General features: G+C 64.1%; 60 protein-coding genes (2 of these 60 cut by a window edge). 5 read left to right on the top strand and 55 right to left on the bottom strand.

From position 1 onward, the window contains the following. From P5705_RS00825 to P5705_RS00645, 37 genes are all read right to left on the bottom strand, one after another. Positions 1-23 carry the start of a lysis system i-spanin subunit Rz gene (locus P5705_RS00825; RefSeq protein ID WP_277459035.1) on the bottom strand. The gene continues 478 nt to the left of window position 1, outside the view, so only the first 23 of its 501 coding nucleotides appear in the window; the start codon lies at positions 21-23; its stop codon lies off the left edge, out of view. Continuing rightward, entirely contained in the window at positions 17-568 is a 552-nt protein-coding gene (locus P5705_RS00820) for a glycoside hydrolase family 19 protein (RefSeq protein WP_277459034.1), read from the bottom strand. The genes P5705_RS00825 and P5705_RS00820 overlap by 7 nt, the downstream gene beginning before the upstream one ends. Further along, complete coding sequence (locus P5705_RS00815; RefSeq protein WP_277459032.1) at positions 555-764, bottom strand: Com family DNA-binding transcriptional regulator; 210 nt, start codon at positions 762-764, stop codon at positions 555-557. The genes P5705_RS00820 and P5705_RS00815 overlap by 14 nt, the downstream gene beginning before the upstream one ends. A 149-nt stretch (positions 765-913) precedes the next feature. Beyond that, complete coding sequence (locus tag P5705_RS00810; RefSeq protein ID WP_277459031.1) at positions 914-1,948, bottom strand: phage late control D family protein; 1,035 nt, start codon at positions 1,946-1,948, stop codon at positions 914-916. A 19-nt stretch (positions 1,949-1,967) separates the two neighbouring features. Next, entirely contained in the window at positions 1,968-2,174 is a 207-nt protein-coding gene (locus tag P5705_RS00805; protein WP_277459029.1) for a tail protein X, read from the bottom strand. Next, entirely contained in the window at positions 2,149-2,994 is an 846-nt protein-coding gene (locus P5705_RS00800; protein WP_277459028.1) for a phage tail protein, read from the bottom strand. Before P5705_RS00800 ends, P5705_RS00805 begins: the two co-directional genes overlap by 26 nt. Positions 2,995-3,003: 9 nt before the next feature. Next, positions 3,004-5,313 carry a hypothetical protein gene (locus P5705_RS00795; RefSeq protein ID WP_277459026.1) on the bottom strand — a complete coding sequence of 770 codons (2,310 nt, stop codon included), beginning with the start codon at positions 5,311-5,313 and terminating at the stop codon, positions 3,004-3,006. Positions 5,314-5,438: 125 nt separating this feature from the next. Then, positions 5,439-5,741, bottom strand: a complete 303-nt coding sequence (locus tag P5705_RS00790) for a phage tail assembly protein (protein WP_248917038.1) — start codon at positions 5,739-5,741, stop codon at positions 5,439-5,441. A 12-nt stretch (positions 5,742-5,753) separates the two neighbouring features. Continuing rightward, positions 5,754-6,263 carry a phage major tail tube protein gene (locus P5705_RS00785; protein ID WP_213657961.1) on the bottom strand — a complete coding sequence of 170 codons (510 nt, stop codon included), beginning with the start codon at positions 6,261-6,263 and terminating at the stop codon, positions 5,754-5,756. Positions 6,264-6,276: 13 nt separating this feature from the next. Further along, a complete protein-coding gene (locus P5705_RS00780) occupies positions 6,277-7,443 on the bottom strand; it encodes a phage tail sheath subtilisin-like domain-containing protein (RefSeq protein ID WP_240063798.1) in 1,167 nt (388 codons plus the stop codon). Between the two features lie 95 nt (positions 7,444-7,538). Then, positions 7,539-8,090 (bottom strand): hypothetical protein, encoded by a 552-nt coding sequence (locus P5705_RS00775; RefSeq protein WP_277459025.1) that lies wholly within the window; start codon positions 8,088-8,090, stop codon positions 7,539-7,541. A 10-nt stretch (positions 8,091-8,100) separates the two neighbouring features. Beyond that, positions 8,101-9,837 carry a phage tail protein gene (locus P5705_RS00770; RefSeq protein WP_277459024.1) on the bottom strand — a complete coding sequence of 579 codons (1,737 nt, stop codon included), beginning with the start codon at positions 9,835-9,837 and terminating at the stop codon, positions 8,101-8,103. Continuing rightward, positions 9,830-10,438, bottom strand: a complete 609-nt coding sequence (locus tag P5705_RS00765) for a phage tail protein I (RefSeq protein ID WP_277459023.1) — start codon at positions 10,436-10,438, stop codon at positions 9,830-9,832. Before P5705_RS00765 ends, P5705_RS00770 begins: the two co-directional genes overlap by 8 nt. A gap of 1 nt (position 10,439) precedes the next feature. Then, entirely contained in the window at positions 10,440-11,321 is an 882-nt protein-coding gene (locus P5705_RS00760) for a baseplate assembly protein (RefSeq protein ID WP_277459021.1), read from the bottom strand. Next, positions 11,318-11,644 (bottom strand): GPW/gp25 family protein, encoded by a 327-nt coding sequence (locus tag P5705_RS00755; RefSeq protein WP_011535222.1) that lies wholly within the window; start codon positions 11,642-11,644, stop codon positions 11,318-11,320. Before P5705_RS00755 ends, P5705_RS00760 begins: the two co-directional genes overlap by 4 nt. Positions 11,645-11,759: 115 nt before the next feature. Beyond that, a complete protein-coding gene (locus P5705_RS00750; RefSeq protein WP_277459019.1) occupies positions 11,760-12,974 on the bottom strand; it encodes a tail fiber assembly protein in 1,215 nt (404 codons plus the stop codon). Positions 12,975-13,021: 47 nt separating this feature from the next. Beyond that, complete coding sequence (locus P5705_RS00745; protein ID WP_277459017.1) at positions 13,022-13,579, bottom strand: phage baseplate assembly protein V; 558 nt, start codon at positions 13,577-13,579, stop codon at positions 13,022-13,024. Next, on the bottom strand, positions 13,576-14,073 hold the full coding sequence (locus P5705_RS00740; RefSeq protein ID WP_277459015.1) for a hypothetical protein: 498 nt from the start codon (positions 14,071-14,073) through the stop codon (positions 13,576-13,578). Before P5705_RS00740 ends, P5705_RS00745 begins: the two co-directional genes overlap by 4 nt. Positions 14,074-14,102: 29 nt before the next feature. After that, entirely contained in the window at positions 14,103-14,645 is a 543-nt protein-coding gene (locus P5705_RS00735; RefSeq protein WP_277459014.1) for a tail fiber assembly protein, read from the bottom strand. 2 nt (positions 14,646-14,647) lie between these two features. Continuing rightward, complete coding sequence (locus P5705_RS00730) at positions 14,648-15,262, bottom strand: hypothetical protein (RefSeq protein ID WP_277459012.1); 615 nt, start codon at positions 15,260-15,262, stop codon at positions 14,648-14,650. Between the two features lie 139 nt (positions 15,263-15,401). Beyond that, positions 15,402-16,079, bottom strand: coding sequence for a hypothetical protein (locus tag P5705_RS00725; protein ID WP_277459010.1), 678 nt, complete (start codon positions 16,077-16,079; stop codon positions 15,402-15,404). Continuing rightward, a complete protein-coding gene (locus tag P5705_RS00720; protein WP_277459008.1) occupies positions 16,079-16,414 on the bottom strand; it encodes a hypothetical protein in 336 nt (111 codons plus the stop codon). Before P5705_RS00720 ends, P5705_RS00725 begins: the two co-directional genes overlap by 1 nt. A gap of 3 nt (positions 16,415-16,417) precedes the next feature. Then, complete coding sequence (locus P5705_RS00715; protein WP_277459006.1) at positions 16,418-20,755, bottom strand: phage tail protein; 4,338 nt, start codon at positions 20,753-20,755, stop codon at positions 16,418-16,420. A gap of 101 nt (positions 20,756-20,856) precedes the next feature. Continuing rightward, positions 20,857-21,471: a tail assembly protein gene (locus P5705_RS00710; protein WP_277459005.1), complete on the bottom strand. Its 615-nt coding sequence runs from the start codon at positions 21,469-21,471 to the stop codon at positions 20,857-20,859. A 64-nt stretch (positions 21,472-21,535) separates the two neighbouring features. Then, complete coding sequence (locus P5705_RS00705; RefSeq protein ID WP_277459004.1) at positions 21,536-22,126, bottom strand: tail assembly protein; 591 nt, start codon at positions 22,124-22,126, stop codon at positions 21,536-21,538. Between the two features lie 39 nt (positions 22,127-22,165). Continuing rightward, the gene (locus P5705_RS00700; RefSeq protein ID WP_277459003.1) at positions 22,166-22,930 is read right to left on the bottom strand and encodes a C40 family peptidase; all 765 of its coding nucleotides are present in this window, start codon (positions 22,928-22,930) and stop codon (positions 22,166-22,168) included. Positions 22,931-22,933: 3 nt separating this feature from the next. After that, complete coding sequence (locus P5705_RS00695) at positions 22,934-23,686, bottom strand: phage minor tail protein L (RefSeq protein WP_277459002.1); 753 nt, start codon at positions 23,684-23,686, stop codon at positions 22,934-22,936. An 18-nt stretch (positions 23,687-23,704) separates the two neighbouring features. Beyond that, complete coding sequence (locus tag P5705_RS00690; protein WP_277459000.1) at positions 23,705-24,037, bottom strand: phage tail protein; 333 nt, start codon at positions 24,035-24,037, stop codon at positions 23,705-23,707. Positions 24,038-24,052: 15 nt separating this feature from the next. After that, on the bottom strand, positions 24,053-25,303 hold the full coding sequence (locus P5705_RS00685; protein ID WP_277458999.1) for a phage tail tape measure protein: 1,251 nt from the start codon (positions 25,301-25,303) through the stop codon (positions 24,053-24,055). A 66-nt stretch (positions 25,304-25,369) separates the two neighbouring features. Then, complete coding sequence (locus P5705_RS00680) at positions 25,370-25,624, bottom strand: hypothetical protein (protein ID WP_277458997.1); 255 nt, start codon at positions 25,622-25,624, stop codon at positions 25,370-25,372. Positions 25,625-25,653: 29 nt separating this feature from the next. After that, positions 25,654-26,004 (bottom strand): phage tail assembly chaperone family protein, TAC, encoded by a 351-nt coding sequence (locus P5705_RS00675; RefSeq protein ID WP_277458996.1) that lies wholly within the window; start codon positions 26,002-26,004, stop codon positions 25,654-25,656. 14 nt (positions 26,005-26,018) lie between these two features. After that, a complete protein-coding gene (locus P5705_RS00670; RefSeq protein ID WP_277458995.1) occupies positions 26,019-26,510 on the bottom strand; it encodes a phage tail tube protein in 492 nt (163 codons plus the stop codon). Positions 26,511-26,600: 90 nt separating this feature from the next. After that, positions 26,601-26,783: a hypothetical protein gene (locus P5705_RS00665; RefSeq protein ID WP_277458994.1), complete on the bottom strand. Its 183-nt coding sequence runs from the start codon at positions 26,781-26,783 to the stop codon at positions 26,601-26,603. A gap of 14 nt (positions 26,784-26,797) precedes the next feature. Beyond that, the gene (locus P5705_RS00660; protein ID WP_277458993.1) at positions 26,798-27,151 is read right to left on the bottom strand and encodes a phage holin family protein; all 354 of its coding nucleotides are present in this window, start codon (positions 27,149-27,151) and stop codon (positions 26,798-26,800) included. Positions 27,152-27,180: 29 nt separating this feature from the next. Then, complete coding sequence (locus P5705_RS00655) at positions 27,181-27,519, bottom strand: hypothetical protein (RefSeq protein WP_277458992.1); 339 nt, start codon at positions 27,517-27,519, stop codon at positions 27,181-27,183. Further along, a complete protein-coding gene (locus P5705_RS00650) occupies positions 27,520-28,173 on the bottom strand; it encodes a hypothetical protein (RefSeq protein WP_277458991.1) in 654 nt (217 codons plus the stop codon). It lies immediately after the preceding gene. 469 nt (positions 28,174-28,642) lie between these two features. Further along, positions 28,643-29,389 (bottom strand): LexA family transcriptional regulator, encoded by a 747-nt coding sequence (locus P5705_RS00645; protein WP_277458989.1) that lies wholly within the window; start codon positions 29,387-29,389, stop codon positions 28,643-28,645. Positions 29,390-29,548: 159 nt separating this feature from the next. Here P5705_RS00645 and P5705_RS00640 point away from each other — a divergent pair, with 159 nt between their 5' ends. From P5705_RS00640 to fdxA, 4 genes are all read left to right on the top strand, one after another. Beyond that, a complete protein-coding gene (locus P5705_RS00640; protein ID WP_277458988.1) occupies positions 29,549-30,235 on the top strand; it encodes a hypothetical protein in 687 nt (228 codons plus the stop codon). Next, on the top strand, positions 30,232-30,504 hold the full coding sequence (locus P5705_RS00635) for a hypothetical protein (protein ID WP_277458986.1): 273 nt from the start codon (positions 30,232-30,234) through the stop codon (positions 30,502-30,504). Before P5705_RS00640 ends, P5705_RS00635 begins: the two co-directional genes overlap by 4 nt. A gap of 97 nt (positions 30,505-30,601) precedes the next feature. Then, entirely contained in the window at positions 30,602-33,175 is a 2,574-nt protein-coding gene (gene mutS, locus P5705_RS00630; protein ID WP_277458985.1) for a DNA mismatch repair protein MutS, read from the top strand. 139 nt (positions 33,176-33,314) lie between these two features. Further along, positions 33,315-33,638 (top strand): ferredoxin FdxA, encoded by a 324-nt coding sequence (gene fdxA, locus P5705_RS00625; RefSeq protein ID WP_277458984.1) that lies wholly within the window; start codon positions 33,315-33,317, stop codon positions 33,636-33,638. 471 nt (positions 33,639-34,109) lie between these two features. Here the strand turns inward: fdxA and rpoS are convergent, their stop codons facing one another. The 8 genes from rpoS to P5705_RS00585 form a co-directional block, all read right to left on the bottom strand. Beyond that, positions 34,110-35,117, bottom strand: coding sequence for an RNA polymerase sigma factor RpoS (gene rpoS / locus P5705_RS00620; RefSeq protein ID WP_011535249.1), 1,008 nt, complete (start codon positions 35,115-35,117; stop codon positions 34,110-34,112). A gap of 105 nt (positions 35,118-35,222) precedes the next feature. After that, a complete protein-coding gene (locus P5705_RS00615; RefSeq protein ID WP_277458981.1) occupies positions 35,223-36,077 on the bottom strand; it encodes a peptidoglycan DD-metalloendopeptidase family protein in 855 nt (284 codons plus the stop codon). A 179-nt stretch (positions 36,078-36,256) separates the two neighbouring features. Beyond that, complete coding sequence (locus tag P5705_RS00610) at positions 36,257-36,895, bottom strand: protein-L-isoaspartate(D-aspartate) O-methyltransferase (protein ID WP_162042960.1); 639 nt, start codon at positions 36,893-36,895, stop codon at positions 36,257-36,259. 38 nt (positions 36,896-36,933) lie between these two features. After that, positions 36,934-37,683 carry a 5'/3'-nucleotidase SurE gene (gene surE / locus P5705_RS00605; RefSeq protein ID WP_011535252.1) on the bottom strand — a complete coding sequence of 250 codons (750 nt, stop codon included), beginning with the start codon at positions 37,681-37,683 and terminating at the stop codon, positions 36,934-36,936. Then, a complete protein-coding gene (truD, locus tag P5705_RS00600) occupies positions 37,671-38,729 on the bottom strand; it encodes a tRNA pseudouridine(13) synthase TruD (protein WP_277458979.1) in 1,059 nt (352 codons plus the stop codon). The genes surE and truD overlap by 13 nt, the downstream gene beginning before the upstream one ends. Continuing rightward, entirely contained in the window at positions 38,726-39,199 is a 474-nt protein-coding gene (gene ispF / locus P5705_RS00595; protein ID WP_240063827.1) for a 2-C-methyl-D-erythritol 2,4-cyclodiphosphate synthase, read from the bottom strand. The genes truD and ispF overlap by 4 nt, the downstream gene beginning before the upstream one ends. 206 nt (positions 39,200-39,405) lie before the next feature. Next, positions 39,406-40,254, bottom strand: coding sequence for an S-formylglutathione hydrolase (gene fghA, locus P5705_RS00590; protein WP_277458978.1), 849 nt, complete (start codon positions 40,252-40,254; stop codon positions 39,406-39,408). Positions 40,255-40,264: 10 nt separating this feature from the next. Further along, positions 40,265-41,377, bottom strand: coding sequence for an S-(hydroxymethyl)glutathione dehydrogenase/class III alcohol dehydrogenase (locus tag P5705_RS00585; protein ID WP_213657989.1), 1,113 nt, complete (start codon positions 41,375-41,377; stop codon positions 40,265-40,267). 108 nt (positions 41,378-41,485) lie between these two features. Here P5705_RS00585 and P5705_RS00580 point away from each other — a divergent pair, with 108 nt between their 5' ends. Then, entirely contained in the window at positions 41,486-42,388 is a 903-nt protein-coding gene (locus tag P5705_RS00580; protein ID WP_277458976.1) for a LysR substrate-binding domain-containing protein, read from the top strand. A 100-nt stretch (positions 42,389-42,488) separates the two neighbouring features. Here P5705_RS00580 and ispD read toward each other — a convergent pair whose 3' ends face one another. The 10 genes from ispD to lpxB form a co-directional block, all read right to left on the bottom strand. Beyond that, complete coding sequence (ispD, locus tag P5705_RS00575) at positions 42,489-43,196, bottom strand: 2-C-methyl-D-erythritol 4-phosphate cytidylyltransferase (protein WP_277458975.1); 708 nt, start codon at positions 43,194-43,196, stop codon at positions 42,489-42,491. Continuing rightward, positions 43,193-43,474 (bottom strand): cell division protein FtsB, encoded by a 282-nt coding sequence (gene ftsB / locus P5705_RS00570; protein ID WP_011535259.1) that lies wholly within the window; start codon positions 43,472-43,474, stop codon positions 43,193-43,195. The genes ispD and ftsB overlap by 4 nt, the downstream gene beginning before the upstream one ends. 158 nt (positions 43,475-43,632) lie before the next feature. Beyond that, the gene (gene eno, locus P5705_RS00565; RefSeq protein ID WP_011535260.1) at positions 43,633-44,922 is read right to left on the bottom strand and encodes a phosphopyruvate hydratase; all 1,290 of its coding nucleotides are present in this window, start codon (positions 44,920-44,922) and stop codon (positions 43,633-43,635) included. A gap of 155 nt (positions 44,923-45,077) precedes the next feature. Beyond that, positions 45,078-45,923 (bottom strand): 3-deoxy-8-phosphooctulonate synthase, encoded by an 846-nt coding sequence (kdsA, locus tag P5705_RS00560; protein ID WP_213657993.1) that lies wholly within the window; start codon positions 45,921-45,923, stop codon positions 45,078-45,080. A 3-nt stretch (positions 45,924-45,926) separates the two neighbouring features. Further along, positions 45,927-47,555, bottom strand: a complete 1,629-nt coding sequence (locus tag P5705_RS00555; RefSeq protein ID WP_046854404.1) for a CTP synthase — start codon at positions 47,553-47,555, stop codon at positions 45,927-45,929. A 269-nt stretch (positions 47,556-47,824) separates the two neighbouring features. Further along, a complete protein-coding gene (gene tilS, locus P5705_RS00550; RefSeq protein ID WP_277458974.1) occupies positions 47,825-49,108 on the bottom strand; it encodes a tRNA lysidine(34) synthetase TilS in 1,284 nt (427 codons plus the stop codon). Positions 49,109-49,247: 139 nt separating this feature from the next. Continuing rightward, positions 49,248-50,195, bottom strand: a complete 948-nt coding sequence (locus P5705_RS00545) for an acetyl-CoA carboxylase carboxyltransferase subunit alpha (protein WP_277458973.1) — start codon at positions 50,193-50,195, stop codon at positions 49,248-49,250. Between the two features lie 105 nt (positions 50,196-50,300). After that, complete coding sequence (gene dnaE, locus P5705_RS00540; RefSeq protein ID WP_277458972.1) at positions 50,301-53,825, bottom strand: DNA polymerase III subunit alpha; 3,525 nt, start codon at positions 53,823-53,825, stop codon at positions 50,301-50,303. Positions 53,826-53,948: 123 nt separating this feature from the next. Beyond that, entirely contained in the window at positions 53,949-54,572 is a 624-nt protein-coding gene (gene rnhB / locus P5705_RS00535) for a ribonuclease HII (RefSeq protein ID WP_277458970.1), read from the bottom strand. Between the two features lies 1 nt (position 54,573). After that, positions 54,574-55,318, bottom strand: partial view of a lipid-A-disaccharide synthase gene (gene lpxB / locus P5705_RS00530; RefSeq protein WP_277458968.1) — the 3' portion only. The gene runs 383 nt beyond the window's last position; only the last 745 of its 1,128 coding nucleotides appear in the window; the start codon falls outside the window, past its right edge; it ends in the stop codon at positions 54,574-54,576.

Raw genomic sequence — 55,318 nt, 5'->3', positions numbered from 1 at the left:
CCCAGTTGCAGGCGGCTCAACACAGCACCTCACGGGCTCGTTCCCAGATCTCCTGACGGTCGGCCAGGCCATTCAGGCCGCCATTGATATGCCGGGTGATACGGTTGAACTCGCCACGGTCGGCCAAGGCATTGAGCCCCCGCGAATGCCAGAACCAGGCCGCCGATGCGCAAGCCCAGCGCGGCTGCTCGAGCATCTGCGGTTGCGCCAGCAGGCGTTCGTCGCCGAACAGCGCCCGGCTGCAGGCCTGGTAGTTGTTGCGCCCGGTCACCTGGATCAGGCCGCGCCCGCAATAGCGTTGGCCATCGCCGTCGGCCTCCGGCGTGTTGCCCAGGCGCAGGGCCAGGCTACCGGTGTCGTAGCGGGCCAGGTAGCGGTCGCCGCCGAGCTCCTTCACATAGCGCAACTGGCCGGACTCGTGCCCGACCTGGGCGAGGAACGCGGCAACGCGCTTGGGGTGGTCGATCTCCCAATGCTCCATGGCCTGGTTGAGAGCCGGAAGGAAGGTCGCGGCGCGCTGGCCGGCCAGCGGATAGATCTGTTTGAGCTGCTGTTCAGTGAGCGGCATCGGTGTGTTCTCCATTGCAGTCTGATCGAACGGCGGCCAGTGCCGCCAACGGCTCGCTCAATGGCGATGGCTCGAAGCGCGTGGCTTTCACATGATTCAGGGTGCGGCACCGGCCGCACTTGATCTGGAGCTCGGAAACAGGAGTGATGCGGGCCAGCAGTTTTCGGCACTGGCCGCAGCGCAAGTCGATGAACATAGAGAAAATCCTGACAAGCTGGTGTCACGTTCAAAAGGTGGGAAAGGGCGACTTTCCGAAGTAGCGCCTCCATTGCGGCCGACTATAAGAAAGCGCCCATGCCAACCGGCACCGGGAAACCTTCTCCAGGCACCCAGTGGCACCCGCACTCAGGCCTTCAATGCTCCCGCGCGCCTCGGCGCAGAACCCTTTGCCTTGGCCTTGCCCTGGCGCCCGCCGTTGCATTGCACCGTGGTCCGCCAACCACTGCTGGTGAACACCTGCTCCACCGACTCGACCAGATACGCTCCGTCCAGCCCGGCGAGAAAGCCGGTGATCTCGACGCTCCGCTCGGCGAACAGGTCGGTGCGTCCCGGCATGTCCAGACGCACGCTGGCCGTATCCCGGTTGAAGCTGGCCAGGCGCGCCTTGGCGGCCTGTTCCGCAGCCGCACGGTTGGGGTACAGGTGGCGATCGGTGTGCACCGGTTGCAGGCCCTCCGGCGCGTCACCATTGCCCAGTTCGACCACGCTCAACTTGCCGGTGGCCGGGTCCTGGTGGCGAGTGCGCACCGCCTTGTGGGTGCTCTTGTCGGCCAGGCGGAACTGCCACTGGCTGACCTCGTTGCGGGCGATGGTCACTACCCCCAACGCCTTGCCGCTGGCGCTCTGCCCGCCTTGGCGCGGCAGCACCAGCAGTTGGCCATCGGCAAGCTTGGCGGTGCAGTCGTTCTGTCGGGCCAGGCGGGTGATGAAGTTGAAGTCCGACTCGCTGTACTGGTCGACCCGCGGCAACTTGACCGTCACCGGGCAGACCGCCTGCCAGCCATTGCGCGCACCGATCTCGGCGACGATGCGTTGCAGCGTCGCCCCTTCCCAGCTACCGCTGCGGATGGTCTTGCCGGTACCGCGCAGGTCACTGGCCTTGCCGCGAATGACCAGGGTGTCGGGTGGCCCCGACAATTCGACCTCATCGACGGTGTAGCGCCCCAGCCGCGTCAGCGGCTGGCCGGCGTACCCCAGATGAACCTGCAGCACGGCGCCGCGGGCGGGCAACGCCAGGGCGCCGTCGCGGGCATCGATGCGCAGCTCGAAGTCGTCCGACTCCATGCCGGGCTTGTCGGTGGTGCGCAGCAACAGCAGCCGGTCGTTGATCAGCGCGGTGATGTCCTTGCCGTCGGCCTCGATGCGGAAGATCGGTTGCATGGTTCAGGCTCCTTGCCGGTCAGTCCCACAGTTGCACGGTGTTCGCGGCCACCACGGCCAGCACCGGCAACACGATGCGCACCCCGGCGCGAAACGGCTGGGCCTCGTCCGCCAGGCCCTGGTTGGCTTCGAGCACCGCTTCGACCGAACCATCGAGGTGGCCGTAGTAGTGCTGGCAGAGCGTGTCGAGCACGTCGCCTTCAGACGTTGTACAAATCCTGGCCATAGCTCACGAACTCCAGTGAAAACCCTTGTTTGCGCGGGATGCCGCCGGCCAGCAGGGCGCCCTGCTCTTCCTCGATGCTGGTCAGGCACCAGGTGCCGAGCACTTCGCCGTAGCCGGTGGTCAGCGACAGCGGCAACAACTGGCGGCCGATGCTGCGCAGTGTCTGCAACTGGCCCAGGCCGCCCTTGAAGCCGGGGAAGATCGCCCCGCGAATGCTGATGGTCTCTTCACCCAGGCTCACGGCCTGCTGCGCGGTGTCGCGGCTCAGCCGCTCCTGGCCGGCCCAGCGGAAGCGGGTCTGCCGACGTAGGTGGTCGAATGCGGCGGTATCGAGGTTGAAGTAGTAGGGTGCGGCGCCCGCCTTGAGCGGTTGCAGCACCAGCAAGTGCGGGAACGGCTTGACCGCTTCGGCCGCGGGCGTCGCTTCGGGCGCGAAGCCCAGCGTCGACAGCACGCCGTTGACGGTCGAGCGCACCGCCCCAACCACGCGACCGATCGCTGCGCCTGCCTTGGCGGCGTGGGCGGCGAAGCCGTCGATGCGATCACGCACCTGGCGCACCACCGCCACCGCCTGGTCATACTTGGCCACCACCTTGGCGACCCGGGCCTGGGCATTGGTGATTGCGCGCATGGTGCGCTGCAGCTTGGCACCAATGATCGGCCCGACCACCGGCAACCCTTCCAGCTCGCCCACCGCGCCTTGTATATGGCCGATCGCGTCGTTCATGGGATCGAGCATGGCGTCGGCACGCCGACGCCCCGCCTCTCCCGCCTTGACCAGGGCGTGCAGCGTGGCTTGCAGCTGCTCCAGGTAGGTCATGGGTCCTCCTTAAAGTGCGATATGTGGGGTGTCGGCCAGTTGCACCGAGCGGGCCTGGCGCATCAACTCTTCCAACTGGCGACGGGCGATGGCCTCCAGTTGCTGGAGCACAGAGGGATCGTCCAGGCTGTTGCTGAAGGTGACCGGCATGTTGGCGGTGAAGGTGAATTGCTGGTTGATAGGGGCCGGTGGTGTTGCCGCCGATGCAGGCGACGTGGGCATGACCGCTGGCTGCACCGGCGCGCTATCCACAGCTCGCGCAGCTTCACCCAACCCTGGCTTGCCGGGAGGTTCATCCTTGCCTGAGCCCAGTGCCTTGCCCAACCAGCCACCGATGCTCTCCCCACCCATACTGCCCAGCACACCACCGATCAGGCCGCCGATCGCCGTGCCGATCACCGGCACCACCGAACCGATGGCCGCGCCCGCCGCAGCACCGGCCAGACCGCCACCCAGGCCGCCAACGGCGGTACCGTAACCTTCGAGTTTCTGGTCCGCCGTGGCGTCGCTGTTGTAGGTTTCGGCAAGCTGCAGGCCTGTGTCGAGCATGGCGGCGCCCGGAATGCGTTTGAATACCCGCCTTGCTACGGAGGCTTCGGCACCGCTGCTCCCGGCCTTGCCCAGCAGGCCCCCGAAAGCGGTGCCGGCGAGACCGACGGAAGTGCTGGAACTCTGCGATGGCGTGGCCACGGAACTGGCCGAGGCTTGTTCTTGCGCCTCGAACAATGCCGCTTCTTCCTCTGCCTCGCCGATCTCCTCTTCCTCTTCCTCTTCCTCTATTTCCTCCTCATCGTCCTGGCGTGCCAAGCGGGTGGCTGGCCGGCCAGAGGAAGACGCAGGGGCTTTGGCATCCTTGGCGGAAGCATCGTTGGCGGCTGGCGTATCAGAGAACAACCCATAGTACGCCTTGCCTAAGAAACCGCCGACGCCTTCACCGATCAGCTCGCCAATTTCACCACCGTACTTCTGGATCTGTTTGTTCTTGGTCCAGCCCCCCAGCAGTTCCGCGCCCATGTTGCCCAGCGCGCCCCCAAGGGCAGACCCCACGGCCTCGGCCTTGTCCTCGCCGCTTTCCTTGAGCGTGGCCAAGCCAAGATTGGCAACTGCCTTGGCGCCTGCTTTACCAGCGTTCTCCCTGACGCCGCCGGTGATTTCATTTCGCCGCTCGGGGGTGAGACGGTTGTACATCGCCTTCCCGCCCACAGTGAGGGCAGCCCCACCGACAAGCGCGGCACCCGCGTAGAGCGCCCCATTCACGAGTTCGCGGCCACCCTTTGCCGGCCCCTGAGGCTCTGCGCTTGGAGTATCGGGCGCTTTACCCGGTGTGTCCCCCGGCTGCGGACCTGCATCTTCGGACGCAACAACCTTGCCTTGCTCCGACGCATCACGCCGAGAAGGGTCAGTGCTCTTGCCTGATGCTTCGTTGGCGGCCGGCGTGTCAGAGAACCATCCGTACACCGTCTTGCCGAAGAACCCGCCGATGCCTTCGCCGATCATCTCGCCGATTTCACCGCCGTACGCCTGGATTTGCTTGTTCTTGGTCAGGCCGCCCAGCAGTTCCGCACCCAGGTTCCCCAGCACGCCGCCGAGGGCGGCGCCAACCGCCTCGGCCTTGTCCTCGCCGGTTTCCTTGAGCGCGGCCAAACCCAGGTTGGTGATCGCCTTGGCGCCTGCCTTGCCAGCATTTTTCCTGAGGCCGCTGGTGATCTCGCTGCGCCGCTCGGGTGTTTGGCTTTGATACCCCCGGTAAGCCGAGCGCCCGGCGGCGGCGACGGCCACAGTACCGACAGTGGCACCAGCACCGATCACACCCGCCTTCAGCACTGCCAGGCCAGCATTCGCCGACTCCAGGGGCACACGCCCCTGCTCCGCGCCTCGCGCTTCGGGCGAATCCCCCCGAGCGGGGTTCGGTGTCGGGCTCACGCCCTCCAGCAAAGCCGCCTTGCGTTGTTCCAGTGAGGGGCCGGACGTGGTGGCTGCAGCCGTACTGGCAACCACCGCCACCGCGCGTAGCTCCAACGGTTTGCGCCCTAGCGAAAGATAGAGCCTGCGCAAGCGCTCGACCTCATCCCCTTCAAGACGCAGCCGGTCAATCTGCTCTTCGTGCGCCAACGCCTGGTCGATCCCCAGCCGTCTTTCTGCCGCGCCAGTTTTGTCCAGTTCCAAGCCCAGGCGGATGACCTCACCGATCAACCGCCCGAGCCGGGTACCATCGGCCTGCCTGCGCAGCCGTTCCAGCTGTGCACGCAAGGTATCGGATGACCTGCCCAAAGCCTGGCTGCTGGTGACGCCGAGGGTGAACACCTGTGTGTTCGCCATAGGTTCCTCCTTGTCACTCCGCCAGCCACCAGACCATGTCGCTGAACGACATGGTCATGATTTCGCTCGCGGAAAAGTTCAGCTCCTTGGCCAGCCGCCTGGCGGCGGCCTTCTGCCGGGCGGGGTCAAAGCTCGTCGTCCTGCACCAGGCGAAAATAGCCGGTTTGCAGGCGGCTGTAGTCCTTAAGAGCCAGGCCCTCGAGGTCCTTGACGCCGACTTCGGCGAGCGAGGCGAACAGGTTCAGTTCACGCTGCTCGTCGTCGCCCGTGCCACCGGCCTGGGCATTGCGGATGTCACGCACGGTAGGGGCACGCAGCGACAGGCTGTCGACCTGCACGCCGTTGGCCTCACTGGGGCGCGACAGGCGCACAGTCACGCGCTCGGCGTTGACGGTCAGCCATTGCGGAAGCTTTTTCGCTTGAGCCATCGAGTGTTCTCCTTAAAGACCCAGGGCAGCGCGCTGGGCGGCCAGTTGGTCGACGCCGTCGATCACCCGTTTCATGCCCAGGGCATCGATTTCGTAGACCAGGCGGCCGTCGACTTCGAGCTTGTAGTAGGTGACGGCGACGCTGTGCTTGATCTCGGCCTTGTCGCCGGATTTCCAGTCGCCCATGTCGATCTCTTTCAGCGCGCCACGCAGGGTGACGATCACCGGGTTGATCTTGCCCTTCAGGCCCTTGAAGGCGCCGCGGAAGGTGCCGTTGAAAGCAGTGCCGTCGGCCAGGCCGAAGAACTTCAGCGACTCGCGGCGCACGCCGGTGGTGGTGAAGGCGGCTTCCTGCTTTTCCATGCCCTGGTCCATCTCGACCGGCATGTCCATGCCGCCGGGGCGGTGCTCTTCCATCTTCAGGGTGAGCTTGGGCAGGGTCAGGCTGGGTACATCGCCCTGGAAGCTGACGCCATCGACGAACAGGTTCAGGTTGGCCAGGGTTTCGGGAATCATTGCCATGTAAATGTGCTCCTTAAGCAGCGGTATCGAGGACTTCGGTCAGCCACTGGTTGGTGACTTCGACGCGGAAATTGGGGTTTTCGGCAGGCGGCACATCGGTGAAGCGGATGTTCCAGTACACCTTGCCTTGCTCCAGCTGGCTGGCGGTGTTCAGCTCCGGGTCGGCGAAGACTTCGAAGTTGATGATCGCGCCCTGGTTCTTCAGGTCGCGCATGAAGGCCTGCAGGCCTTCGGTGACGTCCTTGACGTAGGTGGCGGTGATGGAGCGGTCCACGGCCCACTTGTGGCCGTAGAGGATCGCATCCATGACGATGTCCATGGTGCGCACGCGGGTGACGAAGGCCCATTTCGGGTCGCTCGACAGAGTGCGGTTGCCCCACAGGCGGAAGCCGTCGTCACGGATGATGGTGGCGATGTTGGCGTTGTTCAGCAGGTTGGCGCGGCAGGTGTCGTCGCCATCGAGGAACTCCACCGCGCGGGTGGTGCCGGTGATGCCGACGAACTCCTTGTTCGACGGCGACGCCCAGAAGCCGTACTCGCGGTCGGTGTAGGCGAACAGGCCGGCGACCCAGGCCGAGCCCGGCGCGTCGACCGTGGCCTCGGCGGCGTTGTCCCAGTAGCGCACGCCCGGGTCGACCAGGAAGGCGCGCTTGGCACCGAAGTTTTTCGCGTAGGCGATGGCCGCTTCATCGGTGCTGTTCGGGCCGTCGATGATGGCGATGGCGCGCAGCTTGTCGGCCAAGGCCACCAGTGCAGTGCCCACGGCCTGGGTGGCGCTGTGCTTGGGCGCCACCAGCAAGCGTGGCTGGGCGTTGAAACGGCTCTTGCCGTCGAGCAGCGCCTGCAGGCCGGTGCGCTTGCCGTCGGCCAGTACGTTGCCGATGATCGCCGCGGTCTGCTCGGCGCCGTCTTCGAGCTTGGCCACGCCGCAGGCGACGATGACCGCCTTGGCGCGGCTGTAGATGGCGCGGCAGGCCTTGGTGATCGCCGCGTCCTGGCCGAACGCCGCGACCGCTTCGCGCTCGCTGGTGATCAGGATCAGGTCGTTGGCCTTGGCAGTGACGCCCGGGCCTTCGGTGAAGGTGTCGACCAGGCCGATGATCGAGGACGATGGCAGGGCGATGCTGCGCGCGCCGGTGTCGACGTTGGTCACGGTGACGCCGTGGAAGAATCCACTCATGTAGGTTTACTCCAGGTACAGGTATGAAAAGGCCCCGCGGGTGCGGGGCCTGGAAGGGTTGAATCGGGTTGGAAAACGCACCAGGGTGCTGTTCGTCAGTTGATGTCCGGAGCAACAAGCTTGCCGATCTCATCGGCCAATTCTTGATAGCGCTGGTAACGTGCCTCGCCCTCAAGCGTATCCAGCTCATGCTTGCGCATGCGCAGCGCCGCGAGGGTTTCCTGAGCGAGGCGTTGTTGCTCGGCCTGGCTAAGGATGAGATCAGCCGCCTCGGTGTAAGTCATGCCGAGCGGGTCCGCATAACTTGTGATCCAGATGCTGACTTCACCTTGGTAGCTGGCTTCCTTGTATTGCCGGGCTGCGTTCTCGCGTGAAAGATGCTCTTTCTCGAAACGACTCCAGTTGGCGTAGATAACGGCAGCCTGGTCATCGATCAACGCTTGCAGCTCCCGGGCGGTCGGCCAGGCTTGCTGCCGGTCCCTGACCGCTGGCGGGAATACGTCGAAGTCCAGCAGCTTGTATTCCGACTGGGCCTGCAGCAGCTGCTCGTAGAGGGATTGCGGCACTGCCTTGGCCGCCTTGGGAATGTTCTGGTGAACTTCGTCGTTGTAGAACGTGCGCTCACCCGGCACCACGAAAATGGTCATTGTGTTGTCCTCAGTACCCGATGGCTCGCCATTGCATGATTCGTGCGTCTGCCAGGTTGTTATCGCAGAAGACCTGCCCGTCGAAACCGACCACGCTCGGAATGCCGATGCTCACTGACTGTCGATCCTGCCGGTAATAGACGGACCTGTCGTAATCGTCGATGTACACGCCGATACTGGCCACGACCGACAGGCAGGCATTAGGGAATCTCAATGGGAAAACCGTATCGATGTTGCCCGACGAGATGTTCACGGGGAGTACGATCTTGCCCCACTGCTCAATAAGGCCATTGGGCTGTTTTGCCCAACCGACACCGGCTTTGAGAGAGGCATAGTCACTGGTATTCGATAACCCACCGGAAACCACCGCATAAGTATGATCGGTGTTGCACACCAACATGATGGGGGGCTCATTGGACCGAATGGTGACGGTATCGTAGGGGCGCGAACCAATGGCGATGTAACCGTCGGCAACCGCGGGTTTATGGATGGTGATGGTGCCGTCGCCAGACCCCACGGAAATGGTGAACACAGAACCTACGGGAATCCCCGAGGAGGGCAATACCACGCTCCCGCTCCAGGTAGACGCCCCATTGCCATTCATGTAGATCAAACGACCAACATGCTCCAGGCTCAAGGTCGAGCCTGACAAGATACCTAAGTAATAAGAAGGAAAGGCAAGTCCCATTTCCTTGACGTACTGGGTAGTCGCCAAGCGTGTCGAGATATCCCCCCTCACTGGCGTTGGAGCAGCAGGGTCACCCATAAAAACGGGGCTATCCAGTTGTGCTTTCAAAGCCAGCATCGAGTCCAGCTGACTCTTGGTGTAGACATCGGTCAGCCCGTACTCGGCGACGGTGGTCGGGTTCGTGGCTGCGATGACCCGCCCATACTTGTCGACCGTTACGCTGCGATACATGCCCGCCACGACACCACTGCGGCCAAACGCCATTTCGTAGTTCTGGGCACTGACCCCCAGGGTGATCGGCCCATCACTGACCAACTGCCAGGCACCGTCGCCGTTGACCGTACCCTTCTCGACCAGCACCAGCAGACCTGGCGTAACCTTGGCATCGGTGTCGGCATCGCTGCTGCGCGTCCATGCGCCTGCGGCCACTTGGTACAAGCCATTGTCCTTGGCCGCCAACTGGTTCTTTACCAGCACGCGGGCGCCTGCCATTAGCGCGACACCGTCGATGGTCTGCAACCCACTCAGGGTAACGGGCCCAGTGGTAGCCACCTGTACCGAGTGCTTGAAATCCTGCTTGGCCAGTTCCTCGGTAACCCACTCGCGAGTCGCGAGTACCACGGCTGGGTCGATCTTCAACTGCACGTTGCTGGCGCTGCTGACCACCAGGTTCATGCGCACCACTTGCGTGCGTCCCGACCCCTGACTGAGCAGCGGCTTGTAGGTGGGTGCGCAGTTGGCCACGGCGATCATGTCACCATCGGCGTCATACAACGCGATCTCGCGGATCCACTTGCCGCCCACGTCCGCCGGGATGACCTGCTCGGCCACGATGATCGCGCTGTTCTTGTCGTCCACTTTCAGCTGGTTCAACGGCGCCCGGCGCCATTCGTTGATCAGGCTGGTCTGGGTGGCATTGGGCGTCGGGTCGGCGCCATTTGCGTCACCCACACCCATCTGGGTGATTTTCCACGGGATGCCCAAGGCATCCGCGTTGGCCTGCTTCGCCGCGCCCACGTTGGTGAGGATGGCGTAGAACTGTGAATTATGGTCAACCATGTGCAATGTCCAAGGTATCGATTGTGTGTTCCCGGCCACCGCGGCCGATGGCGCCACTGACGATCAGGTCAGGAGGTGCCGGCGGGTAGACGTCGAGTTCGTCACCGTCCTGCAGCGCGCAGCCGAAATAGAGACCGCCACGGCTTTCGAGGCTGATCACCAGCCCCGTCATGTGGCGACTGACCGGCCGGGCGTCGTCGATCAACGACGACAGTTCGTTGTAGGTTTCCTCGCTGATGCCGGTGTCGGTCACCCCGACCTTCAGGGCAAACGTCCCCGGCACCCCGGCAGGCTTGGCCTGCCACCATTCCTGCACCTCGATCAGGTAGCCGAACGGTTCGACCACCCGCCTGAGGGCGCCGAGGGTGCCCTTGTGGGCGTGGACGAAGAACGCCGAGCGGATCACCGAGCGCTTGATCGCCTCGCTCCAGCTGTCGTCCCAGCGGTCCACCGACCAGGCCCAGGCCAGCTGGTAGAGCAGGTGCGCCGGGCAGGTGTCGGGGTTGTAGAGGGCACGCAGGCCGGCCTTGAGGTCTTCGTCGGCGGCCACTTCCAGGGCGCGCTCCAGTGGCGTGCGGTTGAGCGGCAGAAGGCTGTGCATGTCAGCCTCCGCGCTTGAGGTCGATGCCGGTGCACCAGGCCGCCTGGGCCTTGCTCGGGCGGATGTCGCTCCAGCCGATCAGCTCGACCCGGCTCACGCCATCGATGTGCAACTGGGCGTCGATGCCGGAGCGGGCGACTTCCAGGCCGAGCCTGCGCCGCGGGTTGATCCAGGCTTGCAGGCGGCGCCGGCATTCACTGAGGACCGTTTCGTACTCCGGGCCGTTGTCGGCCATGTGCAGCACCGCCTCGACGCGGTAGGGCAGCACCTCGGCGCTGCGCACGTTGACGCGGTCGGCGACTGGGCGAATGTCGTCGTCGTTGAGGTAGGTTTGCACCTGCGCCAGCAACTCGGGGCTGGCCACGCCATCGCCGTCCAGGCTCAGCACGGTGATGTCCACCACGGCGGGCGACGGGCTCTCGGCGGTCGCGTCAGCGACCCGGCCCGAGGCGTTGCGGGCGTGGAGGATGTAGCTGTTGCGCGGGCCGGCGGTGGTCAGGCCTTCGTAGACCAGTTGCACCCGCTCGCGCAGGGCGTCGTCGGCTTCGAGGATGGCTTCGGTCGGCGGGATCGTGCTCGGGTCGGCGGCCTGGATCACCAGGCGTTGCAGGTTGACGTTGGCGGCCAACTGGTCAAGGTCGCGACCTTCGGCATAAGCCAGCAGCAACGCCTTGGCGGCATCGTTGATGCGCGCCCGGTTGAGCAGCTTGCGGTAGGCACCGACTTCCAGCAGCTTGGTGACCGGGTCGCTTTCCAGGTTGGCGTTCCAGCCATCGCCCAGCTGGGCGCGGAAACTGGCCAGGTCTTCCTGGTACAGCGCCTCGAAATCGAGGTCTTCGAGCAACTGCGGGGCCGGCAGCTTCGACAGGTCGACCTGGCTCATACGGTCACCTCCACCAGGGCGTCGTCGCCCAGGTAGCGGCCACTCAAGGCCAGGCTGACCTGGCCGTCGAGCACGGCCACGACCTTGACCCGGTCGAGCTTCAGGCGCGGTTCCCAGCGCCCGAGGGCGCGGGCCACTTCGGCCTGCACCGCGCTCTTCCAGCCTTCGTTGACGGGCAGGTCGACGTAGCGGCGCAACTGGCTGCCGTACTCGGGGCGCATCCGCCGGCTGCCCAGCGGGGTGGTGAGGATGTCCTCGATGGATTGGCGCAGGTGGGCGATGCCCGTCAGGGGCTGGCCGGTGCGGCGGTCCAGGCCGATCATGGGGCACCTCCCGATGCTGGCATACCCCGCTTATGGCTATGCATAGCGTTCTCCTGAAATGAAAAAGCCCGCATGGGCGGGCTGTGCTGTGTGTATCGAGGGGCAGACGCCACGGTCAGGCGGGAGGCATCGGCCAGTCGAGTTCGTTGGGGAAGCCGGGCTGCTCGGGCAGCCGGGTCAACCCCAGGCGGTAGGTCTTCCAGGCACGCAGGGCATCGAGTTCGGCATCACTGGCGACGCCAAGATCGAGTGCGTCCTGCAGGGGCGTGATCGACTGGTCGGCCAGACTGCGCAGGTGCGCCAACACGTCCAGGGCATCCTGGCGGCTCGGGAACGCCTGCTTGTGCTCGGACACCGCGGGTGGCGGCAGAACCTCGAGCTCGACCTTGGCCGGCATGGCCAGGCGCACGTCGATCCAGCTGTCCGGCGGCACGTCGATGGCCTCGCCTTTGCCCAGGTGCATTTCACCCTGGTCATCCAACGTCCAGCGTTGCCTGAACAGACGGACCCGCAGTGTGCCGTCCTCGTCTTGCTCGCTCTCGGTCAGGCCCAAAGTCCTGCCGCCATCCGGCGAGCAAGGGTCCTGGATGCGCCAGCCTTCGAGGGCCAGGCCCAGGCTGCCGCGCACCCGATAGACACCCGTGTCGAGGCGCTCGACCGTGACGCCGCGGGCTTCATCATTGGCCGCGCCCCAGCGACCGGCAGGCTCGAAGGTATGCTCCTGCAGGTCGACACGGGTGCTGTGCTCGATGTCGGTGATACGCAAGATGGGGGATGCCGCCGAGAGCACGCCGCCCGACCCCCGGGTGGTGTTGCCGGTGTGATAGAACTCCGCCCAGGGGGTGATGCCCTCCCCTTCCGGCATGATCGAGCGGAAGAAGGCTCGGTTCACCGATATCCCGAGGGCGAACTGCGACTGCCATCGCAGGTCGGGGCCCCATTCGCTGGACAGCACCTGCGCGGCGGCGACCGGGGCGTTCTGGCCGTTGTAGCTGCCATACAGCGCGGTCTTGCGCTTGAGCTTCAGGTCGCGCGCATCGTTGATCGACGGACAGAGCCAGCCACCGGCGCCCACGACCATGAGCTGTCCCGGCTGGTCGCCGGCGTTGGCGGTGGCCGCCGTGCCCAACCCCAACGCTGTGCGGGCCGCCGCCGCCGTCTGCGCGCCGGTTCCGCCACGGGCGACCGGCAGTGCCGGCGGCAGGCTGTCGCCGCCCAGGGCGGCATAGAGTTCGTCGAAATTCGCCTGTGTCCGGGCGAAGGCGCCGCGCTGGGTGTCGCCGCCCGCTCCGGTCGGCGCACTGCCGAGATTGATTGTCTGCTTGGCCATGCTGGCCCTCCATCATTGATTCCAGGCACCGCTGTGCGCGCCGGGACTCAGTGCTTGTGATTCGCGGTGTTGCCGGCGGTATCGATGATCCGCCCACCGCCATTGATGTCTCCGCTGACCAGCAATGGCCCATTGACCGCAACCTTGCCGGTCAAGGTGATGGCGGCAGCGTCGAGGGTGATGGCGCCATCGTTGACCACCAATGTGCTGGCGCCGACCTTGATGGTCGCGTTGCCGCTGGGCAGTTGGATGTCATAGCGTTTGGCCTGCCAGTCGTAGCTCAGCGAGCCACCGTCATCGAAACGCCAGACCTCCACGTGGTCGCGGTTGTCCGGCGCGGCACCGCCATTGCCATAGAGGCCCGGCACAAAGGTGCCCTGCGCCGGCTCGCCGCTGGGGCTGACCAGCACGCCCTGCTCACCCAGGCTCGGCGCCCGCCAGTGGCGTGCCTTGCCAGCCGCCAGGCTGTGCCAGCGCACCCAGGCGCTGGTCCAGTCGCCGTCGGAGACTCGAACACGGGCGGCGGCGAGGTCCACCGCCACCACGGTACAGGGGATCACCAGGCTGGCCAGCATGCGGTCGTGCATCGCCGTGGCGTAGCTCATGCCAGGTCCTCCGGGGCCAGGTACTTGCCTTCGTTGCCGGGGCCGGTGTCGGGGCTGATCCCCAGCATCAGGCGACCTGGGGGTTGATCAGGCCAGGTCCACTGGGGCTCGCCGAACAGGATCGGCTGCTCCCACTGCACCCTCCAGCCGGCACCTTCGTAGTGCGCCTGCACGTTGCGGCTGGCCTCGACGAAGTCCAGCCCCCACAGTTGCTGGCGCAACAGGTCCATCAGTTGCGCGGCCAGTTCGCTGCCTTGTAGCCGGGCCTGCGGTTGCGAGGAGTCCGGCGTGATCTCGGCTTCGAAGGTGGCGATCAGTACCGAGCGCCCATCACGGGGGGCGCCGTCGGCGGTCATGCGCACGATGCCATGGCGCAGGGCTGGGAGCGGCAGGCTGGTACTGCTGTTGTCCTGGCTGTCGACCGATGCCAGCCCCGGCATCGCCTCACGCACCATGGCGGTGAGGGCCGCGCTCAGGGTGGACAGTTCGCTCATGGGCGAGTCCTCATGAAAATGGACGGTGGTCATTCGGGAATGGTCGGCCACTCCAGGGTGTCGGGGAAGCCGCCCTGGTCGGGCAGGCGGTTGAGTGCCACCCGGTAGCGCTTCCAGGCGCGCAGACGCTGCTGCTCCAGTTCGCTGGCTTCATCCAGGTCGACTGCGTCCTGCAGGGGTGCGATGGCTTGGTCGGCCTGCGCGCGGCGTTGGCCAATCTCACGCAGGGCGGTGGCACGCGGATCAGGCCTTGGCTCTGCAATCTGCTCGATCGGCAACGGCTCGACGGCCACGTGCAACGTCAGGCTGTGCTGCAGATCGGTGGCGAGACCATCACGACTGACGCTGATTTCCAGCACTGGCGCGCTGTGGCGGATACTCAGCTCGACGCCTGCGTCGAGCGGGTTGATCACATAGCCCCAGCCTTCGGGTGGCGGCACCATGCCAAGAGTCCCCAGGACCCGATACTCGCCCGGGCCTGCCTTGTGGCTGGTGATGGTGTTGCAGCCCAGGGAGGTCACGTCGATGACCTCGCCGGTCGGGCCGTTGAGGTTGATTGCGGCTCGGGTCATGGTCAGATCGCCTTGAGGGTGCCGTCGGCGGCACGGGTGGTGTTGCCGGAGTGATAGATGACGTAGAACCCGGCGGAGGCGAAACTGCCGGAGCGCAACACCAACCGGGCTTCCGGTGCCTGGCCGAAGAACAGCTGCCCGGCGCGGAACTCGCCGGAGCTGTAGGGCACCGTCAGGATCGAACCGTAGGAAATGCCGGTGGCGCCCACGCCGTACTGGGTGTTGGGCGTCATCAACGAAAAACCACCCTCCATCCGGTTGATCGAGTCGGTGTAGGGCGACGAGGTATTGCCGACACCAAATGCGCCGACTTCCATCAGGTTGCCCGCCGCAGCACCGACACTGCGTGTCGCGGCGCTGCCCAGCCCCAGGGCGTTGCGTGCGTCGGCCGCGGTCTTGGCGCCGGTGCCGCCCTGGGCCAGGGTCAGTGGCGTGGTCAAGCCACTCAAGGTATTGATGTCGCCGTTGTTGCCCACCCCGGCCTTGCTGGCCTGCAGGTTGGCGTTGGCTTGGTAGAGCTCGTCGAAATTGCCCGCGGCCTTGACCCAGGCTGAGCGCTGGGTGTCGCCACCGGCGCCGTCCGGGGCGTTGCCGAGGTTGATGGTCTGCTTGGCCATGAAAATCTCCAGGCGCGACTGAGCGGCGGCATGGCCGGGTCGCTGGGTTGAGTGAAGTGTCCCGGCTCATGCCGGGCAGGAAGCAGGGTTTGACCAGAGCAACGGGACCGTTGCGCAAGGCCCATCAGGCCGGCCTTCGTCAGTAACCGGAAACAGTCGCGATGATCAGTTGCGAAGCTGGATTGACATCGTTCAGGGCTGGCCCTTGATTGGCTTCAAAGAACATTTCTTCGGCATAACGACTGTCTTCGATGAAGGCCAGCCGCCGACCGATACTGACCTTGCCCTGGGCCACGCGAATCGTGTCGCGGTGCACGAATGTCGCAGCGTTGAAAGGGGGAATAAGGTAGTACCGGCGGTAGAAGGACAGCCCTGCGGCATAGGTGTTTCCCGGCAACGCCGAGAAACTCAGGCTGTCCTTCGGCGCGGGGCCGACATAGGCGATCCGCAAGGCCTTGTGACTGGAGTCATACAGCAGTTCGCCCTGAGCCGAGTAGCTCTGCAATCCCCAGGTGCTCGACGAGATGGGCGAATTGCCAAACACGAAGAACGTGATAACCACGGGGTTGGCACTGGCGAACCTGACGACGTCCCGGCCACCGAGCCCATATTCGACCGAGATGAACTCACCACCGGTATCCCCCAGCAGGATCAGGCCATGCCTGGGGAGCGTGATGTCGACACTGTACATGCCCGAGGAACCGAGCGGGGCGACCCACGTATCCAAGGCGATGGTCCGCTTGTACACCAGGCTGAGAAGCGGCTTGCTCCCACCCAGCTGAATGCGATTGCCTTCGGCAAAGACTTCCAGACCCATCAGAAGACTCCATAGAAGATTTCGACCGAGACGGCGTAGTTGTAGTGCGCATAAGCGCCGGTGTGGCGGAATGCGGGAAAGCTCCAGCTGAGCACCTGCCCTTCCAGCTTGACCAGCGGGTAGACCAGCTCGTATGGCTGGTCGAGATGCGCATTGCGCGTCGGCAACAGCTCGGGATGGTAGAAATAGAACGGCTCGCCCTGTGCCAGTTGCGGCACGATCAGGCTCCCTGCCCGGGTCCCGGTCACCACCGAACCGAGCAGGGTGCCCAGCCGGTTGGTGGTATCCAGGTTCGGGCTTCCCGCTTCATTCCAGGTTTGCAGCCCGATCTTCATCGTTCACCCCCAGATGCCCATGCGCACGCGCAGGGTGTTGTTGGCATCGAAGATCTGGATCAGCTGGTTGGTGATGACCAAGCGCCCCTGGCCCTGCACCGAACCATTGATCTCGAAGGCGCCGTTCTTGGCCAGGCGCCAGCCCGTTTGCCCGGCAACATAGTTGTCGGACTGGATCGCGTCGCCGATCTTGGCGCTGGTGATGGCACCGTCCTTGATCAACGCCGAGTTCATGAAGACCTGCCCACCGCTCACCGTGAACGGCGTGAACAACTGCCCGCCGGCCTGGGTACCGACCACCGAGAAGTTGTCGGCGCGGACCAGGAACTTGCTTTGCTTGTTCTCGATCCCCAGGGCCAGGCCAGCCGCCACGTACTGGCCATCGTTGGTCACCTCCATCTTCACCGACCACATCGTCGACAGCTTCTTGTCGAGCCCCGACTGCACCTGGCTCAACTGCTGTACCGAGGCATTGGTCTGGCCCTGCTGTACCTGCACTGTGTCGAGCTTGCGCGCCATGGCCAGGCCGTCCTCGATCCGCGCCGACTGCTCGGACCACACACCGACGAGTACCTGCCCGGAACCGGCCAGGTCGCCGTTGTCGCCCGCCAACGGTGGGTTGATCTGGGCATAGACGCCATCCAGGCGCGTACCCTGGGCGGTGACTCGGCCGTCCAGTTGGCTGGCCTGGGTCTGCAACGTGCTGATGGCCTTGGCCTGGCCGTCGGCCTTGTCCGCCACGACGCCGACCTTGCTGGTCAGGTCGGTAATGGACGAACCCTGGGCGACCAGGGTCTGGCCTTGCTTGGTGACGGTGGTACCGAGCTCGCTGATGGCACTGGCGTTGGCATTGTCGGCCTGGGTGACGCGACGGGCGACAATGTTGCACCACAATGAGCGTCCGGTGCCGTTGCCAGGCTCGGTGCGCGTGAGGATGCGCCCCTTGACCGCGCCGGCTGGCGCCTTGACCCGCCCGCTGAGCTTGCGGAACCCCTGGCCGCTGGCGGCCGGGAAGCTGAACGCGACCGGATAGCCCAGGTTCTTGTTGTCCTTGTCGTAGAACTGCATCTGCAGTTGCGCAACCTGCCCAGCGGCCATCTCGTCGGCACTGACCTCGGCGGCCAGGTCGAACTGCTCGTCCGAGGCGCAGAGGATGTTGTTGCCGGTGCCGCAGAAGCTATTGCCGTAGAAGGCGATAGCCTTGCCGTAGCGGGTGCCCGACAGGTTGCCGGGTACCACCACCACCGGCGCCGGATAGAGCTTGGCGTCGAAGGTCCAGGGCTGGGCGTCGCCATCTTCGAAGTCGCCCTTGAGCACCAGGTTGTCCGGTTGCTGGCCCAGCGCGGCCTTGAGCCCGGTGATCGCCGAGGCTTGGCTGTCGAGCTTGCCTTGGGCCTCGGTGACCTTGTTGCTCAGGGTGGTCAGCGCGGCGGCATCAGCCTTGCCCGTCAACGCACTCTGCAAGCCGGTGAGCTGGGTGTTCTGTACCGTGTTGACGCCTTCGACGGCGGTGATCTGGCTTTCGGCCTTGCTCACCCGCGCCGCCAGGCCGGTGCTGTCCTTGACGGCCTGGCCGATGTCCAGCCAGAAGGCCGCGCTTGGCGGCGGCGTCTTGGCCGGCACCGCCTTGAGCGCCTGGTACAGGCTCTGCGCCTGGCGCACGATGTCACCCGCGGCATAGGCCTTGGCCGCATCGTAGGTCAGCGCGTTGGCCGCGCTGGCGAGGTCGTTCAAGCGCGTCTGCACTTCACCGTTCAGGGATTGCAGGCGCTGGTTGACCGAACCGTTGCCACTGCCGTCGATCAAGCCGATGCGGTCGAACAGTTGCTTGCCCAGGGCCGATTCGCTGATCTTGCCGGAGAAGTAGCGGTCGTACTCGCTCTGGTCGGCGCTGGACTGGCCACGCACACCGGTACCGTTCGGATACCAGGTGCCGACGTTGCCGCTGCGATCCACCAAGCGCGCCCAGAAGAACAGTTGCGCGCCGGCGGCCAGGCCCTGCAACTCGTGTTCGGCCTGGGGGTAGGCGAAGTCGCCAAGTTTCTGCGCCTCGGCGCGCGAGGCGCTGTTGCCGTACCAGATCTCGGTGCGCTGGGTATCACCCGCGCCCTCCGGGAAGCTCCAGTTCAGGCCGATGGCGAACACCTTGCTGGTGGCCAGCAGCTGCGTGGGCGCAGGTGGCGTACCGACCTTGCCTTGCAACGGTGTCAGCGCGGACAGCTTCCAGATCGAGGTGATTTCGCCCACGCTGATCGAACGGACCCGCGCCAGGTAGTCACCGGCATAAATGCCAGTGACGTCGACACTGGTGGCACCGCTGCGCGGCAGGCTGATCCAGTTGCCGTCGTCCTTGCGCCACTCCACTTCGTAGGCCACCGCGCCCGGTACCGCTGGCCAGGCGATGGTCAGGGTGCTGACCGCCAGGCCCTGGCTGATCGCATGGTTGCTGCTGAGGGTGACGCTGGCGGGTGGCGGTACCAGGTTGATCGGCGTGACACTGATCGGCCGCTCCTCCAGGCGCGCGCCGGTATCGATATGGGCGAACTTGCTCGGGTCGTACTGCACCGCACTGATCTCGTACACCCCCGGTTCCGGGCGCGAGACGCTGGTCACACGGTACAGCGGCACGGCCAGGTCGGGTGCATCCAACGCCCACACCAGCTCAACCTCGGGGGCCACGCTGTAGGCTGTGGTCACCGACAGCTTGCGGCCATCGACCGCGTCCACCGTGCGCGCCTGGCAGGTGCCATCAGGTAGGTTGAGGATCAGCCGGTCGCCCGGTTTGGCCTGGGTATCGCGGTCGAGGGTGACCTGACGGCCGCTGACGGCGGCGATCCGGCCACCAATGGCGCGCCCGGCCAGCAACTCGTCGGCCACTGGAATGACGAAGCCCGGCAGCGGGATACGCCCATCCATGCCCACCCGGAAGCTGATACCTCGGTCACGGGAGTTGGTCGCCAACGCCCACTTGCCACGGCGCTGTGCCTCGGACTCGCGGGTACAACCAATGGCGCTGACTTCCAGCGGGTTGTCACCGTAGCGCCGTTGCAGCTTCTCGTCGGTGACCACCGTGACGTCGGTGTCGTAGCTGTTCAGCGGGTTGTCGTAGCTGATCAGCGCACGGCTGTAGCGGCTGCGTTCGGAGCCGCTGGAGTAATTGAACTTGCCGCCAATGACATTCGCCCGGGTATAGGCGAAGTCGAAGTCGGTGGCCCGTGGCATGTCGGCCAGGCTGTACAGCTGGCCCTGGGCCCAGTAGGTCATGCCTCGGTAGATACCGGCGATGTCGCGCAGCAACGACCAGGCATCGGCCTTGCTCTGCAAGTTGAGGTTGCAGAGGAAGCGCGGTTCCTGGCCACCCTTGCCGTCCGGTACCAGCTGGTCGCAGTACTGGGCGATACGGTACAGTTCCCACTTGTCGACCATCCACGGCTTGATCCGGCGGCCCAGGCCGAAGCGGTCGTTGGTGCAGATACCGTAGGTGACCCAGGCCGGGTTGTCGGTCCAGGCTTCCTTGAAAGTGCCGTCCCACACACCGATGTAGCTGCGGGTGTCCGGGTCATAGTTGCTCGGCACCGGCCACTTGCGACCGCGGCATTCCACGGTCACCACCGGGATGTTGCGGAACTGCTCGGCAGAGAACTCGATGTACAGCAGCGCGGTGTTGGGGTAGCGCAGCTTGGCGTCGATCACCTCGGTCAGGCCGGCGAGCTGCATGGTGTCGGCGACCTTGTTGTTGTTCTGGTTCGGCGTCAGGCGCCGCACACGCAAGGTCCAGCCGCTCTCGGCCCGGGGCAGGTCGATGCGCCGGGTGCGCTCGTAGGTGCTGGTGGTCTTGCCGTGGACCGCGTCCTTGAGCACTTCCTGATAGGCACCGCCGTCGGTAGCCAGCTCGACGACATACTCGATGCGATGACCATTGATATTGCCGGCACCGTCCATGGCTTGCAGCGCCGGCCAGGCGAAGCGCAGGCGCACCGCCGACAGGCGCGTGTCGTTGATGGCATGGACCCAGGGCTTGTCGCTGCGCAGCTCGATACCCTGGCTGATCTCGTTGTCCACCGAAGGGATGCCCGGGATATGCGGCTGCTCCACCGAGCCCGTGCGCCATTCCCACTTCACGCCAGGGAAGTTGTAGCTGCCCTGGTCATCCATCAGCGGCGTGCCGTCCAGATAGATGTCTCGGGCGGTCGGCGTGCCGGCGAACTCGCCCTCGCCAATGGCCAGGAGCATCTTGGCAACCGCGACGGAGCGCAGGCTGTCCGGCGCCTCGACCGGTGACTTGGGCTTCTTCTGACCACCTTTGCGACCGGTGATCACAGGTCTGTTGGTTTCGCCCATGTGTTCCTCCAGGCGTAAAAAAACCGCCTCCAAGGCGGTTTGCTGAATGTGGCCGGGATCAGGCCGGCGATGGCCCGCAACCTGGCTTGGTGGCACTGGGGTCAGAGCCGTTCCTCGGCATAGATCGCCGCACTGATGATGGCCCCCCCCCAACGACGCTTGCCCACGCACAGCGGCACCGGATTACCGGACGCTGTGGTGTTGCGCGCACCGCCAAAGGCATAGCCTGGGGTGTTTTCCGGCGCCTGGCTCATGCTCAGCCCCTTGGGTTGTGGGCTGAGCAACTGCATGACGCCGCCTAGCGCCATCGCCGCGCCCATGCTGGCAACGAAACCGGCGGCGCCCTCCGAGGCAAACGCGGCCGCGACCCCGCCGCTGTAGATCGACGCCGCGGCGATCATGACGATGCCGACGATGGTCTGCAGGGTACCGGCGCGCTTGCTGCCGACCACCACGGGGACGATGCGGATCTCTTCCTGAGCCTGAAAGCCAAGCTCTGCCTCGCCGACGTTGCGCCGGTCGTTGAACACGGCGAATTCCAGCCCGTGCGAACGGGCATTGACGAGGAAGCGTTCGAAACCGGGCACCAGCACGCACAAGGCCTTGATTGCCTCGCGCGGGGTACTCACCGCCAGTTCGAAGGTCTTGCCGAACTGGCGCAGTTGGCCGCCGAGCCTGACACGGGTCAGCGGCGAATGCGTTGTCGTTGCTGACATGGCAACTCCTTCTGCGAATGACGGCCGCCCGCAGGCAACCGTGTTGAGCGAGGCACGCCTGCCCCTACAGGCGGTCCTCGGCATAGATGGCCGCGCTGACGATGGCCCCGCCCCAACGGCGCTGGCCGATGCAAAGAGGCACCGGCAATCCGGCAGAGACAGTATTGCGGGCGTTGCCGAACGCATAGCCGGGGGTATTCGAAGGGCTGGCGCTGAACTTCAGGCCTTTGGGTTGCGGGCTGAGCATCTGCATCACGCCACCGGCCATCATGGCCGCCCCCATCTGCACCGCCCAAGGCTGATTGAAGTAGAGGCCACCGACGATCAACACCGCGCCGACGATGGTCTGCAGGATGCCGCCACGTTTGCTGCCGGCCAGGACCGGCACGATACGCAACTCGCGGGTGCCGCCCAGGGAAAATGCGTTACTGTCGACATTGCGACGGTTACGGAAGATGGCGAAGCGCATGCCCAGGCGGTCGAGCCGCCGGATCTCCTCCTCGAAGCCTTCCAGGGTGTTGCGCAAGGCACGGAACACCTCCCAGGCCTGGCCACTGTCCAGGCGTCGCTGGTGCTCGCGGCCAAACTTGCGTGCCAGCACACCGGACAACTTGATGGTGGTCAGGGCCGGCACGTTGAACACGGATACAGCCATTCTTGGCCTCCTGTGCGAATTTCCTTGATACGAAAGCCCCTACTCGCTGGCGGCCGCATCCCGGTGCCGCAGCACCAGACGGGTACGGTCGAGCCATGGCCCACCGAACACGATCACCTCCGAGGGGCGCCCATACAGGTGGTGCAGCAGGAATGGGCCGGCGCCTGCCGGCGCCCAGGCCTCGCCAGGCAGGCGCGGGTCGTTGCCCAGGTAGATGCCGGCGTGGTTGGGATGAGCGGTACGGCCAATGGCCATGACGATCATGTCACCACGTCGCGGCGCGTCCACCCTGACGAAACCGGCCGTCGCATAGGCCTGCTCGTAAAGGCTCGGCCCCTCGGCGTTCTCCCACCAACCTTCCTCGCGGGCATAGGCGGGAAAGGTCAGGCCCCATTCACGCAGGTACCAGTCGGCGCACACCTGCCAGCAATCCCACAGTCCATGCACGAACGGGCGCCCAAGCAACGGAGTGTCGCCCTTGGGCAGAACCGTGCGCAGGTCGCCTTCCGGCCAGGACAGGATATGCCAGGGCAAGCCTGTGGCCTCGCACATGGCCAAGTCACGGGGGGACGGTCGGCTGCTGGCGTCGGGGTGCGAGTGCACCACCGCCACCACCTCACCCAGGTCTTCCGCCGCCGCGTAGTCGTGCGGATCGATGCGGAACTCTTCGCCAGGTTCAGAGGCGGTGTTGGTACAGCGCTGGTAATCCAGCCGCCCTTCCCGCTCGATAACCAAGCCGCAGGCTTCGCGGGGGTAGTCTTCGGCGGCGTGACGGCGGATCGCCTCGAGCAGGGACGGCTCCATGGGTCAGCTCCTGGCGATCAGCGAGACGGCCGGGAAGCCGCCATGGGGCAGCTCGGCGGCCTCGCCGAAACGCAGCTTGCAGGACCTCAACCCACCCTTGCAGCGATCCTTGGCGGGGTCGTCGGTGGGGCGGTCCTCATCGTCGAAACGCAGGTTACCGGTGTAACCGCAGTTAGGGCCGCGGTAGCCATTGGTCATCGCCCAGTGGCAATAAGCGGTCATCTGCCGGCCTGGCAAGCCGTGGTTGTCGATCTCGCCGGGAGAAGACAGCTCCCACTGCACCTGCTCGTCGTCTTCCTGGGTCTTCTGGTCGAGGAACCAGATCTCCAGGGCTTCCTGGGTCGGGTCGGCCAGGGGGTTGCCGGCGGCGAAGTTACGCGCATCCAGGTACTGGCCAAGGGTCTGGCGCACGGTCAGCCTGAACTTGAGCAGGTCCTCGAATGCCAGGCACAGGGCGGTCACCCGGCCATCGACGTTGCCGGCGGTGAACTTCGGCCGGGTGGCCCGGCCGTTGCTGTTGGCGCCAATGCCGTCGATCTGTACAGGCCAGGCGGCATACTCGTTGCCCTGCCACCAGATCGAGCGGGCCGGCAGGTTTGCCGCGGCATCTCCCGCCGCCGCCACCGCATCGGGCTCATGGGTGATGGCATGACCGTGGAAACGCAGGGTGTCGGCACCGAATTCGCTGCCGTCGATCTCGAACAGAACGATTTCCGCGCCCGGCTCGAGTTTCTGGATGTCATTGATCAGCGCCATGACGGCTGCCCTCCTCGATCATGGGTGAAACGCCTGCTCGAATGTGGCGCTGATGCTGTAGAGCCCGCCACCCTTGGCGGTCGGTTGGTAGCCCTTGCAGCGGTACAGCGCCGGCTTGCCCAAGGGCGCGGTCCAGCGAAACGCCCGGCTACCGCCATGACGGTCGAGGAACTCGGCGATCGCGCGGATCTTTGTTTCATCGCCGATGAACACCAGCGGCCAGGACTGGCTGCGGTTGTTGATGCCATCGGCCACGGCCTGCTTGTAGCCATCGCCGAACTGCACCGTGCGCACACGGTACTCGACGGTGCCCGTCGGCTCGGTCTTCGGGCTCCAGGTAAAGGTTTCCATGAATGTTCTCCTTGATCAGCGGCCGTGGATGGCGGCCCAGATCTGCCCACCGGGCATCAGCTCGCGGGAAATCTGCTCGCTGGCGCCCTGGCGGGCGGCACCGGCGTAGGCGTTGGCCAGGCGCTGGGTATTGGCCTCGCCAGGCGCGGTATTACCGTCCGCGGCCGCCACGTTGATGGTCTGCTGGATCACCACTTCGCTGCTGTGGCTGTTGCCCGAGCCACCGCCCAGTGCGCGCACCCCCAAGGCACCGTCCGCACCCCGGGTCAGCGGCATGATGGCTTCGGGACCGGCTTCGCCAAACAAAGCCATCGGCGCCAGGGTCGGCCCTGTGGCGACGCTGTTGGTAAAGGCGCCACCCTTGGCGAACTTCAGGCTGCTGGCATCGATCTGGGGGGTGAAGGTGGTACTGGTGCCCCCGACGGACATGGTGGTCGGTGTCGGCGTCGAACCACTGCCGAGCCACGACCCGACCAGGTTCATGCCGAACCCGAGCAGGCTGCTCAAGGCCTTCGACGCAGCGGTCTTGGCAGCCAGCGCAGCCATATCGGCGATCACCGACTTGGCGAAGTCCGAGAACGAGAACTTGCCGGTGGTGGCGAAGGTCTGCACGGCGTTACCCATGCGGTCGAACACGCTGGTGAACACCGCCTGCGATTGCGCCGCGACATTACTGGACTTGTCCAGGTATTCGTCCCACGCCGCCGACGCACCGACCATCCAGTCACCACGTGCCTGGTTCATCATCTCGTAATCGTTGAGCACCTGGTTGGTCATGTCGGTGTGACCGACACGCATGGCCTCCAGTTGCTGCTGGTAGCTTTCACCCTCGAAGCCATCGGCCCCCGATGGATTGGCCTGCTCGAACTGGGTCCGGGCGGTGTAGTACGCCTCGTCGACCTTGCTGAGCTGGCCGGCCAGCTCGCCCTTGCGCTGGCCCATGCCCATTTGCGCGACCTTGAGTGCCGCAGCGTTGTGCTGCGAGCGCAGTTCGTCGCTGTAGGGCCTGACAGGATCGGGTTGCCGGGCTTGATCCCAGTTCGGCGGCGTGTACGCCGCCTGGAACCGGTCGAGCGCCTTCTTCGAGAGGTTCAGGCTCGAATCGGCAACGGCGCCCGCGCTCTTGAGGTACTGCTTGTTGAAAGCCTCGACGTTTTTCTGCATCTCGCGCAGGGTGCGGTCACTGAGGGCCGACGCCCTGGCCAGTGCCCGTTCGAGGCTGGAGAGATCGATCGACGGGCTGAAACTGGCAAGGTTGGTTGCCATGGGCCTACTCCCTGATCATTGGGAAACCCGCCATCGCGGGTTTCGTGAAGAAGGTGGTGCCGATCATCAGCACCACTGCTGCATGGCGCTCTCGAGCGACACCCCCTGGCGTCGCTCGTGAGGCATGAAATCGATCAACTCGGCGGTGCCACCGGCGTGATGATTGGCCTGCAACGCCAACATGGCGATGCCGGCCTCCAGTCGGCGACCGCCGTGCAAAGAGCCGTGGCGCTGGATGTACTGAGCCCAGGACCGGGCTTCTGCGTAGCTCAGCCGTTCCTTGGCCTCGCTGATCGTGCGGCCGCCGATGCCGTTGAGCACCAGCTCGTGCCAGAACTCATCGGCGGCCGTCAGTGCTTTGCCGGGGTGTTACCGGTGCCGTTGACTTCGTTGATGGCATTGAGCAACAGGAAGCCCAGCGACGGCTCGAGGTTGAACGCGTCCTCGACGCCCAGTGCCTCCTCGCCGTCCTCGCCAAGGCTGATCGACGCGGCGAGGTAGTGGGCATTGCGGCTGTGGGACGACTCCTGCTCGGCGAACAGGCGCTCGATCACACCGAACGAATGGCGGCGCACATGCACCACCAAGGTCTGCGCGACCATCTCGCCGTTGAGCGGATCAGGACGGTTCCAGACGACTTCCTTGCGGACCTTCTGGCTGTCGACGATGCCGCCCAGGGCCTTGAGTTGATGGATATTCATTCAGTTCCTCCGGTTCAGGCCTTTTTCACCCAGGTGGAGCCGCCAGTGCGCTGGATGCTCACCGACGTGGTGACCACCGCGTTGAGCGCGAAGTTGAACGGGAAGTCGGCCACGTAGCCTTCGAAGGCGAACCAGGTACGGGTGGCCGGCAGCTCGAAGTTGTCGCCCTTGCTGTTGACGGTCGGTGCCACGTCCTTGCCGTCAGACCAGCCCACCACCCACTTGACGGTGGTGCTGCCCTTGGCTTCGGAGAGCTGATGCAGGCGGATGTGACTGGCGTTGGTCGGGTCGGCGTTGAGGCCCAGGGTCGCGGTACCAGGGGTGCGCAGGCCTTTCTTGTAGGTGCGCTCGGCGGCGTCCAGGGTGGTGTCCTCGATCTGCTCGGCCGGGGCGCCGCCCGGTTCGAACGAGGTCACATGATCGACTTCCAGCACGCTGAACGGGCCGGTGCCGGAGACCGGTGGGACCAGTGCGTAGATCTGGGTGCCTTGGGTAAGAATCGACATAGAGGTGTTCTCCTTGAACATGGTTGAGCACCGTCACGGAAGGTTCCGGACGGTCTTGGGTACAGCGGGATGGTGTGACAGAGGGGACGATCAGGCGGGCCTGGAGCCGTCCAGGTAGGGAGGCGAGTCAGGGGCTGGCTCGCGGCTTTTCAGGTAAGCCACCAGTTGTTCGTTGCTCAGCGCCAGCCGCTCGATCGACTGCCCGAGGGCGGTCTGCACCGAGGCCTGGTTGCGCAGGGCCGCGAGCAACTCGTCCAGTTGTGCTTCATTCATCGGTTGCTCCTTGCTCAACGACCGCTGTCGTCGGCGTCCACGCCGGTCGTCGGTTGTTCGATACCCAGGCGGCGCGCCGCCCAGCGCTCATAAAGGCCAATGGCGACATCGGCGCCGGCCATGGCGGTGAGGCAGCCGAAGGCGCTGGCGCTCCAGATCGACATGCCGCTGGCGTACAGCAACATCACCGTCGACACGCCACAGACCATGCACGCCCCGGAGCGCAGCGCCAGCCGCCGCACCAGCGCCCAGCCCCGGGCGCCGGCCTTGTCGGCCCGCCACATCTCGCCGGACAGGCCGCCCAGCAGGGCCAGGACGATCACCAGCCAGAGCGGCATGTCGAGCAATGCCTGTTGTTCACTTGTCAAAGTCCTGTCTCCTTGAAAAAAAGCCATGCTCAACCCTCCATTGACTGGATGATCGGCACGACGGGAAGATCCTCGGCCAGGACATGCAGCATCAGCGTGCTGACCAGCCGGTAGGGCTGGCCGTCGCGGGTCACGGTCACCAGCAGGTCGCCGGAGGCCTCATCATGTTCAACGGCCACATCGGCCTTGCTGTCCATCTGGCTGAGCGAGTAGCCCCAGCCAACGCTTACGGGCGGGAAAGGCACCAGGCCCAGGCTGCCGCTCACCCGAAAGACACCTTCGCTGACCAGTGTCGAAGCCAGGCCGGCGTCGGAAGGCGTGATGTCGTGGGTGCTGCCATCGTTGAGCAGCGTGATGATTGCGCGCATTCAGGCCACCTTGATCGTGCCGTCGTTGCCGACCTTGCAGTTGGCTGTATTGAGGGTGGTGACCACGGTAAATGGCGCCTGCACCAAGTTGCTGGCCGGCGCGGGGCCATCGAAGACCACGGTCCAGCCTGTCTCCAGGCCGTTGTCCACGGACAAGGCACCAGTATTGATACAACTCACGGCAAAACGCGGCAGGTAGATGGCCATGGGCAGGTTGAAATACAGATTCGCCTTGCCGTTCTCGGCGAAAATAGAAATCTTCAACCCTGCCCCCGTCGCCAGGGACCCTATGTTCTGTGACGTCGTATTGACCAGGGCCACCGCCGTGTTGACCTTGCCCAGGTAGAAGTACCAGCTCAGATCGATGGTGATGGGCGAGGTGTAGCCGTTGACACAGCCATGGAGCCTTATCAGCGGGGCGACTCCATCCTCGGCGGGTATATTCGTTCGCAGTGTGAAGCCAGACGTGATGTTGTGTGTCGCCGCCACACCCACTTCACGGTAGAGCTGCCCTGAAAGTGGCGAGTAGTTCGCCTGCAACGCACGGTCCTTGATCAGTGCCAGGTTGCGGTTGACCTTGTCGAAGCCGGTGCGCACCGTGTCGCCACCGACGCCTGTGGGGGCTGCCCCCATGTTGATGATTTCGAAACCCATTTCACCTCCGTTGCGATGAATTCCGTATGAATGAAGCCGGCGATGACGCTTGCCCTCGCATTGCCTCGGCATTCCAAAAAGCCCGCTTCGCAGGCTTTTCAGTAATGCGTTGTCGAACCGCCGGCCACGTCTGGTGACACCGTGCGATTCCGCTTCAAATTGGTGACTCCGACCGCGGCCGCCTGCCCGCCGGATAACTGATCGTGGTGCTTTACGCTGCACACCCGGGCCAGTTGCCAACCCTCTGAACAGTCGAGGCCTGTTCATCGCTGCCTGTGTAACAACCGGTTGCTGACCGGCTTGGGACACAGATTATGCATCCATGCATATGCAGTCAATGCATTTTGCAAAATATTTATGCGCCTGAATTTGCTGAAATGCATGAAGGCTTTGTTCCTTCTGGGTTGTAGGGCTTTTCTCTGGGCGAAAAAAAACCCGCCAAGGCGGGTTTTCGTTGAGGGGGGGTGGTTCAGCGAGCGTACATGCCCCACCAGAAGACATGGCCCAACAGGCTGATCTGCTCTTCCTGCATCTGCTGGAAGCTGTAGTCCTCATCGGGGTGCTCATCGCGGTTGAAGCTGCGCAAGCGAATACCGGTGGGCAGGCGATACACCTGCTTCACCCGCAGCTGGCCATTGTGATTGATGGCATAAAGGTCGCCATCGATGATGTCGCTGATCGAGCATTTACCGGTGTTGACCCCAACCGTGGCGCCATCGCGCAATACCGGCAGCATGCTGTTGCCACGCACTGTCACGCATTTGGCATGGTCGAACTGCACCCCGTTGTGGCGCAGGCTGCGTTTGCCAAAGCGCAGACGCGCGTTTTCGCTTTCCTCGATGACGAATCTTCCTGATCCAGCTGCCAATTCGACCTCACGAAGAAAAGGAACGGACACCTCGTCGTCCTCGACGGGTGTTTCATCGTCCCACAGGCTGATATCGCTCAGGGCCGAATGCCCTTGGGTGAGTGGCGCCGCTTCACGCGATTCGCCAAGCTCGACACGGCCACGCAGCTGGTCGGTGCTCACACCGAAATACTCGGCGATCTTCGACACGTGCTTGTCCGACGGATCGACGATCTTCTCGCTGAGAATCCGCGAAAGCGTGGATTGAGGGACGCCCGTGCGACGGTGCAGCTCTGTCGGGGACAGGCCGTGGCGGTCGAGCAGTGCTCTGAGTACGGAGGCTACGTTGCGTTTTTGCATAGGCCGCATGGTGCATCGAAAACCACAGCTTTGCAAATACTTCCACCGTGGACGCGCCATGATCCGGGCATCTACGCCCATGCATCCGATTGGTCACGGAAACGATCTTGCATTTGTGCATATGCATATTTAAACTACTGCATAAACCGCCCCGATGAGCACACAACCATGACCGCAGGACTTTTGATCAACGGTGCCAATGGCGCCACGCAGATCGACGAGAACTACCGCAACTACTTCCTCGTGAAATCGATGCGAATCAACGCTGGAGCCGGCGGGCTCGCCGCCCTCGACGGTACGAAATTCAGCAAGCAGGCGCTGTGGGCGGTCATTCCCCTGGCAGCCCCGGGCATCTGCCCCACACCGGGTGGCTATTACCAGTCCACACGTTGGTTCCGTTACTGGTTCCACCTGAAGACATCCGTACCCACCCAGGTCTACATCTTCGACCTGGTCAATCCGAGCGGGACCACCTACGGGCTTGAAGTCTTCGATGCCCAGTCCAGGCTGGTCTACGACGGGCAGGGCTATCCGATGAAAGTGCACAAGCTTTTCAGTTCCGCAGGCTTGCAGCCGTTCGGCCGGCCGCAATACTACGACGCACCCGCCGGCATGACCCTGGCGGCCGCACCGTTGTACGGCGGCAACCGCTACCAGGACGACAGCATCGGCGGCGATGTCGAAATCTGGTCGACCTATGGCTACGTGACTGGCGCCCGCTGGAACTTCTACGACTATTACGAAACGTTTGCCAGTGGAGCCCCGACCACCTCGGATCAGGGGGTCGCGGAACTACTGGGATTGTTCATCGACGTTACCCACCTGCCCACCGAATACTCGAGGGCCGCAGCATGAGCACCGGGCTGCAGGTATTCGACCCACAAGGCAAGTTGAACCTGGACCTCAACGACCGGATAACCCGGTTGGTCATGGTGCGCGATGTCAAGGGCAGCGGCTCGATGGTGGTGCCGGAACTGGCGCAAGGCACGCCTTTCGCGTTCGCGGTATCCAATACGTCATCCGCCACGGAAAGCGGGTTTGCCATTGTCAATGTCAGCGGTACGACCGTGACCTGGAGCGCCATGGGCAACGAGACCCTGACCTTGATCTGCGCCGTGTACTGATGCCCTGCGGCCATCCGACCCGGCACCCGGCGGAAAATCCCTGTAGTATTGGCGGTTTCGCAAAATCGCCCACCGGATTTCCGCTGTAAGGCCCTGAATGTCTGATCTCTCCGCACACACCCCGATGATGCAGCAGTACTGGAAGCTGAAGCACCAGCACCCGGACCAGCTGATGTTCTACCGCATGGGCGACTTCTACGAGATCTTCTACGAAGATGCGAAGAAAGCCGCGAAACTGCTAGATATCACCCTGACCGCCCGCGGCCAGTCGGCGGGCCAGTCGATCCCCATGTGCGGGATTCCGTTCCACTCGCTGGAAGGCTACCTGGCCAAGCTGGTCAAGCTCGGCGAGTCGGTGGTGATCTGCGAGCAGATCGGCGACCCGGCCACCAGCAAGGGCCCGGTGGAGCGCCAGGTGGTGCGCATCATCACCCCAGGCACGATCAGCGACGAGGCCTTGCTCGACGAGCGCCGCGACAACCTGATCGCCGCCCTGCTGGGCGATGAGCGCCTGTTCGGCCTGGCGGTGCTGGACATCACCAGCGGCAACTTCACCGTGCAGGAGATCAAGGGCTGGGAAAACCTGCTCGCCGAGCTCGAACGCATCAACCCGGTGGAACTGCTGATCCCCGACGACTGGCCGCAGGGGTTGCCTGCGGAGAAGCGCCCTGGCGCCCGTCGCCGCGCGCCCTGGGACTTCGACCGCGACACGGCGCGCAAGAGCCTGTGCCAGCAATTCGCCACGCAGGATCTCAAAGGCTTCGGCTGCGACAAGCTCACGCTGGCCATCGGCGCCGCCGGCTGCCTGCTGGGCTACGCCAAAGAGACCCAGCGCACCGCCCTGCCCCACCTGCGCAGCCTGCGCCACGAGCGCATGGACGACACGGTCATCCTCGACGCCGCCAGCCGCCGCAACCTGGAGCTGGACATCAACCTGGCCGGTGGCCGCGACAACACCCTGCAGTCGGTCATCGACCGCTGCCAGACCGCCATGGCCAGCCGCCTGCTGACTCGCTGGCTGAACCGCCCGCTGCGCGACCTGAAGGTGCTCAAGGCACGCCAGGACTCGATCCGCTGCCTGCTCGACGACTACCGCTTCGAAAAGCTGCAACCGCAGCTCAAGGAAATCGGCGATATCGAGCGCATTCTGGCGCGTATCGGCCTGCGCAACGCGCGCCCACGCGACCTGGCGCGCCTGCGCGATGCCCTGGGTGCCCTGCCTGAACTGCAGAACGCCATGGCCGAGCTGGAAGCGCCGCACCTGGCGCGCCTGGCCGCCATCACCGGCACCTATCCTGAACTCGCCGGGCTGCTGGAGCGGGCGATCATCGATAACCCGCCGGCGGTGATCCGCGATGGCGGCGTGCTCAAGACCGGCTACGACAGCGAGCTCGACGATCTGCTGGCCATGAGCGAGAACGCCGGCCAGTTCCTCATCGATCTGGAGGCTCGCGAGAAAGCCCGCACGGGTCTGGCCAACCTCAAGGTCGGCTACAACCGTGTGCATGGCTACTACATCGAGCTGCCGACCAAGCAAGCTGAACAGGCGCCCGGCGACTACATCCGCCGCCAGACGCTCAAGGGCGCCGAGCGCTTCATCACCCAGGAGCTCAAAGCCTTCGAGGACAAGGCACTGTCGGCCAAGAGCCGCGCCTTGGCCCGCGAGAAGATGCTCTACGACGCGCTGCTCGAGACCCTGATCGGCCACCTGGCACCGCTGCAGGACAGTGCCGCCGCCCTGGCCGAGCTGGACGTGCTGAGCAACCTGGCCGAGCGCGCGCTCAACCTCGATTTGAACTGCCCAAGCTTCGTCGACGAGCCTTGCCTGCGTATCGAACAAGGCCGCCACCCAGTGGTCGAGCAGGTGCTGACCACACCGTTCGTGGCCAACGACCTGGGCCTGGACAACAGCACGCGCATGCTGATCATCACCGGCCCGAACATGGGTGGTAAATCCACTTACATGCGCCAGACCGCACTGATCGTGCTGATGGCCCATATCGGCAGCTTCGTGCCGGCCGCCCGCTGCGAGCTATCGCTGGTCGACCGCATCTTCACCCGTATCGGCTCCAGCGACGACCTGGCCGGCGGGCGCTCGACCTTCATGGTCGAGATGAGCGAGACCGCCAACATCCTGCACAACGCCACCGACCGCAGCCTGGTGCTGATGGACGAAGTCGGCCGCGGCACCAGTACCTTCGACGGCCTGTCGCTGGCCTGGGCCGCCGCCGAGCGCCTGGCCCAGCTGCGCGCCTACACGCTGTTCGCCACCCACTATTTCGAGCTGACCGTGCTGCCGGAGAGTGAACCGCTGGTGGCCAACGTGCACCTGAACGCCACCGAACACAACGAGCGCATTGTCTTCCTGCACCATGTGCTGCCCGGGCCTGCCAGCCAAAGCTACGGCCTGGCCGTGGCCCAGCTGGCTGGCGTACCGGCGGTGGTGATCCAGCGTGCCCGCGAGCACCTCGGCCGGCTGGAGACCACCAGCCTGCCCCATGAAACGCCGATTGCCAGCAAGAGCAAAGGCGAGCCTGACGTGCCGCACCAGAGCGACCTGTTCGCCAGCCTGCCACACCCGGCCATCGAGAAGCTGGGCAAACTGGACCTGGACGACATGACGCCGCGCCAAGCTATCGAAACGCTATATCAACTAAAAAACCTGTTATAACGGCCAACCGCGCAAGCTGGTAGAATCCGGCGCGGTTTGCGAGCGCTGCAGGTTATTAGCCTGGCCTGCAGCCACAACCGTGAACCGCGCTGCCCTGGAAGGAAGGGCAAGCTGCCGTCGCCTGAGGAGAGAACTAGAAATGACCTTCGTCGTCACCGACAACTGCATCAAATGCAAGTACACCGACTGCGTGGAAGTCTGTCCGGTGGACTGCTTCTACGAAGGCCCGAACTTCCTGGTCATTCACCCGGACGAGTGCATCGATTGCGCGCTGTGCGAGCCTGAATGCCCGGCCCAGGCGATTTTCTCGGAAGACGAAGTGCCTGCCGGCATGGAGAACTTCATCGAGCTGAACGCCGAGCTGGCGGAGATCTGGCCGAACATCACCGAGAAGAAAGACGCCCTGCCGGACGCCGAAGAATGGGATGGCAAGCCTGGCAAGATCAAAGACCTGGAGCGCTGATAGCGTCCAGATGCGAAAAAGGCCCGAAACGGGCCTTTTTTCATTTTCAGCGGGCAAAAAAAGGGGCGGTTTGACCCGCCCACATTTTTTCCGTAGTCCCTGTTTGTCCCAATCATCATCCTGATGAATCGCATCCCGCGATGTCCTTGGCCTCCATCCTTGAAAGCCTGTGTCAGTCCGTAGACACAGTTCGAATACTAGCGATTCCAGCGCGCCGGACAAGCAGCAAATCTCTCAAGACATTTCCATCGACACATGTCTAAAAGAAAATAAAATTCTTATATTTCAATAACTTAGAAAAAATAAGTCACTGAAAACGACTTTGATTTACTGATCCTTGCAGCGATCACTTACAACACACGTAAGCGAATGCTTACACGCAAAGTAACAGCGCTAGCCAGGGAAACATTTCAATCGCATCAACGAAAACGCCCCGAGGTCATCGGGGCGTTCTGCTTGCCGCGTCAACCGCTATTGGAACAGCGATTCGCTCGACAGGCCGTTCTTCTCGAGGATCTCGCGCAAGCGCTTGAGCCCCTCGACCTGGATCTGCCGCACCCGCTCACGGGTCAGGCCGATTTCCAGCCCCACATCTTCCAAAGTGCTGCTTTCATGACCACGCAACCCGAAGCGGCGCACCACCACTTCTCGCTGCTTGTCGGTCAACTCACCCAGCCACTGATCGATGCTTTGTGACAGATCGTCGTCTTGCAGCAGTTCGCAAGGGTCGGTGGGGCGGTCATCGGTGAGCGTGTCCAGCAGCGTCTTGTCGGAGTCTGGCCCAAGCGAGACATCTACCGAGGACACCCGCTCGTTGAGCCCTAGCATGCGCTTGACCTCGGCGACCGGCTTCTCCAGCAGGCTGGCGATTTCTTCAGGGGACGGCTCGTGATCGAGCTTCTGCGTCAGCTCGCGGGCAGCCCGTAGATAGACGTTGAGTTCCTTGACCACATGGATGGGCAGGCGGATCGTGCGGGTCTGGTTCATGATCGCCCGCTCGATGGTCTGGCGAATCCACCAGGTGGCGTAGGTCGAGAAGCGGAAACCACGCTCGGGGTCGAACTTCTCCACCGCACGGATCAGGCCCAGGTTGCCTTCCTCGATCAAGTCGAGCAGCGACAGGCCACGATTGACGTAACGGCGAGCGATCTTGACCACCAGGCGCAAGTTGCTCTCGATCATGCGCTTGCGACCCGCGGGGTCGCCTTTTTGCGACAGCCGCGCGAAATGTACTTCCTCCTCCGGCGACAGCAGAGGCGAGAAGCCGATTTCATTCAGATACAGTTGAGTCGCATCGAGCGCCCGGCTGTAATCGATGTACTTGTGCTGCTTGAGCGATGCGCCCTGTTTCGACTTGGTCCGAACCGACGGTACAGCAGGTTCGTCTGACACCACATCCGTTTCCAAAACGATGCCTGTTTCCATCAGAAGCAGGTCATCGTCGATGTCAAACTCCGGCACTTCTTTACTGAGAGCCATTGTTATAGTCCTTTGCTGAGTTCGAACTCAGACTCGAGCGTCACCTTTCCTTGGTAGCGCTGGAGCCTGTCCCCTCTACATCCAAGGAACAGGCCGGGACAATGATCAACGCCGTGGCAGGAACTGGAGAGGATCGACGGGTTTGCCCTGACGGCGAATCTCGAAATGCAGCTTCACCCGATCAGTGCCCGTGGACCCCATTTCTGCGATCGTCTGCCCTGCCTTGACCTGCTGCCCCTCCCGAACCAAAAGCCTGCGGTTGTGACCGTAGGCACTGACGTAGGTATCGCTGTGCTTGATGATGACCAGTTCGCCGTAGCCCCTCAAGCCACTGCCGGCGTAAACCACCGCACCATCAGACGCAGCAAAAACAGGCTGTCCCAAATCACCGGCGATATCAATGCCTTTATTCAAACTACCGTTTGAAGCGAATTTTCCAATCAGCACGCCGTTGGCCGGCCACGTCCAACCGCCCACGGCACGCTCTGCGGCGGGCACCTGGGCAACCGTTTGCGAGGTGGTTGATGGCGGCGTGGTCGTGGATTTTTCATTATTGGCGGGCGGCGCGGTGGTGCTGACCGGGCGGCGAATGACCGTGGTCTTGCTCGACGACGATGGGCTGCTCACCACGGTGGTGGAGCCCCCCGAGGCGCTGCTGAAGCGGATCGGCTGACCGGGGCGAATGGTGTAGGGGGCGGGGATATTGTTGCGCGCAGCAAGCTCCTTGTAGTCCCAGCCATAACGGAAGGCGATGGAGAACAGGGTGTCACCCGGCTTGACGATGTATTGCCCCGAGGTCACGGCCGCGCGCTTGGGTGGCGCGTTGTTGCGGTCGACCACGCGCGCGCCGCTCGATCCGGTGCTGGAGCAGCCAGCCAGCAGGGTGCCCATGGCCAACGCAATCACCAGAAGCTTCAAACCCGATCGATCCTTGCGCTGCCGAATGACTGTGTGACCCACCCGCGCTCCCCTCATGGTGCCTTTTAACGAAGAAATGAAATGCAATATTGTTGCAATTATACCCGAGCCTCCACGCAGGCGTGACCCGGTTTGAACACGACACCCAACTGGCGCCACGCCAGATAGACCGGAGCCAGGCGCAGGAATTCGCTGGCGGCGTAAATATTCCCGTGGCGCGCTCAGGCCAAGGGGCCGTTGAGCAACGGCACGAAACGCACCGCGCCCAGCACACGCCGAGAAAACCCCTGCTCTTCCCGGACGATCAGCATCAGTTGCTGGGTTTCCCCTGCCGGCCCGACCGGAATCACCATGCGCCCGCCCGGAGCCAGCTGGTCCAGCAGGGCCTGGGGGACTTCCGGCGCCACTGCGGTGACGATGATGCCGTTGTAGGGCGCCAGCGCCGGCCAGCCTTCACAACCATCGCCCCAACGGAACACCACGTTGCGCAGGTTGAGCTCCACCAGGCGCTCCTTGGCACGGTCCTGGAGGACCTTGATGCGCTCCACCGAGAACACCCGCTCCACCAGTTGCGCGAGGATCGCGGTCTGGTAGCCGGAACCGGTGCCGATCTCCAGCACCTTGTCCAGAGGGCCCGCCTCGAGCAACAGCTCGCTCATGTGGGCGACCATGAAGGGCTGCGAGATGGTCTGGTTATGGCCGATCGGTAGCGCAGTGTCTTCGTAGGCGCGATGCGCCAGGGCCTCGTCGACGAACAGGTGACGCGGCGTTTTGCGAATCACCTCGAGCACCTTGGCGTTCGATACGCCCTCTTCATACAAGCGCTGGATCAACCGCTCCCGCGTGCGCTGGGAGGTCATGCCAATGCCACGGCGCATCAGATCGTCCTGTTCGCGCATCAAAGCACGCCCTCCAGCCAGCCGTCGAAACGCTCGAATGCATCGTTGAAGGTGCGATCCAGCTGCAACGGTGTGATCGAGACATAGCCCTGCATCACCGCGTGGAAATCGGTACCCGGTCCGCCATCCTCGGCATCACCGGCCACGGCGATCCAGTAGCCTTCCTTGCCCCGTGGGTTGACCACCTTGGTCGGTGCCGCCGCACGTGCGCGATGGCCCAGGCGGGTGAGCTGGATGCCACGGATGTGCTCCAGCGGCAGGTTGGGGATGTTGATGTTCAACACTGTGCGCGGTGGCAGTTCCAGGCGCGATTGCGCCTCGACCAGCCGGCGGGCGATGTAGGCGGCGGTGGGCAGGTTGTCCGGCAGGCGCGAGAGCAACGAGAACGCCAGTGAAGTGCCTCCGAGGAAGCGGCCCTCCAGCGCGGCGGCAACCGTGCCGGAATACAGCACGTCATCGCCCAGGTTGGCGCCCAGGTTGATACCCGACACCACCATGTCGGGGGTGTGCTCGAGCAGGCCGTTGAGCCCCAGGTGCACGCAGTCGGTCGGCGTGCCGTTGAGGCTGATGAAGCCGTTGGCCAGCGTCTGCGGATGCAGCGGCCGGTCCAGCGTCAGCGAACTGCCGGCACCGCTCTTGTCTTGATCCGGGGCAATCACCACGCACTCGGCATGGTCCGCCAGCGCTGCGTGCAGCGCGGCGATGCCAGGTGCGGTAACACCGTCGTCATTCGAAATCAGAATACGCATGGGCTGTCCGTCTGCCCTGCCGGCACCAGATCGACGAGTTCGCGCACCACCACGGTGGCGAAGCATCCGGCCGGAAGGACGAATTCCAGTTGCAGGATATCAGGCTCGGGATAATGCCACGTCAGCCGCCCAATAGGGAGCCGCAGGATGCGCCGTTCGTGATCCATGCCCGCTCGCGCCAGCCATTGGCACAGTTGTGGGTGCCGGGCGCCGACTTCGGACTCGAGCGCCTGCGGCGCTCCGCCGCCGGGCGCCGCCCCTTCGCCCCACAGCGGGCCAGTGGGGTGCAGGTCGAGGATCGCCAGGCGCGGGTCGGCGCACTCGGCCTCCCCCGCCGCGAAGAAACTGCGGCTGTCGGTGAAGGCCAGCAGGTCGCCGACCTGGGCACGCTGCCAGGTGCCATCGGCGACACGCGCCGCCAGCACCTGGTTGAACAGGTAGCTGCGCGCAGCGGATAGCAACCGCGAGCGGACATTGCGTTGCTCCGGCAGCGCCTGGCGCGCCGCCCAATCCTGGGCGTCGTGGACATTGCCGCCACCGTGGCCGAAGCGCTGCGTACCGAAGTAGTTGGGCACACCGTACTGCTTGAGCTGTTCAAGACGGGCGTCGAGCGCCGGGTGGTCGGCTTGCAAGCCGGTCAGGCGCAGGGTGAAGCCGTTGGCCGAGTGCGCGCCGCGTTGCAGCTTGCGCTGATGGCGCACCTGCTTGAGCACACGCAAGGTTTCGTCCTCGGCGCGGGACAGGTCCGGGTCGGCCTTGCCAGGCAGATGCAGGCTGAACCACTGCCGGGTCAGGGCCTGGCGATCCTTCAGGCCGGCATAGCTGATCGAGCGCACCGGCACGCCGGCGGCTCGGGCCAGGCGGCGGGCGGCTTCCTCGGTGTTGAGGTCGCGCTTCTCGACCCACAACCAAAGGTGCTCGCCCTGGCCGGACAGCGGAATGTCGAGGACTTCATCGACCTGGAAATCTTCGGCGACCGCCTTGAGCACGGCGGTGCCCAACGCCTCGCCCGAGGCGCGCGGCCCCAGCAGCTCCAGTTCGGTCATGCTGGCAGCAACAGGGCGACCGCATGCACGGCGATGCCCTCCTCGCGACCGGTGAAGCCCAGCTTCTCTTCGGTGGTGGCCTTGACGTTGACCTGATCGAGCTCGACCTGCAGGTCGGCGGCGATCTGCTGGCGCATGGTTTCGATATGCGGGGCCATCTTTGGTGCCTGGGCGACGATGGTGGCGTCGACGTTGCCGACCTTCCAGCCCTTGTCGCGGACGATACCGACCACATGACGCAGCAGCGCACGGCTGTCGGCACCCTTGAACTGCGGGTCGGTGTCGGGGAAATGCTTGCCGATGTCGCCCAGCGCCGCGGCACCGAGCAGGGCGTCGCTCAGGGCGTGCAGCAGCACGTCACCGTCGGAATGGGCCAGCAGGCCGTATTTGTGGGGGATACGCACCCCGCCCAGGGTAATGAAATCACCGTCGCAGAAACGGTGGACATCGTAGCCGTGGCCAATACGCATAGAAAAACGCCCTGATTGAGTCAGGGCGTGATTCTACCTGCTTTGCAGGGGCTTGGGCGGATGTGTTTGGGGCTGTCGATGACGACTGGATCCCGTAGGAGCCGGCCTTGCCGGCGAACACCGGCAGCGCCGGTGCCGGCTACCGCGTCGCCGGCTTCGCCAGCAAGGCTGGCTCCTACGGGCCCCAGGCACGCCTTGGCCTTGGGCTACAGCCTGCCCAACGCCACCGCATGATGACGCAGGTGCTCATCGATGAAGCTGGCGATGAAGTAGTAGCTGTGGTCGTAGCCCGGCTGCAGGCGCAGGGTCAGCCGATGCCCCCCTTTGCGCGCTGCCTGCTCCAGCGCCTGTGGCTTGAGCTGTTTTTCCAGGAAGTCGTCACGATCCCCCTGATCCACCAGCAGCGGAGGACATTCACCCGCCTCTGCCAGCAGCACACTGGCGTCCCACTCGCGCCAACGCGAGCGGTCTTCGCCCAGGTAACGGGAAAACGCCTTCTCGCCCCACGGGCAATCCATCGGGTTACTGATCGGCGAGAACGCCGACACCGAACGATAACGCCCGGGGTTGCGCAAGGCGCAAACCAACGCGCCATGCCCGCCCATGGAATGACCACTGATGCTGCGCTGGTCGGACGCCGGAAAGTGCGCCTCGATCAGCGCCGGCAGCTCATGCACGACATAGTCGTGCATGCGGTAGTGCTGCGCCCAGGGCTGCTGGGTGGCGTTGAGGTAGAACCCAGCACCCAGGCCGAAATCCCAGGCGCCGTCCGGATCACCCGGCACCTGCTCGCCACGCGGGCTGGTGTCCGGCGCGACGATGATCAGCCCAAGCTCGGCAGCCAGGCGCTGGGCGCCAGCCTTCTGCATGAAGTTCTCGTCGGTGCAGGTCAGGCCGCTGAGCCAGTACAGCACCGGCAACTGCTCGCCCTGCTCGGCCTGGGGCGGCAGGTAGACAGCGAACACCATGTCGCAGCCCAGCACCTTGGAGGTGTGCCGGTAACGCTTGTGCCAGCCGCCGAAGCTTTTCTGGCAAGAGATGTTTTCCAGCGTCATGGCAAGGGCCTCAGAAGTGGATCACGCTGCGGATGCTCTTGCCCTCGTGCATCAGGTCGAAGGCTTTGTTGATGTCCTCCAGGCCCATGGTGTGGGTGATGAAGGTGTCCAGCGGGATCTCGCCCTTCTCGGACATCTCGACGTAGCTGGGCAGCTCGCTGCGGCCACGCACGCCACCAAAGGCCGAACCGCGCCAGACGCGCCCGGTCACCAGCTGGAACGGACGGGTGGCGATTTCCTGGCCGGCACCGGCCACGCCGATGATCACCGACTCGCCCCAGCCCTTGTGGCAGCACTCCAGCGCCGCGCGCATCAGTTGCACGTTGCCGATGCACTCGAAGGAGAAGTCCACACCGCCGTCAGTGAGGTCGACAATGACTTCCTGGATCGGGCGATCGTAATCCTTCGGGTTGACGCAGTCGGTGGCACCCAGTTGGCGGGCGATCTCGAACTTGGCCGGGTTGATGTCGATGGCGATGATGCGCGAGGCCTTGGCCTTGACCGCGCCGATCACCGCCGACAGGCCGATGCCGCCCAGGCCGAAGATGGCCACGGTGTCTCCCGGCTTGACCTTGGCGGTGTTGAGCACCGCGCCGATACCGGTGGTCACGCCGCAACCGAGCAGGCAGACCTTCTCCAGCGGCGCTTCCTTCTGGATCTTGGCCACGGAGATTTCCGGCAGCACGGTGTACTCGGAGAAGGTCGAGGTGCCCATGTAGTGGAACAGCTGCTGGCCCTTGTAGCTGAAGCGGGTGGTGCCGTCGGGCATCAGGCCCTTGCCCTGAGTTGCACGGATGGCCTGGCACAGGTTGGTCTTGCCGGAGCGGCAGAATTTGCACTGGCCACATTCCGGGGTGTACAGCGGGATCACGTGATCGCCGACCGCCACCGAGGTCACGCCCTCGCCGATCGCCTCGACGATCGCCCCGCCCTCATGGCCGAGGATCGACGGGAAGATACCTTCCGGATCGGCACCGGACAGCGTGTAGGCGTCGGTATGGCACACGCCGGAGGCCACGACGCGCAGCAGCACCTCGCCAGCCTTGGGCATAGCCACGTCCACTTCGACGATTTCCAGGGGTTTCTTGGCCTCGAAGGCTACAGCGGCGCGGGACTTGATCATCAAAGGTCTCCAGACAGAGTGTCGTTTAGTGTCTAGCAGTGTAATTCACCTTGATTTGATGAATAATCCGGCCATTCACAAAACATTATTGCCAGACAGGGATAATCAATGAGCAGCCGCTGGGAAGGCATCGACGAATTCGTGGCCGTGGCCGAGTCGGGCCAGTTCACCGCCGCCGCCGAGCGCCTGGGCGTCTCCTCGTCGCATATCAGCCGGCAGATTGCCCGCCTGGAAGAGCGCCTGCAGACCCGCCTGCTGTACCGCAGCACTCGGCGGGTGACCCTGAGCGAGGCCGGGCAGACCTTCCTGCAACATTGCCAGCGCCTGCAGGACGGCCGTGAGGAAGCGCTGCGCGCCATGGGCGACCTGGCCAGTGAACCCAAGGGGCTGCTGCGCATGACTTGTGCCGTGGCCTATGGCGAGCGCTTCATCGTGCCACTGGTGACGCGCTTCATGGCGTTGTACCCACAGTTGCGGGTCGAGGTGGAGCTGAGCAACCGCACCCTGGACCTGCTCCACGAAGGCATGGACCTGGCCATCCGCCTGGGTCGCCTGCAGGATTCGCGGTTGGTGGCGACACGCCTGGCGCCGAGGCGCATGTACCTGTGCGCTTCGCCGGCTTACCTGGAGCGTTATGGGCGCCCTCACAGCCTGTCGGAGCTGGCGCGGCACAACTGCCTGATCGGCAGCTCCGACCTGTGGGCGCTGCAGCAGGATGGTCGCGAGATCAGCCAGCGGGTGCAGGGCAACTGGCGCTGCAACAGTGGCCAGGCGGTACTGGATGCGGCATTGCAAGGGATGGGGTTGTGCCAGTTGCCGGACTATTACGTGCTCGAGCATCTGAGCACGGGCGCATTGGTGTCATTGCTGGAGGGGCACCAGCCGCCGAACACGGCGGTGTGGGCGCTCTACCCGCAGCAGCGGCACCTGTCGCCGAAGGTGCGCAGGCTGGTGGATCACCTGAAGGAGGGCTTGGCGCAGTTGCCGGAATATCGTTCCACGCCCCTGTAGGAGCGGCTTTAGCCGCGATGCAGGCAACGCGGTTCTGGCACCCGCTTCGCGGGTGATCGCGGCTGAAGCCGCTCCTACAGGGACGGCGTCAGACCGGCGCTTAGCGGCGGCCTGACCAACGCTGGCGCAACCACTCCAGGTCTTCCGGCCGGGTCACCTTGATGTTGTCACTGCGCCCTTCGACCAGGCGCGGCGCATGGCCGGCCCATTCGATTGCGGAGGACTCGTCAGTAACGGCCACGTCTGACACCAGGCACTCGGCCAGGGCGCGGTGCAACATACCGAGGCGGAACATCTGTGGCGTATAGGCCTGCCAGATGGTGCTGCGATCGACAGTGGCTGCCACACGGCCATCGGCGCCGGCACGCTTGAGCGTGTCCCGCGCGGGCACCGCCAGCAATCCGCCTACCGGATCATCAGCAAGCTCGGACAACAACTTGTCCAGATCGCTACGTGCCAGGTTGGGGCGCGCCGCATCGTGCACCAGCACCCAGTCATCATCCGACGCGCCCTGGGCGTGCAGCAGCAACAGGGCATTGAGCACCGAGTCGGCCCGCTCGCGACCACCCGGCGCACGCTGGATTCGCGAATCGCCGAAGCAGCGCAAGCCAGGCCAGTACGGATCGTCTTCGGCAATGCTGACCACCACGCCCTTGAGCGCGGGATGGTCGAGGAAACAGTCGAGGCTATGCTCGAGAATGGTCTGCCCGCCCAGTTGCAGATACTGCTTGGGGCGGTCGGCAGCCATGCGGGCACCAACGCCCGCGGCGGGAATCACGGCCCAGAAGGCCGGCAGTACAGATGTCATTTCTGCGGCAACTGGTAGAGGGTTTCACCCTCCTTGACCATCCCCAGTTCATGACGAGCCCGTTCTTCCACGGTCTCCATACCTTTCTTCAACTCCAGGACTTCAGCGTCGAGCACGCGATTACGCTCCAGCAGCCGTTCGTTCTCCGCATGCTGGTCGGCGATCTGCTGCTTGAGTTCGGTCACTTGCGCCAGGCTGCCATTACCCACCCAGAGGCGATATTGCAGGCCGCCGAGCAGCAGGAGCAGGACGAGGAACAACCAATAGGGACTGCGCATGAAGATATCCAGGGTAGAAAAGGCCGCCGCAGCGAGCTTCCGATAGCACGAAGCCTGGCCGAGGCCAGGCTTCGTCGACAGAAACCGGTTGGAGACGACCGAACGATCAGAACGAACGTTCAGCCGGCCCCGGCTGCTGCCTTTTTACCATCTCTTGCTCAGCCGCGAAACTCGGCACGACCGCGATATACGGCCTTGGCGCCCAGTTGCTCTTCGATGCGCAGCAGTTGGTTGTACTTGCTGACACGGTCGGAACGGCACAGCGAACCGGTCTTGATCTGGCCGGCAGCGGTACCTACGGCCAGGTCAGCGATGGTCGAGTCCTCGGTTTCACCGGAACGGTGCGAGATCACCGCGGTGTAGCCGGCGGCCTTGGCCATCTGGATGGCTTCCAGGGTCTCGGTCAGCGAGCCGATCTGGTTGAACTTGATCAGGATCGAGTTGCCGATGCCTTTCTCGATGCCTTCTTTCAGGATCTTGGTATTGGTGACGAACAGGTCGTCGCCCACCAGTTGCACCTTCTCACCGATCTTGTCGGTCAGGATCTTCCAGCCGGCCCAGTCGGACTCGTCCAGGCCGTCTTCGATCGAAATGATCGGGAAGCGCTCGGTCAGGCCCTTCAGGTAGTCGGCAAAACCTTCGGCGTCGAACGACTTGCCTTCGCCGGACAGGTTGTACTTACCGTCTTCGTAGAACTCGGACGCTGCGCAGTCCAGGGCCAGGGTGACGTCGGTGCCCAGCTTGTAGCCGGCTTTCTCGACGGCTTCGGCGATGGCGCCCAGGGCGTCTTCGTTGGAGGCCAGGTTCGGGGCGAAGCCACCTTCGTCACCGACGGCGGTGTTCAGGCCACGGGCCTTGAGCACGGCTTTGAGGTGGTGGAAGATCTCGGTGCCCATGCGCAGGCCGTCGGAGAAGGTCTTGGCGCCAACCGGCTGCACCATGAACTCCTGGATGTCGACGTTGTTGTCGGCGTGTTCGCCGCCGTTGATGATGTTCATCATCGGAACCGGCATCGAGTACTGGCCCGGGGTGCCGTTCAGGTTGGCGATGTGGGCGTACAGTGGCAGGTCCAGGTCCTGGGCGGCGGCCTTGGCGGCGGCCAGCGACACGGCCAGGATGGCGTTGGCGCCCAGCTTGGCCTTGTTCTCGGTACCGTCCAGCTCGATCATGGCGCGGTCCAGGGCTTTCTGGTCAGCCGGGTCCTTGCCCAGCAGCAGGTCGCGGATCGGGCCGTTGATGTTGGCGACGGCCTTCAGCACGCCCTTGCCCAGGTAACGGCTCTTGTCGCCATCACGCAGCTCCAGCGCTTCGCGCGAGCCAGTGGAAGCACCCGACGGCGCGCAGGCGCTGCCGATGATGCCGTTGTCGAGCAGTACATCGGCTTCCACGGTGGGGTTGCCACGCGAATCGAGAACTTCACGACCTTTGATGTCGACGATCTTTGCCATTGTTGTAAGCACTCCAGAATTGACGAAAACAACGCAGCTTTTGGGAATTCTTGCCGTTCACCAGGCGACATGGCACGGGCAGGCCTGGGGAAGGGAGCCCCCTGACCGATAGGTCAGGGGGTGGAACGGGCGGTACTTTACCCGAGAAATGAGCTTTACGCGGTTTCTACCGTCGGAAAACTTTTCACCAGGTCGTCCAATTGCTTCAGCTGCGCCAGGAACGGCTCCAGCTTGTCCAGGCGCAGCGCGCATGGACCGTCGCACTTGGCGTTGTCCGGGTCCGGGTGGGCTTCGAGGAACAGACCCGCCAGACCCTGGCTCATGCCAGCCTTGGCGAGATCCGTGACCTGGGCGCGGCGACCGCCGGCGGAATCGGCGCGACCACCCGGCGTCTGCAACGAGTGGGTCACATCGAAGAACACCGGGTACTCGAACTGCTTCATGATGCCGAAGCCAAGCATGTCCACGACCAGGTTGTTGTAGCCGAAGCTCGAACCGCGCTCGCACAGGATGAGCTGGTCGTTGCCGGCTTCGACGCACTTGTTGAGGATGTGCTTCATCTCGTGGGGCGCCAGGAACTGCGCCTTCTTGATGTTGATCACAGCGCCGGTCTTGGCCATCGCCACGACCAGGTCGGTCTGACGCGACAGGAAGGCCGGCAGCTGGATGATGTCGCACACTTGAGCGACCGGTTCGCACTGGTAGGGCTCGTGCACGTCGGTGATCACCGGCACGTTGAAGGTGCGCTTGATCTCCTCGAAGATCTTCAGGCCTTCTTCCATGCCCGGGCCACGGTACGAGTTGACCGACGAACGGTTGGCCTTGTCGAAGCTGGCCTTGAACACGTACGGGATGCCGAGTTTCTCGGTCACCCGCACGTATTCCTCGCAGACCTTCAGGGCCAGGTCACGGGACTCCAGGACGTTCATGCCGCCGAACAGGACGAACGGCTTGTCGTTGGCGATCTCGATGTTACCGACGCGAATGATCTTCTGAGTCATGGATCAGGCCTTGTTCTTCTGTGCCAGGGCAGCCTTGACGAAACCGCTGAACAGCGGGTGGCCGTCACGTGGCGTGGAGGTGAACTCCGGGTGGAACTGGCAGGCGACGAACCATGGGTGGTCCTTGGACTCGACCACTTCGACCAGCGCGCCGTCTTCGGAGCGACCGGACACCTGCAGGCCAGCTTCAACCAGCTGCGGCAGCAGGTTGTTGTTGACTTCGTAGCGGTGGCGGTGACGCTCGGTGATGATGTCCTTGCCGTAGCAGTCATGGACCTTGGAGCCGGCCGCCAGTTGGCAGTCCTGCGCGCCCAGGCGCATGGTGCCGCCCAAATCGGAGGCTTCGGTACGGGTTTCGACCGCGCCGGTGGCATCGGCCCACTCGGTGATCAGACCGACGACCGGGTGGCCGCTGTTGCGATCGAATTCAGTCGAGTTGGCGTCTTTCCAGCCCATCACGTTGCGGGCGAACTCGATCACGGCCACCTGCATGCCCAGGCAGATACCCAGGTACGGGACCTTGTTCTCGCGGGCGTACTGTACCGCGGTGATCTTGCCTTCGACGCCGCGCAGGCCGAAACCGCCCGGCACCAGGATGGCGTCGGCGCCTTCGAGCAGGCTGGTGCCCTGGTTCTCGATGTCTTCGGAGTCGATGTAGCGCAGGTTGACCTTGGTGCGGTTGGTGATGCCGGCGTGGCTCATCGCTTCGATCAGCGACTTGTACGCGTCCAGCAGCTCCATGTACTTGCCGACCATGGCGATGGTCACTTCCTGCTCAGGGTTGAGCTTGGCGTCGACGACCTTGTCCCACTCGGACAGGTCGGCGCTGTTGCATTGCAGGCCGAAGCGCTCGACGACGAAGTCGTCCAGGCCTTGTGCGTGCAGCACGCCAGGAATCTTGTAGATGGTGTCGACGTCTTCCAGCGAAATCACCGCACGCTCTTCGACGTTGGTGAACAGCGCGATCTTGCGACGCGACGAAGCGTCGACCGGGTGGTCGGAGCGGCAGATCAGCACATCAGGCTGCAGGCCGATGGAGCGCAGCTCCTTCACCGAGTGCTGAGTCGGCTTGGTCTTGGTCTCGCCAGCGGTGGCGATATACGGAACCAGCGTCAGGTGCATCAGCATGGCACGCTTGGAGCCAACTTCGACGCGCAGCTGGCGGATGGCCTCGAGGAACGGTTGCGACTCGATGTCGCCCACGGTACCGCCGATCTCGACCAGCGCGACGTCGGCGTCGCCGGCGCCCTTGATGATGCGGCGCTTGATTTCGTCGGTGATGTGCGGGATGACCTGGATGGTCGCGCCCAGGTAGTCGCCACGGCGCTCTTTACGCAGCACGTGCTCGTAGATGCGGCCGGTGGTGAAGTTGTTGTTCTGGGTCATCGTGGTGCGGATGAACCGCTCGTAGTGGCCCAGGTCGAGGTCGGTCTCGGCGCCGTCGTGGGTGACGAACACTTCACCGTGCTGGAACGGGCTCATGGTACCCGGGTCGACGTTGATGTACGGGTCCAGCTTGAGCATGGTGACCTTGAGCCCCCGCGCTTCCAGGATGGCCGCCAGGGAAGCCGAGGCAATGCCTTTCCCCAATGAAGAAACAACACCGCCCGTGACGAATATGTAGCGCGTCATGAAAAACCCTAGAAGTCTGCGTTAAGGCGGCATGGGCCGCCGGAGAAAGCGAAGGAAGGCCGAAGCCCCCGATCACCTGCGTCAATCACAGTGCATCTCGAACAACTGCCGCGTCTGTACAGACCAGGGGTATCCCCGGCATGGAGCTCGCTCGTCATTTTAAGAATCAGCCCAGCAAAAAACTGCTTGGTAATCGGCAACCTCTGTGTTTTCGCGGAACCCACAGAAGCTGTATCAAGAAGGGAGGGTAGTCTACCCGAATGTACCCTTCAGCTCAAACCTTGCACGTTCGTCGGTGGTTGCCAGTGCAACTGGCAATCGGCCTGCGTCAGTCCGGGCAGGTTGGCCACCGCCAGCAATTGCTCGCCCCGATACAGCAGCGGCAGGCGCGGGCGCACGAAGCATGGGACCTGCAGTTCGTTGAGCAGGCGCTTGAGATCGCGTCGACCGCGGCCGGGCACCTGCAGGACCTCGCCGCCCTGGCGGTAGCGGATGCGCAGGCCTTCACCCGGCCGGCCAGACCTCAAGCGGACACTGCCATTACCTGGCAGGCGCAACGGTTGCGCGCTGTCGAGCCAGGGGTAATCGCCCGACACCGCACCCAGCCAATCGCCACTCAGCCACCATATACGCCCTTGGCTGCGCTGCAGTTCGCCATCGGTCAGACGCCAGACCGGGCAGGCATCGGCCGTCGCGTCGCGTAGATCGCTCCAGCCGGCCCAGTGACGACTGTCGGGCAAGCGGGTACGTTGGCTGAGCCAGAACTGCAGGGCGTTGCGCTGACGCGCCGGGGACAACGCGATGAGTGCCCCGATACTTAGAGAATCCAATCCCAACCAGGGCAGCGGCGCGTTGTCGCAGGCGCGAGCCAGGTCGCTGGCGGCCAGTTCGTCCAGCAAGCCCAGCGCCTCGCTCAGGTGTTCGGCGCTGCGTGCCAGATTGGCTTCGGCCTGGGGCCAGCGCTGGCGCAACAGTGGGAAGACCTCACCACGGAGGAAGTTGCGGGCGAAGGTGGTGTCGCTGTTGGAAGGGTCGTCGACCCATACCAGCCCGTGCTTGTCTGCGTAGGCCTGCAACTGTTGGCGCGACAGTCCCAACAGAGGCCGCACCAGACTGCCCTGCCCCAGTGGACGTTGTTGCGCCATGGCGGCCAGCCCACGCAGGCCTGCGCCGCGCAACAGGCGAAAGAGCAAGGTCTCGGCCTGGTCGTCGCGATGCTGGCCGGTGAACAGCACATCGCCAGGCTTGAGCATTTGCGCGAAAGCGTCGTAGCGGGCATTGCGCGCGGCCTGTTCGAGGCTGGCGCCGGGGGCGACCCGGACAGGGATCACGTCGAGTTCGATACCCAGGGCATCGCAGACTGACTGGCAATGGGCGGGCCAGGCATCGGCGGCGCGTTGCAGGCCGTGATGGACATGAATCGCGCGCAAGGGGGGCGTTGGATGGTGGCGGGCGTAGTCGGCGAGCAGGTGCAGGAGGACAGTGGAATCGAGACCGCCGGAGAAGGCGACATACCAGGCGGGGGCGTTGAGCCAGGGGGTGAGGTTGAGCATCAGGGCCTCACATAACTTGAGGTCGCCGGGGGCGCTTCGCACCCCTTTCGCGGCACAAGGCCGCTCCTACAAGGGATCGCGGTCGCCTGTAGGAGCGGCCTTGTGCCGCGAAAGGGCCGCAAAGCGGCCCCGGGTTTCATCAGAGACCGTAGCTCATCAGGCGATCGTAACGGCGCTTGAGCAGCGTGTCGTTGTCGAGCTTGCCGAGCATGTCCAACTGTTCGATCAGGTCGGCGCGCACATTCGCCGCCATCTTTGCCGGGTCGCGGTGGGCGCCGCCCAGCGGCTCCTGGATGACCTTGTCGACGATGTTCAGGCTCTTCAGGCGCTCGGCGGTGATGCCCATGGCTTCAGCCGCGTCAGCGGCCTTGTCCGCGGTCTTCCACAGGATCGAGGCGCAGCCTTCCGGCGAAATCACCGAGTAGGTGGAGTACTGCAGCATGTTCAGCTGGTCGCACACACCGATGGCCAACGCGCCGCCGGAACCACCCTCACCGATCACGGTGGCGATGATTGGCGTTTTCAGGCGCGCCATCACACGCAGGTTCCAGGCGATGGCTTCGCTCTGGTTGCGCTCTTCGGCGTCGATGCCTGGGTAAGCGCCCGGCGTATCGATGAAGGTCAGGATCGGCATCTTGAAGCGCTCGGCCATCTCCATCAGGCGGCAGGCCTTGCGATAACCCTCAGGGCGCGGCATGCCGAAGTTGCGGCGTACCTTCTCGCGCACTTCACGGCCCTTCTGGTGACCGATGACCATGACCGGCTTGTCGTTCAGACGCGCGGTGCCAGCGACGATCGCGGCGTCGTCGGAGAAGTGACGGTCGCCGTGCAGTTCTTCGAACTCGGTGAAGATGTGCTCGATGTAGTCGAGGGTGTACGGGCGGCGCGGGTGACGGGCCAGGCGGGCGATCTGCCAGCTGGTCAGGTTGCCGAAGATGCTCTCGGTCAGGGTGCTGCTCTTGTCCTGCAGACGGGCAATTTCATCGCTGATGTTCAGCGAGTTGTCGTTGCCCACCAGGCGCAGCTCTTCGATCTTGGCTTGCAGGTCGGCAATCGGCTGTTCGAAATCGAGGAAATTCGGGTTCATAGGCTTCCGTCTTGGGTCTACGGCCAGGCGGCCGGCCGGTTGATCCGTGTGGCGCCCTACCTTAAGGGATAGGGCGCATAAAGGTCGAGATTAAAATGCGTCGTTTCAACGGTATTGCAGGAAGACGTTCTCACGCCCGAACTGGTCACGCAGCGCCTGAATCAGGCCATCGGCCGGGTCGATTGACCACTGGTCGCCGAACTGCAGCATGGCCTTGGCGTCGCTGCCGGTGTACTCCAGGGTGATCGGGCAGCCACCGCGATGGCGGTTGATCAGCTCACCCAGCCAGTTGAGGCGGTCACCCTTGAGCGCCTCGTGGTTGATCTTCAGGCGCAGGCTCTCGGCCAGCTTGGTGCGCGCATCCTCCATGGTCATCACCGTCTTGACCCGCAGGCGCAGGCCACCGGAGAAGTCGTCGTTGCTCACCTCCCCTTCCACCACCACCATGGCGTCGGTCTGCAACAGGGCCTGGGCAGCCATGAAGGCATCGGCGAACAACGAGGCCTCGATGCGCCCGGAACGGTCGTCGAGGGTGACGAAGCCCATCTTGTCGCCTTTCTTGTTCTTCATCACCCGCAGCGCGATGATCATGCCGGCGATGGTCTGGGTGTCACGCGCAGGCTTGAGGTCGACGATACGCTGGCGGGCGAAGCGGCGGATCTCGGTTTCGTATTCGTCGATCGGATGACCGGTCAAGTACAGGCCCAGAGTGTCCTTTTCGCCTTTAAGGCGCTCTTTGAGAGTCAGCTCGCGCACCTTGCGGTGGTTGGCATAGACGTCCACGTCGGCGGCGTCGAACATGCCGCCAAACAGGTCGACGTGGCCGCTGTCGGCGGTGTGCGCGGCCTGCTCGGCGGCCTTCACCGCCTCGCCCAGCGCCGACAGCAAGGTTGCGCGGTTGAGGTCGATATTGGCCTGGTAGGCCTTGATCTCGTCATGGAAGTGCGGGCCCAGCCGGTCAAGCGCGCCACTGCGGATCAAGGCATCGAGGGTGCGCTTGTTGACGCGCTTGAGGTCGATGCGCTCGCAGAAGTCGAACAGGTCCTTGAACGGACCGCCTGCGGCGCGCGCCTCGACGATCGCCTCCACCGGCCCCTCGCCCACGCCCTTGATCGCACCCAGGCCATAGACGATGCGGCCATCGTTGTTGACGGTGAACTTGAAGTCGGAGAAGTTCACGTCCGGCGCGTCGAGGCGCAGCTTCATGCTGCGCACTTCCTCGACCAGCACCACCACCTTGTCGGTGTTGTGCATATCCGCCGACAGTACCGCGGCCATGAACGGCGCCGGGTAGTGGGTCTTCAGCCAGGCAGTCTGGTATGACACCAGGCCATAGGCGGCGGAGTGGGATTTGTTGAAGCCATAACCGGCGAACTTCTCCACCAGGTCGAAGATGTTGCCCGCCAGGTCCGCCTCGATATTGTTGGCCACGCAACCTTCGATGAAGCCACCGCGCTGCTTGGCCATTTCCTCGGGTTTTTTCTTACCCATGGCCCGACGCAGCATGTCCGCGCCACCGAGCGTGTAGCCCGCCATCACCTGGGCAATCTGCATCACCTGTTCCTGGTACAGGATGATGCCGTAGGTCGGAGCCAGGACCGGCTTGAGCCCCTCGTACTGGTAGTCCGAGTGCGGGTAGGCCAGCTCGGCGCGGCCGTGCTTGCGGTTGATGAAGTCGTCCACCATGCCCGATTGCAGCGGGCCCGGGCGGAACAGTGCCACCAGTGCGATAAGGTCTTCCAGGCAGTCGGGCTTGAGCTTCTTGATCAGTTCCTTCATGCCACGGGATTCGAGCTGGAACACGGCCGTGGTCTCGGCCTTTTGCAGCAACTCGTAGGTCTTGCGGTCATCCAGCGGGATGAAGTCGATGTTGACGTCGGGCAGGTCCTTCTTTTTCTGCTCGCGGTTGATGATCTCCATCGCCCACTTGATGATCGTCAGCGTCCGCAGACCAAGGAAGTCGAACTTCACCAGGCCCGCGGCCTCGACGTCATCCTTGTCGAACTGGGTCACCAGGCCGCCGCCCTCTTCGTCACAGGCGATCGGCGAGAAATCGGTGAGTTTGGTGGGTGCGATCACCACGCCACCGGCGTGCTTGCCGGTACCACGGGTGACCCCCTCGAGCTTGAGCGCCATGTCCCAGATCTCGCGGCCGTCCTCGTCACTCTTGAGGAAGTCGCGCAGGATCTCTTCCTGCTCGTAGGCCTTCTCCAGGGTCATGCCCACTTCGAAGGGAATCATCTTCGACAGGCGGTCGGCCAGGCCGTAGGACTTGCCCTGCACCCGCGCCACGTCACGCACCACCGCCTTGGCGGCCATGGTGCCGAAGGTGATGATCTGGCTCACCGCGTTGCGGCCATAGGCCTCTGCCACGTAGTCGATCACCCGGTCGCGGCCATCCATGCAGAAGTCGACGTCGAAGTCGGGCATGGAAATACGTTCAGGGTTGAGGAAACGTTCGAACAGCAGGTCGTAGGCCAGCGGGTCGAGGTCGGTGATCTTCAGTACGTAGGCCACCAGCGAACCGGCACCCGAGCCCCGGCCCGGCCCGACCGGCACGTCGTTGTTCTTGGCCCACTTGATGAAGTCCATAACGATCAGGAAGTAACCGGGGAAGCCCATCTGGATGATGATGTCCAGCTCGAACTTCAGGCGGTCCAGATAGACCTGGCGCTTCTCTTCGTAGTTCGGTGTGGTCTCTTTCGGCCACAGCACGGCCAAGCGCTCTTCCAGGCCTTCGTGGGAGACATGGCGCAGGTAATCGTCGATCCCCATGCCGTTGGGCGTGGGGAAGTCGGGAAGGAAGTACTTGCCCAGCTGCACGGTGATGTTGCAGCGCTTGGCAATCTCCACGGTGTTGGCGATGGCGTCGGGCAGGTCGCTGAACAGCTCGGCCATCTCTTCAGCAGACTTGAGGTACTGCTGGTCGCTGTAGCCACGCGGGCGGCGCGGGTCGTCGAGGGTCCAGCCCTCGCCGATGCAAACGCGGGTCTCGTGGGCGTCGAAATCGGTCTGTTTGACGAAACGCACGTCGTTGGTCGCCACCAGCGGCGCAGCGAACTTGTCGGCCAGGGCAACGGCGGCATGCACATATTCTTCATCGCCGGCGCGGTTGGTGCGCTGCACCTCGACGTAGAAGCGATCCGGGAACATGCCCATCCAGTCACCGAGCAGCACCTCGGCTTCAGCCTGGCGACCGGCCATCAAGGCCATGCCGATATCGCCCTCCTTGCCTGCGGACAGGGCGATCAACCCCTCGCTGGCCGGGGCGATCCAGTCGCGCTGGATGATCACCAGGCCGTTGCGCTGGCCATCGGTCCAACCGCGCGAGATCAGCTCGGTGAGATTGCGGTAACCCTTGGGGTTCATGGCCAGGAAGCAGATGCGCGACAGCGGCGCCTCGGGATCCGCCCCGGCCAGCCACAGGTCGGCGCCGCAGATCGGCTTGATCCCGGCGCCCATGGCGGTCTTGTAGAACTTCACCAGCGAGCACATGTTGCTCTGGTCGGTGATCGCCACCGCCGGCATGTTCATCCCGGCCAGGGCCTTGGCCAGCGGCTTGATCCGCACCAGGCCGTCGACCAGGGAGAATTCGGAGTGCACGCGAAGGTGAACGAAGGAGACCGACATGGAGGATCCTGTAGCAGAGCTGAACGACAAGGGCGGGATTGTAGCGCAAATGGCGATGGGTTTCGGGCCACGCTGTGGCCCGTTCGCCTGTAGGAGCCGGCTTGCCGGCGAACGGCCCCCGGATCAGATCAAGGAATTGGAAAACCCTTCGCGGGCCTCCCACGCCGCTCGCACCGGCGCGAACGAACGCCGATGGATGGGCGTCGGCCCCAGCCGGGCCAATGCTTCTAGGTGCACAGGGGTCGGATACCCCTTGTGCCCGCCAATCCCGTACCCCGGGTAGATCAGCTCGAACTCGCTCATCTCCCGGTCACGGGTGACTTTGGCCAGAATCGAAGCCGCCGCGATCGCCGGCACCTGGGAATCACCTTTGACCACCGGTGCCGCCGGCACCGCGAGCTTCGGGCAGCGATTACCATCGATCAGCGCCAGTTTCGGCGTGATATGCAGCCCTTCGACCGCACGCTGCATGGCCAGCATGGTGGCCTGGAGAATGTTCAGGCGATCGATTTCCTCGACCTCGGCCCGGGCGATGCAGAAGCTCAGCGCCTTCTCGCGGATCTCCTCGAACAGCGCATCACGCTTGGCTTCGGTGAGCTTCTTCGAGTCATTCAAGCCAAGGATTGGCCGGCGGGGATCGAGAATCACCGCCGCGGTGACCACGGCGCCGCACAGTGGGCCACGGCCCACTTCGTCGACACCCGCCACCAGCTCTTCGACCAGGTTGAAATCCAGCCCCATCTGCATGTCAACGGTCCTTCAGCAGGGCAAGCACCGCGTCGGCCGCCTGGTTGGAAGCGTCGCGGCGCAGCGTGCGGTGAATCTGGTCAAAGCTGTCGGTCTGTTGCGAGCCGTCCCTGACCAGTGGCGCCAAAGTCTGCGCCAAGGCGTCACTGGTGGCGGCATCCTGCAGCAACTCCGGCACCAGCATGCGCTGGGCCAGCAGATTGGGCAGCGACACGTACGGGCTTTTGACCATGCGTTTGAGAATCCAGTAGGTCAGTGGCGCCAGGCGATAGGCCACGACCATGGGGCGTTTGTACAGCATTGCCTCGAGCGTCGCCGTGCCAGAGGCGATCAGCACCGCGTCGCAAGCGGCCAAGGCCTGGTGCGAGCGGCCATCGAGCAGCGTCAGCGGCAAGTCGCGGCCCTCGAGCATCTGTTCGACCTGGGCACGTCGTGCGGCATTGGCGCAGGGCAAGACGAAACGTACGCCCGGCACCAACTCGCGCAAACGCTGCGCGGCGTCCAGGAACAGCGCACCCAGCCGCCCGACTTCGCCACCCCGGCTACCCGGCATGAGGGCGATGACCGGGCCTTCGGCCAGGCCGAGCTCGGCACGCGCGGCACCGCGATCAGACTCAAGGGGAATGGTGTCGGCCAGGGGGTGACCGACAAAGCGCACCGGCACACCCTGCTCTTCATAGAAGCGTGCCTCGAAAGGCAACAGGGTGAGCATCAGGTCGCAACCTTCGCGAATCTTCAGCACACGC

The organism is Pseudomonas entomophila, assembly GCF_029478665.1.
Classification (GTDB): Bacteria; Pseudomonadota; Gammaproteobacteria; order Pseudomonadales; family Pseudomonadaceae; genus Aquipseudomonas; species Aquipseudomonas entomophila_F.
This window is presented reverse-complemented; position numbering and strand designations above follow the sequence as displayed.

What these genes read in the sequence shown, in the direction of transcription:
- P5705_RS00820 (WP_277459034.1), bottom strand. Translation starts at nt 568, where the DNA reads ATGCCGCTCACTGAACAGCAGCTCAAACAGATCTATCCGCTGGCCGGC.
- P5705_RS00815 (WP_277459032.1), bottom strand. Translation starts at nt 764, where the DNA reads ATGTTCATCGACTTGCGCTGCGGCCAGTGCCGAAAACTGCTGGCCCGC.
- P5705_RS00810 (WP_277459031.1), bottom strand. Translation starts at nt 1,948, where the DNA reads ATGCAACCGATCTTCCGCATCGAGGCCGACGGCAAGGACATCACCGCG.
- P5705_RS00805 (WP_277459029.1), bottom strand. Translation starts at nt 2,174, where the DNA reads ATGGCCAGGATTTGTACAACGTCTGAAGGCGACGTGCTCGACACGCTC.
- P5705_RS00800 (WP_277459028.1), bottom strand. Translation starts at nt 2,994, where the DNA reads ATGACCTACCTGGAGCAGCTGCAAGCCACGCTGCACGCCCTGGTCAAG.
- P5705_RS00795 (WP_277459026.1), bottom strand. Translation starts at nt 5,313, where the DNA reads ATGGCGAACACACAGGTGTTCACCCTCGGCGTCACCAGCAGCCAGGCT.
- P5705_RS00790 (WP_248917038.1), bottom strand. Translation starts at nt 5,741, where the DNA reads ATGGCTCAAGCGAAAAAGCTTCCGCAATGGCTGACCGTCAACGCCGAG.
- P5705_RS00785 (WP_213657961.1), bottom strand. Translation starts at nt 6,263, where the DNA reads ATGGCAATGATTCCCGAAACCCTGGCCAACCTGAACCTGTTCGTCGAT.
- P5705_RS00780 (WP_240063798.1), bottom strand. Translation starts at nt 7,443, where the DNA reads ATGAGTGGATTCTTCCACGGCGTCACCGTGACCAACGTCGACACCGGC.
- P5705_RS00775 (WP_277459025.1), bottom strand. Translation starts at nt 8,090, where the DNA reads ATGACCATTTTCGTGGTGCCGGGTGAGCGCACGTTCTACAACGACGAA.
- P5705_RS00770 (WP_277459024.1), bottom strand. Translation starts at nt 9,837, where the DNA reads ATGGTTGACCATAATTCACAGTTCTACGCCATCCTCACCAACGTGGGC.
- P5705_RS00765 (WP_277459023.1), bottom strand. Translation starts at nt 10,438, where the DNA reads ATGCACAGCCTTCTGCCGCTCAACCGCACGCCACTGGAGCGCGCCCTG.
- P5705_RS00760 (WP_277459021.1), bottom strand. Translation starts at nt 11,321, where the DNA reads ATGAGCCAGGTCGACCTGTCGAAGCTGCCGGCCCCGCAGTTGCTCGAA.
- P5705_RS00755 (WP_011535222.1), bottom strand. Translation starts at nt 11,644, where the DNA reads ATGATCGGCCTGGACCGCCGCACCGGCCAGCCCCTGACGGGCATCGCC.
- P5705_RS00750 (WP_277459019.1), bottom strand. Translation starts at nt 12,974, where the DNA reads ATGGCCAAGCAGACAATCAATCTCGGCAGTGCGCCGACCGGAGCGGGC.
- P5705_RS00745 (WP_277459017.1), bottom strand. Translation starts at nt 13,579, where the DNA reads ATGAGCTACGCCACGGCGATGCACGACCGCATGCTGGCCAGCCTGGTG.
- P5705_RS00740 (WP_277459015.1), bottom strand. Translation starts at nt 14,073, where the DNA reads ATGAGCGAACTGTCCACCCTGAGCGCGGCCCTCACCGCCATGGTGCGT.
- P5705_RS00735 (WP_277459014.1), bottom strand. Translation starts at nt 14,645, where the DNA reads ATGACCCGAGCCGCAATCAACCTCAACGGCCCGACCGGCGAGGTCATC.
- P5705_RS00730 (WP_277459012.1), bottom strand. Translation starts at nt 15,262, where the DNA reads ATGGCCAAGCAGACCATCAACCTCGGCAACGCCCCGGACGGCGCCGGT.
- P5705_RS00725 (WP_277459010.1), bottom strand. Translation starts at nt 16,079, where the DNA reads ATGGGTCTGGAAGTCTTTGCCGAAGGCAATCGCATTCAGCTGGGTGGG.
- P5705_RS00720 (WP_277459008.1), bottom strand. Translation starts at nt 16,414, where the DNA reads ATGAAGATCGGGCTGCAAACCTGGAATGAAGCGGGAAGCCCGAACCTG.
- P5705_RS00715 (WP_277459006.1), bottom strand. Translation starts at nt 20,755, where the DNA reads ATGGGCGAAACCAACAGACCTGTGATCACCGGTCGCAAAGGTGGTCAG.
- P5705_RS00710 (WP_277459005.1), bottom strand. Translation starts at nt 21,471, where the DNA reads ATGTCAGCAACGACAACGCATTCGCCGCTGACCCGTGTCAGGCTCGGC.
- P5705_RS00705 (WP_277459004.1), bottom strand. Translation starts at nt 22,126, where the DNA reads ATGGCTGTATCCGTGTTCAACGTGCCGGCCCTGACCACCATCAAGTTG.
- P5705_RS00700 (WP_277459003.1), bottom strand. Translation starts at nt 22,930, where the DNA reads ATGGAGCCGTCCCTGCTCGAGGCGATCCGCCGTCACGCCGCCGAAGAC.
- P5705_RS00695 (WP_277459002.1), bottom strand. Translation starts at nt 23,686, where the DNA reads ATGGCGCTGATCAATGACATCCAGAAACTCGAGCCGGGCGCGGAAATC.
- P5705_RS00690 (WP_277459000.1), bottom strand. Translation starts at nt 24,037, where the DNA reads ATGGAAACCTTTACCTGGAGCCCGAAGACCGAGCCGACGGGCACCGTC.
- P5705_RS00685 (WP_277458999.1), bottom strand. Translation starts at nt 25,303, where the DNA reads ATGGCAACCAACCTTGCCAGTTTCAGCCCGTCGATCGATCTCTCCAGC.
- P5705_RS00675 (WP_277458996.1), bottom strand. Translation starts at nt 26,004, where the DNA reads ATGAATATCCATCAACTCAAGGCCCTGGGCGGCATCGTCGACAGCCAG.
- P5705_RS00670 (WP_277458995.1), bottom strand. Translation starts at nt 26,510, where the DNA reads ATGTCGATTCTTACCCAAGGCACCCAGATCTACGCACTGGTCCCACCG.
- P5705_RS00665 (WP_277458994.1), bottom strand. Translation starts at nt 26,783, where the DNA reads ATGAATGAAGCACAACTGGACGAGTTGCTCGCGGCCCTGCGCAACCAG.
- P5705_RS00655 (WP_277458992.1), bottom strand. Translation starts at nt 27,519, where the DNA reads ATGCGCGCAATCATCACGCTGCTCAACGATGGCAGCACCCACGACATC.
- P5705_RS00650 (WP_277458991.1), bottom strand. Translation starts at nt 28,173, where the DNA reads ATGGGTTTCGAAATCATCAACATGGGGGCAGCCCCCACAGGCGTCGGT.
- P5705_RS00645 (WP_277458989.1), bottom strand. Translation starts at nt 29,389, where the DNA reads ATGCGGCCTATGCAAAAACGCAACGTAGCCTCCGTACTCAGAGCACTG.
- P5705_RS00640 (WP_277458988.1), top strand. Translation starts at nt 29,549, where the DNA reads ATGACCGCAGGACTTTTGATCAACGGTGCCAATGGCGCCACGCAGATC.
- P5705_RS00635 (WP_277458986.1), top strand. Translation starts at nt 30,232, where the DNA reads ATGAGCACCGGGCTGCAGGTATTCGACCCACAAGGCAAGTTGAACCTG.
- mutS (WP_277458985.1), top strand. Translation starts at nt 30,602, where the DNA reads ATGTCTGATCTCTCCGCACACACCCCGATGATGCAGCAGTACTGGAAG.
- fdxA (WP_277458984.1), top strand. Translation starts at nt 33,315, where the DNA reads ATGACCTTCGTCGTCACCGACAACTGCATCAAATGCAAGTACACCGAC.
- rpoS (WP_011535249.1), bottom strand. Translation starts at nt 35,117, where the DNA reads ATGGCTCTCAGTAAAGAAGTGCCGGAGTTTGACATCGACGATGACCTG.
- P5705_RS00610 (WP_162042960.1), bottom strand. Translation starts at nt 36,895, where the DNA reads ATGACCTCCCAGCGCACGCGGGAGCGGTTGATCCAGCGCTTGTATGAA.
- surE (WP_011535252.1), bottom strand. Translation starts at nt 37,683, where the DNA reads ATGCGTATTCTGATTTCGAATGACGACGGTGTTACCGCACCTGGCATC.
- truD (WP_277458979.1), bottom strand. Translation starts at nt 38,729, where the DNA reads ATGACCGAACTGGAGCTGCTGGGGCCGCGCGCCTCGGGCGAGGCGTTG.
- ispF (WP_240063827.1), bottom strand. Translation starts at nt 39,199, where the DNA reads ATGCGTATTGGCCACGGCTACGATGTCCACCGTTTCTGCGACGGTGAT.
- fghA (WP_277458978.1), bottom strand. Translation starts at nt 40,254, where the DNA reads ATGACGCTGGAAAACATCTCTTGCCAGAAAAGCTTCGGCGGCTGGCAC.
- P5705_RS00585 (WP_213657989.1), bottom strand. Translation starts at nt 41,377, where the DNA reads ATGATCAAGTCCCGCGCCGCTGTAGCCTTCGAGGCCAAGAAACCCCTG.
- P5705_RS00580 (WP_277458976.1), top strand. Translation starts at nt 41,486, where the DNA reads ATGAGCAGCCGCTGGGAAGGCATCGACGAATTCGTGGCCGTGGCCGAG.
- ispD (WP_277458975.1), bottom strand. Translation starts at nt 43,196, where the DNA reads ATGACATCTGTACTGCCGGCCTTCTGGGCCGTGATTCCCGCCGCGGGC.
- ftsB (WP_011535259.1), bottom strand. Translation starts at nt 43,474, where the DNA reads ATGCGCAGTCCCTATTGGTTGTTCCTCGTCCTGCTCCTGCTGCTCGGC.
- eno (WP_011535260.1), bottom strand. Translation starts at nt 44,922, where the DNA reads ATGGCAAAGATCGTCGACATCAAAGGTCGTGAAGTTCTCGATTCGCGT.
- kdsA (WP_213657993.1), bottom strand. Translation starts at nt 45,923, where the DNA reads ATGACTCAGAAGATCATTCGCGTCGGTAACATCGAGATCGCCAACGAC.
- P5705_RS00555 (WP_046854404.1), bottom strand. Translation starts at nt 47,555, where the DNA reads ATGACGCGCTACATATTCGTCACGGGCGGTGTTGTTTCTTCATTGGGG.
- tilS (WP_277458974.1), bottom strand. Translation starts at nt 49,108, where the DNA reads ATGCTCAACCTCACCCCCTGGCTCAACGCCCCCGCCTGGTATGTCGCC.
- P5705_RS00545 (WP_277458973.1), bottom strand. Translation starts at nt 50,195, where the DNA reads ATGAACCCGAATTTCCTCGATTTCGAACAGCCGATTGCCGACCTGCAA.
- dnaE (WP_277458972.1), bottom strand. Translation starts at nt 53,825, where the DNA reads ATGTCGGTCTCCTTCGTTCACCTTCGCGTGCACTCCGAATTCTCCCTG.
- rnhB (WP_277458970.1), bottom strand. Translation starts at nt 54,572, where the DNA reads ATGCAGATGGGGCTGGATTTCAACCTGGTCGAAGAGCTGGTGGCGGGT.